The 56,871-nt window shown below is 58.8% G+C and carries 50 protein-coding genes and 1 pseudogene (1 of these 51 only partly in view); 25 read left to right on the top strand and 26 right to left on the bottom strand.

The features are described 5' to 3' along the window. From betA to betI, 3 genes are all read right to left on the bottom strand, one after another. Window positions 1–112 carry the 5' end (the start) of a choline dehydrogenase gene (betA, locus tag ACZZ0A_RS23300; RefSeq protein ID WP_007913795.1) on the bottom strand. It extends 1,592 nt beyond the left edge of the window, so 112 of the gene's 1,704 nt are visible here — the first part of the coding sequence; the start codon lies at window positions 110–112; the stop codon falls past the left edge of the window. A 180-nt stretch (window positions 113–292) separates the two neighbouring features. Further along, complete coding sequence (gene betB / locus ACZZ0A_RS23295) at window positions 293–1,765, bottom strand: betaine-aldehyde dehydrogenase (RefSeq protein ID WP_123376206.1); 1,473 nt, start codon at window positions 1,763–1,765, stop codon at window positions 293–295. A gap of 88 nt (window positions 1,766–1,853) precedes the next feature. Beyond that, on the bottom strand, window positions 1,854–2,447 hold the full coding sequence (gene betI / locus ACZZ0A_RS23290) for a transcriptional regulator BetI (protein ID WP_007918292.1): 594 nt from the start codon (window positions 2,445–2,447) through the stop codon (window positions 1,854–1,856). 429 nt (window positions 2,448–2,876) lie between these two features. Between betI and betT the strand changes: the two genes are divergently transcribed. Next, on the top strand, window positions 2,877–4,874 hold the full coding sequence (gene betT, locus ACZZ0A_RS23285) for a choline BCCT transporter BetT (protein WP_007918294.1): 1,998 nt from the start codon (window positions 2,877–2,879) through the stop codon (window positions 4,872–4,874). Window positions 4,875–5,114: 240 nt separating this feature from the next. Here the strand turns inward: betT and choV are convergent, their stop codons facing one another. The 3 genes from choV to ACZZ0A_RS23270 all read right to left on the bottom strand — a co-directional run bounded on the left by choV (window position 5,115) and on the right by ACZZ0A_RS23270 (window position 8,146). Next, window positions 5,115–6,293 (bottom strand): choline ABC transporter ATP-binding protein, encoded by a 1,179-nt coding sequence (choV, locus tag ACZZ0A_RS23280; protein WP_007918297.1) that lies wholly within the window; start codon window positions 6,291–6,293, stop codon window positions 5,115–5,117. Then, window positions 6,290–7,135, bottom strand: coding sequence for a choline ABC transporter permease subunit (gene choW / locus ACZZ0A_RS23275; protein WP_007918299.1), 846 nt, complete (start codon window positions 7,133–7,135; stop codon window positions 6,290–6,292). The genes choV and choW overlap by 4 nt, the downstream gene beginning before the upstream one ends. A gap of 66 nt (window positions 7,136–7,201) precedes the next feature. Then, entirely contained in the window at window positions 7,202–8,146 is a 945-nt protein-coding gene (locus ACZZ0A_RS23270; protein WP_007918300.1) for a choline ABC transporter substrate-binding protein, read from the bottom strand. A gap of 437 nt (window positions 8,147–8,583) precedes the next feature. Between ACZZ0A_RS23270 and ACZZ0A_RS23265 the strand changes: the two genes are divergently transcribed. Beyond that, entirely contained in the window at window positions 8,584–9,960 is a 1,377-nt protein-coding gene (locus tag ACZZ0A_RS23265) for an L-serine ammonia-lyase (RefSeq protein WP_463543784.1), read from the top strand. A gap of 514 nt (window positions 9,961–10,474) precedes the next feature. After that, on the top strand, window positions 10,475–11,578 hold the full coding sequence (gene gbdR, locus ACZZ0A_RS23260; RefSeq protein WP_007949927.1) for a choline metabolism transcriptional regulator GbdR: 1,104 nt from the start codon (window positions 10,475–10,477) through the stop codon (window positions 11,576–11,578). 131 nt (window positions 11,579–11,709) lie between these two features. Here gbdR and ACZZ0A_RS23255 read toward each other — a convergent pair whose 3' ends face one another. The 6 genes from ACZZ0A_RS23255 to ACZZ0A_RS23230 form a co-directional block, all read right to left on the bottom strand. Continuing rightward, complete coding sequence (locus tag ACZZ0A_RS23255) at window positions 11,710–11,973, bottom strand: hypothetical protein (RefSeq protein ID WP_008083190.1); 264 nt, start codon at window positions 11,971–11,973, stop codon at window positions 11,710–11,712. A gap of 394 nt (window positions 11,974–12,367) precedes the next feature. Then, window positions 12,368–13,531, bottom strand: coding sequence for a gamma-butyrobetaine dioxygenase (locus tag ACZZ0A_RS23250; protein ID WP_463543783.1), 1,164 nt, complete (start codon window positions 13,529–13,531; stop codon window positions 12,368–12,370). 24 nt (window positions 13,532–13,555) lie between these two features. Then, entirely contained in the window at window positions 13,556–14,032 is a 477-nt protein-coding gene (locus ACZZ0A_RS23245; protein ID WP_095112756.1) for a thioesterase family protein, read from the bottom strand. A gap of 228 nt (window positions 14,033–14,260) precedes the next feature. Further along, window positions 14,261–15,226, bottom strand: a complete 966-nt coding sequence (locus tag ACZZ0A_RS23240) for an L-carnitine dehydrogenase (protein WP_095112755.1) — start codon at window positions 15,224–15,226, stop codon at window positions 14,261–14,263. Between the two features lie 157 nt (window positions 15,227–15,383). After that, window positions 15,384–16,271, bottom strand: a complete 888-nt coding sequence (gene cdhC, locus ACZZ0A_RS23235; protein WP_007911273.1) for a 3-dehydrocarnitine:acetyl-CoA trimethylamine transferase CdhC — start codon at window positions 16,269–16,271, stop codon at window positions 15,384–15,386. Between the two features lie 109 nt (window positions 16,272–16,380). Further along, the gene (locus ACZZ0A_RS23230) at window positions 16,381–17,325 is read right to left on the bottom strand and encodes a choline ABC transporter substrate-binding protein (protein ID WP_007911271.1); all 945 of its coding nucleotides are present in this window, start codon (window positions 17,323–17,325) and stop codon (window positions 16,381–16,383) included. Between the two features lie 207 nt (window positions 17,326–17,532). Between ACZZ0A_RS23230 and ACZZ0A_RS23225 the strand changes: the two genes are divergently transcribed. Continuing rightward, the gene (locus ACZZ0A_RS23225; protein WP_463543782.1) at window positions 17,533–18,477 is read left to right on the top strand and encodes a GlxA family transcriptional regulator; all 945 of its coding nucleotides are present in this window, start codon (window positions 17,533–17,535) and stop codon (window positions 18,475–18,477) included. 50 nt (window positions 18,478–18,527) lie between these two features. Here the strand turns inward: ACZZ0A_RS23225 and ACZZ0A_RS23220 are convergent, their stop codons facing one another. From ACZZ0A_RS23220 to ACZZ0A_RS23200, 5 genes are all read right to left on the bottom strand, one after another. Then, the gene (locus ACZZ0A_RS23220) at window positions 18,528–21,254 is read right to left on the bottom strand and encodes a hypothetical protein (protein ID WP_463543781.1); all 2,727 of its coding nucleotides are present in this window, start codon (window positions 21,252–21,254) and stop codon (window positions 18,528–18,530) included. A gap of 355 nt (window positions 21,255–21,609) precedes the next feature. Continuing rightward, window positions 21,610–22,029 carry a DUF3010 family protein gene (locus tag ACZZ0A_RS23215; protein ID WP_463543780.1) on the bottom strand — a complete coding sequence of 140 codons (420 nt, stop codon included), beginning with the start codon at window positions 22,027–22,029 and terminating at the stop codon, window positions 21,610–21,612. 29 nt (window positions 22,030–22,058) lie between these two features. Beyond that, window positions 22,059–22,382, bottom strand: coding sequence for a helix-turn-helix domain-containing protein (locus ACZZ0A_RS23210; RefSeq protein WP_095112752.1), 324 nt, complete (start codon window positions 22,380–22,382; stop codon window positions 22,059–22,061). Then, window positions 22,366–22,620: a type II toxin-antitoxin system RelE family toxin gene (locus ACZZ0A_RS23205; RefSeq protein ID WP_007911254.1), complete on the bottom strand. Its 255-nt coding sequence runs from the start codon at window positions 22,618–22,620 to the stop codon at window positions 22,366–22,368. The genes ACZZ0A_RS23210 and ACZZ0A_RS23205 overlap by 17 nt, the downstream gene beginning before the upstream one ends. Window positions 22,621–22,832: 212 nt before the next feature. Further along, entirely contained in the window at window positions 22,833–23,234 is a 402-nt protein-coding gene (locus ACZZ0A_RS23200; protein ID WP_007911252.1) for a lysozyme inhibitor LprI family protein, read from the bottom strand. Between the two features lie 234 nt (window positions 23,235–23,468). On the opposite strand from ACZZ0A_RS23200, the gene ACZZ0A_RS23195 reads away from it, so the two are divergent. The 6 genes from ACZZ0A_RS23195 to etfB all read left to right on the top strand — a co-directional run bounded on the left by ACZZ0A_RS23195 (window position 23,469) and on the right by etfB (window position 31,272). Beyond that, window positions 23,469–24,446: a dipeptidase gene (locus ACZZ0A_RS23195; RefSeq protein WP_007911246.1), complete on the top strand. Its 978-nt coding sequence runs from the start codon at window positions 23,469–23,471 to the stop codon at window positions 24,444–24,446. Between the two features lie 106 nt (window positions 24,447–24,552). Next, window positions 24,553–25,083, top strand: coding sequence for a DUF5943 domain-containing protein (locus ACZZ0A_RS23190; RefSeq protein WP_007907543.1), 531 nt, complete (start codon window positions 24,553–24,555; stop codon window positions 25,081–25,083). Window positions 25,084–25,098: 15 nt separating this feature from the next. Further along, the gene (dgcA, locus tag ACZZ0A_RS23185; protein WP_007911244.1) at window positions 25,099–27,159 is read left to right on the top strand and encodes a dimethylglycine demethylation protein DgcA; all 2,061 of its coding nucleotides are present in this window, start codon (window positions 25,099–25,101) and stop codon (window positions 27,157–27,159) included. Between the two features lie 163 nt (window positions 27,160–27,322). After that, entirely contained in the window at window positions 27,323–29,272 is a 1,950-nt protein-coding gene (dgcB, locus tag ACZZ0A_RS23180) for a dimethylglycine demethylation protein DgcB (RefSeq protein ID WP_095112750.1), read from the top strand. Then, on the top strand, window positions 29,272–30,492 hold the full coding sequence (etfA, locus tag ACZZ0A_RS23175; RefSeq protein ID WP_447787362.1) for an electron transfer flavoprotein subunit alpha: 1,221 nt from the start codon (window positions 29,272–29,274) through the stop codon (window positions 30,490–30,492). The genes dgcB and etfA overlap by 1 nt, the downstream gene beginning before the upstream one ends. Before the next feature lie 9 nt (window positions 30,493–30,501). Further along, window positions 30,502–31,272, top strand: coding sequence for an electron transfer flavoprotein subunit beta (etfB, locus tag ACZZ0A_RS23170; protein ID WP_463543779.1), 771 nt, complete (start codon window positions 30,502–30,504; stop codon window positions 31,270–31,272). Between the two features lie 930 nt (window positions 31,273–32,202). On the opposite strand, the gene gbcA is transcribed toward etfB, so the two are convergent. Continuing rightward, window positions 32,203–33,498 carry a glycine-betaine demethylase subunit GbcA gene (gbcA, locus tag ACZZ0A_RS23165; protein ID WP_095112747.1) on the bottom strand — a complete coding sequence of 432 codons (1,296 nt, stop codon included), beginning with the start codon at window positions 33,496–33,498 and terminating at the stop codon, window positions 32,203–32,205. 297 nt (window positions 33,499–33,795) lie between these two features. On the opposite strand from gbcA, the gene gbcB reads away from it, so the two are divergent. Continuing rightward, window positions 33,796–34,896, top strand: coding sequence for a glycine-betaine demethylase subunit GbcB (gene gbcB, locus ACZZ0A_RS23160; protein WP_007911227.1), 1,101 nt, complete (start codon window positions 33,796–33,798; stop codon window positions 34,894–34,896). 318 nt (window positions 34,897–35,214) lie between these two features. On the opposite strand, the gene ACZZ0A_RS23155 is transcribed toward gbcB, so the two are convergent. From ACZZ0A_RS23155 to ACZZ0A_RS23145, 3 genes are all read right to left on the bottom strand, one after another. Next, window positions 35,215–36,039 (bottom strand): SDR family oxidoreductase, encoded by an 825-nt coding sequence (locus tag ACZZ0A_RS23155; protein WP_447787361.1) that lies wholly within the window; start codon window positions 36,037–36,039, stop codon window positions 35,215–35,217. A gap of 138 nt (window positions 36,040–36,177) precedes the next feature. Continuing rightward, entirely contained in the window at window positions 36,178–36,711 is a 534-nt protein-coding gene (locus tag ACZZ0A_RS23150; protein WP_414893084.1) for an REP-associated tyrosine transposase, read from the bottom strand. A 315-nt stretch (window positions 36,712–37,026) separates the two neighbouring features. Then, the gene (locus tag ACZZ0A_RS23145; protein WP_007913115.1) at window positions 37,027–38,067 is read right to left on the bottom strand and encodes a threonine aldolase family protein; all 1,041 of its coding nucleotides are present in this window, start codon (window positions 38,065–38,067) and stop codon (window positions 37,027–37,029) included. 126 nt (window positions 38,068–38,193) lie between these two features. On the opposite strand from ACZZ0A_RS23145, the gene ACZZ0A_RS23140 reads away from it, so the two are divergent. The 8 genes from ACZZ0A_RS23140 (at window position 38,194) to fdhA (ending at window position 48,316) form a co-directional block, all read left to right on the top strand. Then, window positions 38,194–38,904, top strand: coding sequence for a TraX family protein (locus tag ACZZ0A_RS23140; protein WP_414915581.1), 711 nt, complete (start codon window positions 38,194–38,196; stop codon window positions 38,902–38,904). 285 nt (window positions 38,905–39,189) lie between these two features. Next, window positions 39,190–40,443: a serine hydroxymethyltransferase gene (locus tag ACZZ0A_RS23135; protein ID WP_007913117.1), complete on the top strand. Its 1,254-nt coding sequence runs from the start codon at window positions 39,190–39,192 to the stop codon at window positions 40,441–40,443. Between the two features lie 20 nt (window positions 40,444–40,463). Then, window positions 40,464–41,714 carry a sarcosine oxidase subunit beta gene (locus ACZZ0A_RS23130; RefSeq protein WP_003206307.1) on the top strand — a complete coding sequence of 417 codons (1,251 nt, stop codon included), beginning with the start codon at window positions 40,464–40,466 and terminating at the stop codon, window positions 41,712–41,714. A gap of 14 nt (window positions 41,715–41,728) precedes the next feature. Beyond that, entirely contained in the window at window positions 41,729–42,058 is a 330-nt protein-coding gene (locus ACZZ0A_RS23125) for a sarcosine oxidase subunit delta (RefSeq protein ID WP_007913119.1), read from the top strand. Beyond that, complete coding sequence (locus ACZZ0A_RS23120; protein ID WP_007913126.1) at window positions 42,055–45,072, top strand: sarcosine oxidase subunit alpha; 3,018 nt, start codon at window positions 42,055–42,057, stop codon at window positions 45,070–45,072. The genes ACZZ0A_RS23125 and ACZZ0A_RS23120 overlap by 4 nt, the downstream gene beginning before the upstream one ends. 132 nt (window positions 45,073–45,204) lie before the next feature. Then, window positions 45,205–45,837, top strand: coding sequence for a sarcosine oxidase subunit gamma (locus ACZZ0A_RS23115; RefSeq protein ID WP_008086919.1), 633 nt, complete (start codon window positions 45,205–45,207; stop codon window positions 45,835–45,837). A gap of 221 nt (window positions 45,838–46,058) precedes the next feature. After that, window positions 46,059–46,916: a formyltetrahydrofolate deformylase gene (purU, locus tag ACZZ0A_RS23110; protein WP_007909989.1), complete on the top strand. Its 858-nt coding sequence runs from the start codon at window positions 46,059–46,061 to the stop codon at window positions 46,914–46,916. Window positions 46,917–47,116: 200 nt separating this feature from the next. After that, a complete protein-coding gene (gene fdhA / locus ACZZ0A_RS23105) occupies window positions 47,117–48,316 on the top strand; it encodes a formaldehyde dehydrogenase, glutathione-independent (protein ID WP_463543778.1) in 1,200 nt (399 codons plus the stop codon). Window positions 48,317–48,387: 71 nt separating this feature from the next. Here fdhA and ACZZ0A_RS23100 read toward each other — a convergent pair whose 3' ends face one another. Both ACZZ0A_RS23100 and ACZZ0A_RS23095 read right to left on the bottom strand, forming a co-directional pair. Beyond that, window positions 48,388–48,600, bottom strand: coding sequence for a cold-shock protein (locus ACZZ0A_RS23100; RefSeq protein WP_007909991.1), 213 nt, complete (start codon window positions 48,598–48,600; stop codon window positions 48,388–48,390). Between the two features lie 37 nt (window positions 48,601–48,637). After that, window positions 48,638–48,862: a hypothetical protein gene (locus ACZZ0A_RS23095; RefSeq protein WP_007909992.1), complete on the bottom strand. Its 225-nt coding sequence runs from the start codon at window positions 48,860–48,862 to the stop codon at window positions 48,638–48,640. Window positions 48,863–49,103: 241 nt separating this feature from the next. Here ACZZ0A_RS23095 and ACZZ0A_RS23090 point away from each other — a divergent pair. Beyond that, a pseudogene (locus ACZZ0A_RS23090) lies at window positions 49,104–49,175 on the top strand (hypothetical protein); the annotation flags it as partial. Window positions 49,176–49,436: 261 nt separating this feature from the next. Here ACZZ0A_RS23090 and ACZZ0A_RS23085 read toward each other — a convergent pair. Both ACZZ0A_RS23085 and ACZZ0A_RS23080 read right to left on the bottom strand, forming a co-directional pair. Further along, a complete protein-coding gene (locus ACZZ0A_RS23085) occupies window positions 49,437–50,111 on the bottom strand; it encodes an anti-sigma factor (RefSeq protein ID WP_463543777.1) in 675 nt (224 codons plus the stop codon). Beyond that, on the bottom strand, window positions 50,108–50,743 hold the full coding sequence (locus ACZZ0A_RS23080) for an RNA polymerase sigma factor (RefSeq protein ID WP_463543776.1): 636 nt from the start codon (window positions 50,741–50,743) through the stop codon (window positions 50,108–50,110). The genes ACZZ0A_RS23085 and ACZZ0A_RS23080 overlap by 4 nt, the downstream gene beginning before the upstream one ends. 150 nt (window positions 50,744–50,893) lie before the next feature. Between ACZZ0A_RS23080 and ACZZ0A_RS23075 the strand changes: the two genes are divergently transcribed. Further along, window positions 50,894–51,451 carry a DUF2780 domain-containing protein gene (locus ACZZ0A_RS23075; RefSeq protein ID WP_007909995.1) on the top strand — a complete coding sequence of 186 codons (558 nt, stop codon included), beginning with the start codon at window positions 50,894–50,896 and terminating at the stop codon, window positions 51,449–51,451. A gap of 1 nt (window position 51,452) precedes the next feature. Here the strand turns inward: ACZZ0A_RS23075 and ACZZ0A_RS23070 are convergent, their stop codons facing one another. Continuing rightward, window positions 51,453–52,340, bottom strand: coding sequence for an acyltransferase (locus tag ACZZ0A_RS23070; protein WP_447787358.1), 888 nt, complete (start codon window positions 52,338–52,340; stop codon window positions 51,453–51,455). Window positions 52,341–52,610: 270 nt separating this feature from the next. Between ACZZ0A_RS23070 and rloA2 the strand changes: the two genes are divergently transcribed. The 4 genes from rloA2 (at window position 52,611) to creD (ending at window position 56,821) form a co-directional block, all read left to right on the top strand. Then, on the top strand, window positions 52,611–53,114 hold the full coding sequence (gene rloA2 / locus ACZZ0A_RS23065; protein ID WP_008078089.1) for a retropepsin-like aspartic peptidase RloA2: 504 nt from the start codon (window positions 52,611–52,613) through the stop codon (window positions 53,112–53,114). A 68-nt stretch (window positions 53,115–53,182) separates the two neighbouring features. Then, entirely contained in the window at window positions 53,183–53,863 is a 681-nt protein-coding gene (creB, locus tag ACZZ0A_RS23060) for a two-component system response regulator CreB (protein WP_042704954.1), read from the top strand. Further along, entirely contained in the window at window positions 53,863–55,281 is a 1,419-nt protein-coding gene (creC, locus tag ACZZ0A_RS23055) for a two-component system sensor histidine kinase CreC (protein ID WP_463543775.1), read from the top strand. The genes creB and creC overlap by 1 nt, the downstream gene beginning before the upstream one ends. A gap of 169 nt (window positions 55,282–55,450) precedes the next feature. Then, window positions 55,451–56,821 carry a cell envelope integrity protein CreD gene (creD, locus tag ACZZ0A_RS23050; RefSeq protein ID WP_095112737.1) on the top strand — a complete coding sequence of 457 codons (1,371 nt, stop codon included), beginning with the start codon at window positions 55,451–55,453 and terminating at the stop codon, window positions 56,819–56,821. Window positions 56,822–56,871: the final 50 nt, after the last annotated feature.

Here is a 56,871-nt window from a genome sequence, read left to right as displayed (position 1 = left end):
CGCCTGCTTCGAGCAGCAGAACGGTGACGCCAGCGTCTTCAGTCAGACGGGTCGCCAGGGTGTTACCGGCCGAGCCGGCACCGATGATGATGTAATCGAATTCTTGGGACATTGAATGCACCCTCTTTGATAGTGGTCAGGTCGGACCTTGGCGAGTGCTGTGCACTCGAATCGCTGGCAAGCCTGCTCCCACAGGGATTGGGGGCTGCCACAAATTGGATGGACGACTCCAAACCTGTGGGAGCGGGCTTGCCCGCGAAGAGGCCTTCGCGGGCAACGCAAATCTCGGGTCTTAGAACACCGAGACGTAATCGCCCAGCTCGACCTGTACCGATTTGATGCGGGTGAAGTTGTTCAGCGAGCTGATGCCGTTCTCACGGCCGACACCCGACTGCTTGTAACCGCCAACCGGCATTTTTGCGTCGGACTCGCCCCAGGCGTTGATCCAGCAGATACCGGCTTCCAGTTGATGAATCACGCGGTGTGCGCGGTTCAGGTCTTTGGTGACGATACCGGCGGCCAGGCCGAAGTCGGTGTCGTTGGCGCGGCGGATCACTTCTTCTTCGGTCTCGTAGGAGAGGATCGCCATCACCGGGCCAAAGATTTCTTCACGAACGATGGTCATGTCGTCGGTGCAATCGGTGAACACGGTAGGTGCCACGAATGCGCCTTTGGCGAATTCGCCGTCGGTCAGACGCTCGCCGCCACACAGCACGCGGGCGCCTTGCTCTTTACCCTTGGCGATGTAGCCCAGCACGCTTTCCATGTGCGCGAAGCTGACCAGCGGGCCGAAGTTGGTGTTTTCGTCTTCCGGGTTGCCAACGCGGATGCGTGCAACGCGTTCAACGATCTTGGCTTCGAACGCGGCTTTCAGGTGCGCCGGAACGAACACGCGAGTGCCGTTGGTGCAGACCTGACCGGAGCTGTAGAAGTTGGCCATCATCGCGGTGTCGGCAGCGCGATCGAGGTCGGCGTCGTCGCAGATGATCAGCGGGGACTTGCCGCCCAGTTCCATGGTCACGTCTTTCAGCGACGAAGCCGAAGCGCTGGCCATAACCTTCTTGCCAGTGTCGGTGCCGCCGGTGAAGGAGATTTTTTCGATGCGCGGGTGCTCGGTCAGCCAGGTGCCGACTTCACGGCCGCTGCCGGTCAGTACGTTGAACACACCGTTTGGAACGCCGGCTTCGGTGTAGATCTCGGCCAGTTTCAGGGTGGTCAGCGAGGTGACTTCGCTTGGCTTGAAGATCATCGCGTTACCGGCCGCCAGGGCTGGTGCGGATTTCCACAGGGCGATCTGGATCGGGTAGTTCCACGCGCCGATACCGGCGACAACGCCCAGCGGCTCGCGACGGGTGTAGACGAAAGAAGTGTCGCGCAGTGGAATCTGCTCGCCTTCGATGGCCGGTACCAGGCCTGCGTAGTATTCCAGCACGTCAGCGCCGGTAACGATGTCGACGTACTTGGTTTCGGAGAAGGATTTACCGGTGTCCAGGGTTTCCAGCGCGGCCAGTTCATCGTTGCGCTCGCGCAGGATGTCGACGGCGCGACGCAGGATGCGCGAACGCTCCATGGCGGTCATCGCGGCCCAGATTTTCTGGCCCTTTTCAGCGCTGACTACGGCGCGCTCGACGTCTTCCTTGGTCGCACGTTGCACCAGTGCGAGGACTTCACCGTTAGCCGGGTTGATGGCTTCGAAGGTGGCATCGCTGCCGGCGTCGGAGTACGCGCCATCGATGTAAAGTTTTTGCAGTTCGAAACGGGCCATAGTGTCCTCGCAAGTGCATTGGTGGTTGGCGTTGACCACCGCGGTGAGGCTGCGGTGGCGTTCAGGGGCCGAGCGTTTTCTGTGTGCTCTAGCTCACCTTCTTGGCCAATTGGAAATCCATGTATTCGTAAGCGATCTGTTGCGCCTGCGCCGTGTCGAAAGCGTCTCCCGACAAAGCGCCGCGCAACCACAAGCCGTCAATCAACGCTGCCAGTCCTCGTGCTGCGCTGCGCGCATCTTCGAGCGACAGCACACGGCGGAACTGGCAGCACAGGTTGGAATACAGACGGTGATCGTTGATCCGCTGCAACCTGTGCAAAGACGGCTGGTGCATGCTGGTGGCCCAGAAGGCCAGCCAGGTTTTCATTGCCGGGCCATTGACCTGGCTGGCGTCGAAGTTGCCTTCGATGATCACCTGCAGATGCGCCCGTGGGCTGTCATCTGCCAGCGCCTGACGGCGCGCGGTGACGCTCTCGCTGAGGGCGGTCATCAGATACCGCATCGTGGCGGCAATCAGGCCGTTCTTGTCCTGAAAGTAATGACTGATGATGCCATTCGAGACACCGGCCAAACGGGCGATCAGCGCAATGCTGGCGTCCCCCATTCCGACCTGATCGACCGCCTGCAAAGTGGCTTCGATCAGTTGTTGGCGGCGGATGGGTTGCATACCGACCTTGGGCATCTTGCACATCTCCTTAGGCCTTCCGAGCGGCGAATGACGCCTATCGGATTGACGGCCAGTCTATTTTGTTTTGATTGAACGTTCAATCAACAAAGAATAAGATCTGCGACAAATCGTCGCTGCCTACAGATTTTTCCTACGTGTAAGTGGCGATAAAACCGACATCTGAAACAGCTCGAAACCTGCGTGGGGCATGGCGCGGTTCGCGATTCGATGGACGTGTTGAAAGGGCAAGACGCTCACGGCCAGGTTTCGGATGAACGTCCGTCCACCTTCGGCCACGAAAGCGATTCGCAGCGCCATTTCGGCAGGTTCGGGCTTTTTTCGGGATGTCTTTATATCACCCGCCGGTCGGCTGCCAACTAACCGATTGGTCGGGTTCCGTGTTGCCTTGTGTTCTTCTCTCGCACTGCCTGGAGCATTTGTGCCATGAGTTCTGCCTCGCTTATAAAGACCCCGCCCGAGAAGGTGACGGTCAACGGTTGGGTGTTTTACACCTCTACCGCGCTGATTCTGTTGTTGACCGCCATTCTGATTATCGCCCCGCAAGAGGCCGGCAGACTGTTGGGTATCGCTCAGGCCTGGTTGTCGCGCAGCTTCGGCTGGTACTACATGGTGGTCATCGCCGCCTACCTGGTGTTTGTGGTGGGCCTGGCGTTTTCCTCGTACGGCAAACTCAAACTGGGCAGCAAGGACGACACCCCGGATTTCAGTTACGGCGCCTGGGCGGGGATGCTGTTCTCGTCGGGTATCGGTATTTCGCTGCTGTACTTCGGCGCGTCCGAGCCACTGGATCACTACTTCAATCCGCCGGAAGGCACATCGGCCAGCAACATGGCCGCGCGTCAGGCTGTACAGCTGACTTTCTTGCACTGGGGCCTGCACGGCTGGGCGATCTACGCACTGGTTGGTCTGGCCGTAGCGTACTTTGCTTACCGGCATAACCAGCCGCTGGCCCTGCGTTCGGCGCTGTATCCGCTGGTCGGCGAGCGTTGGGTCAAGGGTGCGGCCGGTCACGCGGTGGACGGCTTCGGCATGTTCGTGACCCTGCTGGGTCTGGTGACGAACCTGGGGATTGGTTCGCTGCAAGTGTCGTCGGGCCTGGAAAACCTGTTCGGCATGGAACACAGCAACACTAACCTTTTGATCGTGATCATCGTGATGAGCACCGTGGCGACCATCGCTGCCGTGTCCGGCGTAGAGAACGGCATCCGTCGTCTGTCCAACCTGAACATCGTGCTGTTCAGCGGTCTGCTGATTTTCGTATTGCTGTTTGGCCCGACTCTGCACTTGCTTAACGGCTTCGTACAGAACATAGGCGATTACCTCAATGGCATCGTGCTGAAAACCTTCGACCTTTATGTGTACGAAGGCGACAACGCCAAGTCCGAGCGCTGGATGGGCCTGTGGACGCTGTTCTACTGGGCGTGGTGGATTTCCTGGGCGCCATTCGTTGGCATGTTCATCGCGCGTATTTCCCGTGGTCGTACCGTGCGTGAGCTGGTGGCTGGCGTGCTGTTGATTCCGCTGGGCTTTACCCTGGCCTGGCTGTCGATCTTCGGTAACTCGGCGCTGGACCTGGTGATGAACCATGGCGCGGTGGAGCTGGGCAAGACGGCCCTGGAACAGCCGTCGATGGCGATTTATCAATTGCTTGAGCACTACCCGGCGTCGAAAGTCGTCATCGGTGTGTCGATCTTTGTCGGTTTCGTACTGTTCCTGACCCCGGCCGACTCTGGCGCGGTGATGATGGCGAATCTGTCCTGCAAGGGCGGCAACGTCGATGAAGATGCGCCGCACTGGCTGCGGATCTTCTGGTCGGTGGTGATCACCCTGGTGACCATCGGTCTGCTGTTTGCCGGTAACTTCGAAGCCATGCAAACCATGGTCGTGTTGGCTGGCCTGCCGTTCTCGGTGGTGCTGGTGTTCTTCATGTTCGGCCTGCACAAGGCGATGCGTCAGGACGTGCAGATCGAACAGGAGCAAGCGCAACTGGCGGAGCGCGGTCGTCGTGGTTTCAGCGAGCGTCTGACGCAACTGGACCTGCAACCGAGCCAATCGGTGGTGCAGCGTTTCATGGACAAGCAGGTCAGCCCGGCGCTGGAAGATGCCACCGCGCAGATGCGTGCGCAGGGGCTGGAAGTACAGACGCTGTTGGGTAAATCCAAGCGTTGCATGGGCGTGCGCGTCGAGATGGAAGAGGGCAACCCTTTCGTTTACGAAGTGAGCCTGGACGGCTATCTGGCGACCCCGACTGAATCGGCGCAGTCCGATGAAGCGCGTCAGCGTTACTACCGCGCGGAGGTGTATCTGCACAACGGCAGCCAGGATTACGACCTGATGGGCTTCACGCAGGATCAGATCACGCGGGATGTGCTCGATCAGTTTGAAAGCCATCGGCAGCTCCTTGGCCGGGTGTACAGCTAAAGTCAAAAGCCCCCTCACCCCAGCCCTCTCCCTAAGGGAGAGGGGGAAAGGGAGCAGATCGGGGGCTTTTCAATACCTGAGTTCGACTCGATTTCTCAGGTCGATGTAGCTTGAAAGTACAACTCGGTAGGTTCCTTCTCCCTCTGGGAGAGGGCTAGGCGGGCGGCGTTCCGATGAGGGGCTTTTTTCCTGACCCAATAAAAAAGGGATCGCTCACCGCGATCCCTTTTTTATCCTTCCTTAACCGAGGTTCTTGCCCAGCAACGCGTGATACAACTCGCTGTCGCCCAAGATCCCCACCACATGATTGTCATCGTGCAACACCAGTTTGTTGCCGGTCTGATAACGAATCTGCAGCGCATCACGCATACCGATGTTCGAGTCCACCAGTGTCGGCTTGCGCTCCAGGCCTTCCACCGCTTGCCCCGGTGCCCAGTTCTGCAGGTTCAGCACCGAGCCGTTCTGCCGCGCGCCTTTGATGGTGTTGCCTTCGGCGAGGTCCAGCCACGAATCGCCACCCGGATCCAGGCACACCGAACCATTGATGCGTTTGCACTTGTCCAGCGTGCGCATCAGGCTGCGACCGCAGAGCACATTGAGCGGATTGGTGTGTGCGACGAAGGTACGCACATAGTCGTCCGCCGGGTTCAGCACGATCTCTTCCGGCACGCTGTACTGGATGATCCGGCCGTCTTTCATGATCGCGATGCGGCTACCCAATTTGAGCGCCTCGTCGAGGTCGTGACTCACGAACACGATGGTCTTGCTCAGCTTGCGTTGCAGTTCCAGCAGTTCATCCTGCAGACCCTGACGGATCAGCGGGTCGAGCGCCGAGAACGGTTCGTCCATCAGCAGAATATCGGCGTCCATCGCCAGTGCCCGCGCCAGACCGACACGCTGCTGCATGCCGCCGGAGAGTTCGTCCGGCTTCTTGTTGCGCCATTGGGTCAGGCCAACCAGTTCGAGTTTTTCATCGACCAGTTTCTTGCGTTCCTTCTCCGGACGGCCCTGCATTTCCAGACCGAAACTGATGTTCTCGCGCACCGTCAGCCACGGCATCAGGGCGAACTTCTGGAACACCATGGCGATGCGTTTGGTGCGCATCATTTTCAGCTCGGCCGGGGTGCAGGAGGCGATGTCGATCTGGCGGTTTTCATGTTCGACGAACAGCTTGCCGCGGCTCACGGTGTTGAGGCCGTTGATGCAGCGCAGCAGGCTCGACTTGCCGGAACCCGACAAGCCCATCAGCACGCAGATTTCGCCTTTGTTGATGTCCAGCGAGGCTTTTTCCACGCCGACGATCTGGCCGGTCTTCTTCAGGATCTCGTTGCGCGTCATGCCCTGATCGAGCAGCTTGAGTGCCTCGCGTGGATCTTTGGAGAAGATTACGTCGACGTCTTCGAAGCGAATTATGCTCATGCGTCACCCCCTACTTTGGCGTCGGGTTGTTTGCAGATACGGTCGAGCATGATCGCCAGCAGTACGATCGCCAGGCCCGCTTCGAAGCCCAGGGCGATATCAGCAGTGTTCAGTGCGTTGACCACCGGTTTGCCGAGTCCGTCGGCGCCTACCAGTGCCGCGATCACCACCATCGACAACGACAGCATGATGCACTGGGTGATGCCGGCTGCGATGCTCGGCATGGCGTGAGGCAGTTCGATCCGTGAGAGCAGTTGACGACGCGAGCAGCCAAAGGCCTTGCCGGCGTCCATCAGTTCTTGCGGGACATCGCGGATGCCCAGGTAGGTCAGGCGGATCGGCGCAGCGATGGCGAACACCACCGTGGAGATCAGGCCTGGCACCACACCCAGCCCGAAGAGGGTCAGGGTAGGAATGAGGTAAACGAAGGTCGGTACGGTCTGCATCAGATCGAGTACCGGACGCATGACCGTGTAGAACATCGGTTTGTGCGCGGCGACGATGCCCAGCGGCACGCCGATGACCACGCAGACCAGGGTCGCGAACATGACCTGGGCGAGGGTTTCCATGGTCTCCTGCCAGTACCCCAGATTGAGGATCAGCAGGAAGGAGGCGATGACGAACGCGGTCAGGCCCCATTTACGCTGAATGAAGTGAGCGAGTAGTGCGATCAGGCCAATCAAGACCAGTGGGTTGAACCAGGTCAGCGCAAACGTCACGCCGTGGATCATCGTTTCCAGGGTCACGGCGATTGCGTCGAAGGTGTTGGCGCCGTGTTGCGTCAACCATTCAACGAAGCCCGCGATGTACTGGCCTAAAGGTATTTTCTGATCAATCAGCATGGTAGTGAACGTCCGCATGCAAGGAAATAAACAGCCCGGGCGGGCGAACCCGCCCGGCATAAGCGATTACTGAAGCTTGGCTTTCACGGCCTCCAGGCCAGGTTTACCGTCAATGGTGGTCACGCCAGCGAGCCAGGTATCGAGCACTTGTGGATTCTTTTTCAGCCAGGCCTTGGCGGCCGCGTCAGGCTTCATCTTGTCGTCGAGAATGTTGCCCATCAGTTCGCTTTCCATGTCGACGGTGAACTCCAGGTTCTTCAGCAACTGACCGACGTTGCTGCATTCCTCGGCATAACCCTTGCGGGTATTGGTCGCCACGGTCGCAGCACCGAAATCGGGGCCGAAGAAATCATCGCCACCGGTCAGGTATTGAATCTTGAAGCGCTTGTTCATCGGGTGCGGCGCCCAGCCGAGGAAGACCACGGCGGTGTCGCGTTTTTGCGCGCGATCCACCTGCGAGAGCATGCCCGCTTCCGATGATTCGACGACTTTGAAACCGGCGGTCTTCAGGCCGAAGGCGTCCTTGTCGATCATGCTCTGGATCAGACGGTTGCCGTCGTTGCCAGGCTCGATGCCGTAGATCTTGCCGTCGAGCTCTTTCTTGAATTTGGCGATGTCGGCGAAGTCATGCAGACCTTTGTCATACAGGGCTTGCGGCACGGCGAGGGTGTATTTGGCGCCCTTGAGGTTGGTGCGCACGGTTTCCACGGTGCCCGCGTCGCGGTAGGCCTTGATGTCGTTTTCCATGGTCGGCATCCAGTTGCCGAGGAACACGTCCATGTTCTTGCCGTCGGCCAGCGACTTGTAGGTCACGGGCACGGAGATCATGGTGGTCTTGGTTTTGTAGCCGAGGGCGTTGAGCACAACAGAGGTGGTAGCGGTGGTGGCGGTAATGTCGGTCCAGCCGACATCAGAGAAGTTAACGGTACTGCACTGTGCCGGTTCTGCAGCTTGCGCCAGTAACGGCAGACTCAGCATGGCGGCCAACAACAACGACGGGGAACCTTTCATGGATGGACTCCTTGGTGTTTTTTTTGGCAGTGTTCCGACTGTGGACCACCGCACTTATAGGTTGCGGTTGGATGGCGTTCTGGAGACAGCTCTACCACGGCGCCTTGCAATCGAGTCATAACGATCATGTACCAGTGAAAATCTAACGCCTACAGGGGGGGTCGTATCCAGTACAGGGATGGTCGCATCCAGTGTCAGTGACGTCGCTTACAGCTTTTTTCAGCCCCGAATGGCCATCTGAACCGTACAAAAACGGCGAAAAACCGGGGCGAAAACGGCGCGGCGCTGGTGGACATGAGTGCGTCGGTGTCAGACGCCGTGCGTCCGGACAAAAGCCTGATGATGCGGGCATTCCGGCGGATCGCAGCTTGAGCGTAGCAGCTCCGCCAGCGGGCGCTTTTGCGTCCCGGACCGGCATCCTCAGGAGCTCTGCAGCAATGGCTATCAGTGTTTTCGACCTGTTCAAAATCGGCATCGGCCCTTCCAGTTCCCACACCGTCGGACCCATGCGCGCCGCGGCGTTGTTCGTCGAGTCGCTACGGGACAAGCACCAACTGGAACAGGTGCGCCGTATAGAAGTGCAATTGTTCGGGTCGCTGTCTGCTACCGGTATCGGTCACGGCAGCGACAACGCGGTGATCATGGGCTTGATGGGCGAGTGGCCGGACGCAATCGACCCGTCGCAGATCGGCCCGCGCATTCAGGCGCTGCGCGAAACTCATACCCTTCTATTGGATGGTCGTTTGTCGGTGCCGTTTGTCTGGGCGCGGGACATGCGCCTGATCGACGAAAACCTGCCGTTCCACCCCAATGCCATGACGATTGTGGCCGAGGGCGATCACGGCGAACTGCATCGCGACACCTACTATTCGGTGGGCGGTGGTTTTGTCGTCGATCAAGCGCAGGCGTCCAGCGGCGTCGTTGATCTGGATCGCACTGAATTGCCTTATGACTTTTCCAGCGCGGTCGAGTTGCTGGAGTTGTGCAAGCGGAACAATCTTCGCGTCGCTGAATTGATGATGGCCAACGAAAAAGTCTGGCGCAGCGAGGAAGAAATCCGCGCCGGGCTGATGAAGCTGTGGCGGGCGATGCAGGATTGCGTCGAGCAGGGTTTGAAACACGAAGGCATCCTGCCCGGCGGATTGAATGTGCGTCGGCGCGCGGCGAAGTTGCATCGCAGTCTTCAGGAGTTGGGCAAACCCAATGTGATCGGCTCGACGCTGAGCGCGATGGAGTGGGTCAATCTGTTTGCGTTGGCTGTTAATGAAGAAAACGCGGCCGGCGGGCGCATGGTCACGGCGCCGACCAATGGCGCTGCGGGAATCATTCCGGCGGTGCTGCACTACTTTATGAAGTTCAGCGAAGCGGTGACGGACGCCAACGTGGTCGACTACTTCCTCGGTGCGGCGGCGGTGGGGATTCTGTGCAAGAAGAATGCTTCGATCTCGGGCGCTGAGGTGGGCTGTCAGGGCGAAGTCGGTTCTGCCTGCGCGATGGCGGCGGCGGGGCTGGCGGAGATTCTTGGCGCTACGCCGGAGCAGTTGTGCAACGCGGCGGAGATTGGCCTGGAACATAACCTTGGGCTGACCTGCGATCCGGTCGGTGGCCTGGTGCAAGTGCCGTGCATCGAGCGCAATGCGATCGCCGCCGTGAAGGCGATCAACGCGGCGCAGATGGCTTTGCGGGGGGATGGTCAGCATTTTATTTCGCTGGACTGGGTGATCCGCACCATGCGTGATACCGGCGCCGACATGCATGACAAATATAAAGAGACATCGCGTGGTGGGTTGGCGGTCAGCGCGGTTGAGTGCTGAGACCGCGTTGCCCCAATCGCGAGCAGGCTCACTCCTACAGGGGAACGCATTCCAATTGTAGGAGTGAGCCTGCTCGCGATAGCGTCAGACCAGTCAAAACTGCTCACCAAGTGAACACGGACAATAAATCACGCCACCTTTTAGCGCGTCGCAAACAGATAAGAGTCTTTCCCACCTGTTACATACGATCCGCGCCCTGACCGTCCGTCACCCGTGCTTGCGGTGACACTCCCCCCAAACCGCGCGCAGGCCAGTTCCCACAAGTGCTACCGATTTGCTCACACGCTGCGGGGCTGGGCTTTCAGCCACGCTGATGGCACTTCGAAATACCTTTTGTCGGACGTCTCGTATAGACACGTCGCGACGTCGTTTTCAGGAGTTATTGAACGGCCATCCAATTTTAGGCATGGCAATTGCTCTGTCATAACAAAGCCCGTCTCCCACGCGAGAACGCTGGCAATAACAAGAGCCTCCGCCTGAGGCCATCACCCGCTTTGTGTGAGGAGATACCGCGATGACGTCGTTCAACTCCGGGGCCCAACCCCAGAACCGTGCGCCTCAATCCATCGGCTTTCTGCTGCTGGACAATTTCACGCTGATTTCTCTGGCCTCCGCAGTAGAACCTCTACGCATGGCCAACCAATTGTCCGGTCGCGAGCTGTATCGCTGGAGCACCCTCACCGTCGATGGCGGCCAGGTGTGGGCCAGTGACGGTCTGCAAATCACTCCCGACGCGTCCATGCACAAAGCGCCACCGCTGGACACCGTGATTGTCTGCGGCGGTATCGGCATTCAGCGTACCGTGACCCGTGAACACGTTTCCTGGCTGCAAAGCCAGGCGCGTCAGTCCAAGCGCCTTGGCGCCGTGTGCACCGGCAGTTGGGCGCTGGCCTGCGCTGGCCTGCTCGACGGTTTCGATTGCAGCGTGCACTGGGAATGTCTGGCGGCGATGCAGGAAGCTTTCCCGCGCGTGGCCATGAGCACGCGTTTGTTTACCCTCGACCGTAATCGTTTCACCAGCTCCGGCGGCACCGCGCCGCTGGACATGATGCTGCACCTGATCAGCCGCGATCATGGTCGCGAGCTGTCCGCCGCGATCTCGGAAATGTTCGTCTACGAACGCATCCGCAACGAGCAGGATCACCAGCGTGTGCCGCTCAAGCACATGCTCGGCACCAATCAGCCGAAGCTGCAGGAAATCGTCGCGCTGATGGAAGCCAACCTCGAAGAGCCGATCGACCTCGATGAATTGGCGGTGTACGTCGCTGTGTCGCGTCGACAGCTGGAGCGGTTGTTCCAGAAATACCTGCACTGCTCGCCGTCGCGCTATTACTTGAAGCTGCGTCTGATCCGCGCCCGGCAATTGCTCAAGCAAACGCCGATGTCGATCATCGAAGTGGCGTCAGTGTGTGGTTTCGTCTCGACGCCGCACTTCTCCAAGTGCTATCGCGAATACTTCGGCATTCCGCCGCGTGACGAGCGCGTAGGTTCCAACACCACTCAACAAGTGGCGATGTTGCCGCTGCCGCAGGCCATCGTGATGTCGCCGCTGTCGGGGCCGATGTCGGCGTTGAGTCAGGCGCGTAATGAATCGACGTTTGCCAGCGTAAGGCTCTGATGAGGATCGTTCCCACGCTCTGCGTGGGAACGCAGCCCGGGACGCTCTGCGTCCCAAGAGGCCGAACGCGGAGCGTCCGTTGAGGCATTCCCACGCGGAGCGTGGGAACGATCAGGTCTTTTGATCTGCTGTCAGGCGCTATGGCTTTGCTGGTAGTCCGCCAATGCCGGCAACAACTGCTTGTCGATCGCCTGCCGCACCGCCGGCTGGATGCTGGCGCCGCTGGTGTACATGTCCTTGACCATCTTGCGCAGTTCAAAGGCGCGAACGTTATCCAGACCACGCACCGCGCACTCGCAAGCCTGCTCGGCGGTAGTGCCACTGGGTACTTGAATACCCAACGCCTTGAGCTGGCCCAGCAAATCTTCCTGATCGATCAAATCGGCATACATCATGACGCGCATCCTTCTTCGGTAACGGAGGTCGTGGCTCGATTCTGGTAGCCATGCCGGAGCACGGCAAGGGCGATTTGTCGCAGTGGCTGCGACGGCTATGAACAGGTCGTTTTCGGCTAACTCAGTGCCAAGGGGAGTGGGCACACTGGCGCAAGCTCGCTACAGACGGTTTGGTCACCCTCGGCTGGCAGCTCCTCAACAGTACCCTCTGCCCCGATCCTGTCACGGCTGGTATCGGGGCTTTTTTTGGTCTGTGAATCAAAGATGTTCGCGTTGTTTTTGCTGACGCCATCGCTGGCAAGCCAGCTCCCACAGGTTTTGGGCCTTGTCACTTATCTGTTGTCGGCGCCGACCCTGTGGGAGCGGGCTTGCCCGCGATGAACGATGACGCGGTTTACCTTTGCAACACCAGAATGCGCGACAACAACTCATCCCGATCGACATAGCAACCCTGGAAATGCCGCGCCCCGGTGGCCGGGTCAAACGCATTGCGCGCATGCAGCGTGCGGCGGTTATCGAAGCACCACAGCTCCCCTGGATTAAGCCGCTGCATCAGCCGAAACCGTGGCTCGCGGGTCATCGCGATCAAGCGTCGATAGGCGCGATACAGCAGCGGCATCTGCTCCACCGATGTATCGAATGCCCCGCGCAGAAAGTTCGCCAGGCGAATCTCCGCAACCCGCCCCAACGCATCCAGAGCAATGATCGGCGCCAGGCAGCGATAGTCGCTGTGGCGATCCTTGTTGCGGAATTCCACGGGGATTTCGCACAGCGCGTGAAACAGCTGCGGCGCTTCCTGACGCAAGGCGTCGGCAATCGCAAAACCATCGACAAAAATACTCTCGCCACCCGCGGCGTCATTCACCAGGCAATGCAGAAACTGCAGCCCCGGTTGCAGCTCGCGAGTCGGCAAGTCCGTGTGCAATGGCAGGTTGAAAGCGGTGTAGGCGTTGCTGTCGGCATCGGCCTTGGATTGCACGTTGAACAGCACGCCGAAATTGCTCTCGCGGATGAACGAAATACGCTGCGCGATCAGCTTCAGCGAGCCTGGTTCGGTGGGCACACCGCGCACCTGGGTCAGGCCGATGTCGCGCACCGCGATCAACCATTGCAGCAGGGCGCTGTTGTCATTGATCAGCGCGGCGTAGTCGAACACCGGCAACTGCAAATCGCTGTGCCACAGGCAGGCTTTGGGCTTGGCGGCCAGACGTTCGGCCCGGGACGCGTCATCGTAGGCGTGGGCGCGCAGCCACCCGGGGTCGAAGCGGCTGCGGTGGCCGTCCTGCCAGTCGATGCGCAGGCAGCCGTCGCTGTCGATGTGGGTACTGGCGGGGGTGAGGTCCGGCGCGGCGTCGACGATCTCGAACACTTGCTCGCGGGTAACACTGTAGACGCACTGCTCGCAGGGGCAATTGTCCCGCAACCAGACATGGTGAAACGGGCTGACGCGACCGTCAGCCCAGGCGATGGCAACGCGATCCGCCAGGGTCTGCACGCCGCTTAGCGCGCTGATCAACGGATAAGTACGGAAATCGGCAACAGCGGCAGCGGTGTTCATAGCGGCTCCTTGCGATTGATGGATTTACCTTGCAGGTGGCAGCGCGATGACGCGGCCGATGTAAGCGGGAGCGGGCAAGTCTTTCTGCTCGGCGATGATGTCTTGCAGGCGGTTCAAGGTGTCCGGGCTGAACAGCGCCGAGCGCGGGCCGGCGAGGTCGACGTGCAGCAGCATCTGTTCGTTGCCGGCCAGCTCTTGCGCATCACCGACCTTGTGCAGGCTGTGATAGAGGTGCAGACGTTTGCTGTCGTGACCGATGATTTGCGTGTGCACTTCGACCTCGGTGTCGAGCTTCACTTCGTGCAGATAATTGAGGTGCAGTTCGAGGGTGAACAGCGAGTGGCCGCTGGCTTCGCGGTGGTTGCTGTCCATGCCGAGGCGGTCCATCAGGGCGTCGGTGGCGTAGCTGAAAATCAGCAAGTAGAAGGCGTCGCGCAGGTGGCCGTTGTAGTCGACCCAGTCGAGGATGACTTTGGTTTGGTAGGTGGTGAGGTGGGGCATGGTTTGGGTTCCGGCAGTTGGCGGGTCGTTAAGATCAAGAGCTACCCCCTCACCCCAGCCCTCTCCCCCAAGGGGGGCGAGGGGGAAAGGGAGCAGATCTTCAAGTCTTTCAAGTCTTGAGTTCGACTCAGTAGTGCAAATCGGCGTAGCTCGCAAAAACACCACGGTCAGTTCCCTCTCCCCCCGGGAGAGGGCTAGGGTGAGGGCAGCGATGTCATGCCAGACACATCACTCGCTGAAACTCATCCCATGCTTCTCCTTGGTGCTCTTCACCGCCTCCAGCACCGCCAGCAAGCAATCATCACGATAGCGCTCCAGCGCCGAAATGCTGTGACGACCGAGCTGATCACTGGTGCCATCGACCACATCATCAATCAACTTGTCAGTCAGCTCCGGCGCCGGCAGATACGTCCACGGCAACTGCAACGCCGGGCCGAATTGCGACATGAAGTGGCGCATGCCTGCGTCACCCCCAGCCAGCGTGTAAGTGAGGAACGTACCCATGAACGACCAGCGCAACCCGGCGCCAAAACGGATCGCATCATCGATCTCGCCAGTGGTCGCGACACCGTCGTTAACCAAGTGCAATGCCTCACGCCACAGCGCTTCGAGCAAGCGGTCGGCGATAAAACCGGGCACTTCCTTGCGTACGTGCAACGGGCGCATGCCGAGGGACTCATAAACCTTCATGGCCGCCTGCACAGCTTCCGGCGCGGTGTTCTTGCCACCGACCACTTCCACCAGCGGCAACAGATAAACCGGGTTGAACGGGTGGCCGACCACGCAGCGTTCCGGATGCGTCGAACTCTCATAGAACTCGCTCGGTAACAAGCCCGAAGTGCTTGAGCCGATCAACGCATTCGGCTTGGCTGCCGCACTGATTTTGCTGTGCAGATCAAGTTTCAGCTCCAGACGTTCCGGGGCGCTTTCTTGAATGAAGTCGGCATCGCGCACGCATTCTTCGATGGTCGCGACGAAGCGCAGACGATCCTGCGAAGCGCCCGGCGCCAGACCGTTTTTCTCCAGCGCCCCCCAGGCATTGGCCACGCGTTTGCGCAGTGCCGCTTCGGCACCGGGCGCCGGGTCCCAGGCCACCACGTCGAGACCATGGGCGAGGGCACGGGCCACCCAGCCGCTGCCGATGACACCGCTGCCCAGCGCAGCGAAGGTTTTGATTTCGGTGATAAAGCTCATAGGAATTTTCCCGTGGAAAGTAATCCCTGTAGGAGCTGCCGAAGGCTGCGATCTTTTGATCTTGATCTTGAGAAACAAAATCAAAAGATCGCAGCCTTCGGCAGCTCCTACAGGTGAAATTTGGGGGCAGTTAGAGCCCCATTTTTTGAGCTGAGGGTTAACCGCGCTGGGTCAGACCCATCTTTTTGCGGCCCTCTGCCGGGGTCAGCACGCGCGCGCCGAGGCGGCTGAGGATTTCTGTGGCGCGCTCGACCAGTTGGCCATTGGTCGCCAGCACACCTTTGTCCAGCCACAGGTTGTCTTCCAGCCCGACCCGCACGTTGCCGCCGAGCAGCACCGCTTGCGCCGCCATTGGCATCTGCATCCGGCCAATCCCGAACCCGGCCCACACCGCATCCGCCGGCAAGTTATCGACCATGGCTTTCATGGTGGTGGTGTCCGCCGGGGCGCCCCACGGAATGCCCAGGCATAACTGGAACAGCGGGTTATCGAGCAAACCTTCCTTGATCATCTGCTTGGCGAACCACAGGTGACCGGTGTCGAAAATTTCCAGCTCGGCTTTCACGCCCAGCTCGGTGATGCGCTTGGCGCCGGCGCGCAATTGCGCCGGGGTCGAGACGTAAATGGTGTCGCCATCGCCGAAGTTCAGCGTGCCGCAATCGAGGGTGCAGATTTCCGGCAGCAGTTCTTCGACGTGGGCGAGACGGGTCAGCGGGCCGACCAGATCGGTGTTCGGGCCAAACTCCATCGGGTTCTCGCCGGCGCCGATCTCCAGATCGCCGCCCATGCCGGCGGTGAGGTTGACGATGATGTCGACGTCGGCCTCGCGAATGCGCTCCATCACTTCGCGGTACAGCGCCACGTCGCGGCTGAACTTGCCGGTCTGCGGATCGCGCACATGGCAGTGCACAACCGTGGCGCCAGCCTTGGCCGCTTCCACAGCCGCCGCAGCGATTTGTTTCGGGGTGACCGGCACGTGGGGGCTCTTGGCGGTCGTGTCGCCAGCACCGGTGAGTGCGCAGGTGATGATGACGTCGTTGTTCATGGTGCGGTTTCCTTCAGGCGTGATGGGTCTGTCCGCAGCCCTGTTCGGGGCTGCGAAGCGTGGTTCATTTGCCTCTCCCATCTGGGAGAGCGGGTTTTTCAATAGAGGGTTATTTGCTGGTCAGCTGGAGGTTTTCAGCGGCCGGTTTGCCATCGAACGTGGTCACACCCTCAAGCCAGCGCTGCTTGTCTTCGGGGTGATCCTTGAGCCATTGCTTGGCCGATTCGAAAGCATCCTTGTGATCGAGCAGCGGCTGCATCATCCGGCTCTCGTCCTCGGCGGTGAACGTCAGGTTGGTCAGCAGGCGACCAATGTTCGGGCACTGTTCGGCGTATTTCGGCGCGGTGACGGTCCACACCGTGGCCATGCCTTCGTTCGGGCCGAGGGCGTCTTCGCTGCCGGTCAGATACGTCATCTGCACGTTGACGTTCATCGGGTGCGGCGCCCAGCCGAAGAAAACCACGGCCTCTTTGCGGCGCACGGCGCGGTCGACGGCAGCGAGCATCCCGGCTTCGCTGGATTCGACCAACTGGAATTTACCGAGGCCGAACTGGTTCTTGGCGATCATTGCCTTGATCTGCGTGTTGGCGCCGGAACCGGGTTCGATGCCGTAGATCTTGCCGCCCAGTTCTTTTTCGAACTTGGCGATGTCGGCGAAGGTTTTCAGGCCTTTGTCGGCCAGATAAGTCGGCACCGCGAGGGTGGCGCGGGCGTCTTTCAGGCTCGGCGCTTCGAGGACTTTGACCTGATTGGCGTCGACGAACGGGGTAATGGTCTGCGTCATCAACGGGTTCCAGTAACCGAGGAACAGGTCCAGGCGCTGATCGCGGATCCCGGCGAAGATAATTTGCTGGGAAGCGCTGGTTTGTTTGGTGTTGTAGCCGAGGCCGTCGAGCAGGACCTGGGTCATGGCACTGGTGGCGATCACGTCGGTCCAGTTGACTACGCCCATGCGCACGTTCTGGCATGAGGCGGGTTCGGCCGCCATGACGCTGGCGCTGAAGAAAGCGGTACCGCTGAATGCAAGAACACAGCTGCTGATCAGTCGTTTCATGTCGGGTTCCTCGGCAGGTCGTTTATTGTGGTTCCCGGCGTCTGACGCGCCGGTGATGCAAAGTTACGCAGCTATGCCCCCGTAAAAGCGCACTGCGGCGACTGGCATTTGCACTGTAGCGACCTGTGCGCTTGAACGCCGACGACAATCGGCGTATCAACGAGCCACGCTACCCTCCCTTTCGTTACCCGCGAATCGAGTGCGCACATGTCCCAGGATTTCTATTTCTTGCTGATGCCGGGGTTCTCCGCCATTGGCTTTATCTCTGCAATTGAACCGCTGCGCGTGGCCAACCGCTTTCGTGGCGAGTTGTATCGCTGGCATGTGCTCAGCGCCGACGGCGGGGCGGTGCTGGCGAGCAATGGCATGTCGGTCAACGCCGACGCGGCGCTTGAACCGCTGAAGAAAGGCGCGACGCTGCTGGTGGTGGCCGGGTTTGAACCGCTGAAGTTCGCCACGCCAATCCTTGAACACTGGTTGCGGCGGCTGGACAACGAAGGCGTGACCCTCGGCGCCATCGACACCGGCAGCTTCGTCCTTGCTGAGGCGGGCCTGCTTGATGGCCATCGCCTGACCCTGCACTGGGAAGCCATCGATGCCTTCAAGGAATCTTATCCACAACTCAGCGTGACCCAGGAGCTGTTCGAGATCGACCGCCGGCGAATCACCTCGGCCGGCGGTACGGCTTCTATCGATCTAATGCTCGATCTGATCGCCCAGGCCCATGGGCCGCAACTGGCGATTCAGGTCAGCGAGCAGTTTGTGCTGGGACGGATTCGTCCACGCAAAGACCACCAGCGCATGGAAGTCGCCACGCGTTACGGGATCAACAACAAGAAACTGGTGCAAGTGATCGGCGAGATGGAGCAGCACAGCGAACCGCCGCTGACTACGCTGCAATTGGCGGAATCGATCAAGGTGACGCGGCGGCAACTGGAGCGCCTGTTTCGGTTGCATTTGAACGATACGCCGAGCAATTTCTATCTGCGGTTGAGGCTGGAAAAGGCCCGGCAACTGTTGCGCCAGACCGACATGAGCGTGCTCGAAGTCAGCATCGCCTGCGGGTTTGAATCTCCGTCCTACTTCACCCGCAGCTACCGTGCCCGCTTCGCCCGCTGCCCGCGTGAAGACCGAAGAGTCGTAATAGCTTGATTAGGACGCCTATTTAACGACTTAAATAGGCGAGCCTAAGAAGCAATGTTTCAGTCGGGAGTTCCTGAAAGTTTAATATTAACTATTCCTTCTGTTTCCGATCCTGAATAAAGTTCGCTAATTATTTGTTCTCTCAAACCGGTGCAGATTGACTCAGAGTCGTGAACGTTTTCAGTGTCTACCGGTTTAAATAGATAATTTTCTCCCTCTTGTTTGTCAAAAATGTTGCATTGATACTGGTGCGTGGTATTTCTTTGCTCGCTGAAAACGATCAGCGGCGATAAAGTTAAGCAGTCGCCAGTTTCATTGTCGTAAATGTGACATTCGCTTTGGCTAAAAGGCACTGTTCCATTATAGAGTAAGGTGTCTACAAAAGGTTGATTGTCGATTGCGGATCGAAAAAGACCAGAGAATTGATTTCTTCTTATACCAGTTGAAGATATTCTCTCAAAAAATCCGAATAGCCGGTCCTCCAATGCTAGATTGCAAATATTCATGATCAGAGTTAGGTGTCTATGCGCCTCAACTTTTCCACTTTCTAGTTTCGCATGCTTGTGATCCGTGAATTGAGATATCGCCAAATCAAATTCTGGTTTTAGGTCAGTAAACAGCTTTTCATATTCTTTTGAAAAGTGCGCTTTCGATTTTAGGTTTTTTAAACTGCATTCTAGTAGGGCTTTGAGGGGACCCATTGATCGGTGTACGAACGCATTAAAGGATCGACCTAAAACATTGTGTGCTTTTGCCTCGGAGGCAGCTGTATACGCCGCGAAACTTAGTGCGGCTTCGAATGCATCTCGTGCTAGGTCGATCGCATTTTTTTCGTGATTTACTTGTAAATATTTCCTAAGTGGAATGGATATTGGATATGGCAGATTTGGGAGTATCTTTCTCAGGTCGGACCAAGTTGCATCATTTGATCTTTTTGTTATTGTTACGATGTTTTGATCTGTTAGTTCGCAGATTGATGAGTTGCTAGTGCCAAAGTCAAATCCGATAAAAAATTGGGTTTTTTTGTGAGTGGAGTCTGATGTCATGTCTATAACGAATGGCTTTCCCTCAAATGAAGTTTCAGGAACATTTTTTTCAGGATTGCCAGATGAGTAAATAAATCTTGGTGTTGTAGTTCCATCACCTTTAATAGTGAGTTCGACTTTGGTTTTGCTTTCAAAGAAAACATCGCCACGGGTGTGGATTTTACTGCTTTCGATGTTGTAGCGTTCTTCAATTGATATGGTTGTAGCGTCATCTTGTGGGCGCAGAAAATAGTATTCAAGTAAATGCTTTGGAGGGGATGATAGTTTTACCTTCCACGACAACGGTTCATCGATAAAGTTCTTTAATGCTTGAGCAGAAGGAATTAGGTCTCCTTCTTTAGTGTTAGACATGTCGATTTTGTCTTGGATAGAGGTGAATCGTCTACTTTCTAGTCCTTTTTCATCAGGGTTCAATATTAACTTTATAGGGTTGTAGGTTACCGAAATAAACTCGCTGTCATGGTCGAAATATCGACGTGCACATTCAATGGCGAGCCCCTTCGCAACTACCTCCTGGAAAGAAGAGCTTAGAGGAAGTGGGCGAGCATGTCCTAGTTCGTCTGAAAAGTCGCGCTCAAGCAGTTTTTCCAGACTTCTTATGTTTGAAGAACCTCCGGAAACTAATGTCGATGTAATTGGGCGTCCTCTCAGTTCTTCTCGGCCTCTAGTGATCACTTGATAAATTGTTTTTTTAAGTTGTTTCTCCCAAATCTCTCTTTCAAACACGGCTTTAAATTGATGGCCGATGAGTTCTGAATCATACCAAGCAGTATTCGCGTCGAAAGGGTTTCTAGGGAGTTTGATTGGTGATTTTTCATAGCAAGTCGAATTTTCAAGTGTCCAGTCTGTTATTTGACTAGATAATATTTTTTTTGTGTTTTCGATTTCCCGCTCTATTCGCTCGAAATTTCGTATGAATGATTTTTTTTCCTCGTTAAGTTGATCGTACTTTAGTTCGCCTTTTTTGTAACGTTGTGTTGTTGTTATGTGTTGGCTTATCTTGCCTTTCAAGTTTGGGTCGTCAAAGTCTCGTTTTATTAGATACTCAGCCAAGATGGTATTGATATAAAATCCACCAATCGGTATCGAGGCTGCGGCTAGGGGTTTAGCATGTTTCCCGCTTTGGCTTATATCGCCGTTATTAGTAGACTCTATAATGCAAGCGTCGAACGTCCCGCCACCAAAATCGATAATTAGAGCAATGTGCTTGATGTTGTCAGAGAGCTGAGGTGTGCGTAGGCCGTACCGGTAGTATTGGTAAACGGCAAATGGCTCTGGTAGGAAGTCAATAGACTCAAAGTTATGGAGTATTCTTTTTATATTATCGCGATAGTTCTTTATCCAGTTTTTTCCATGGTTTTCTATTTGGAAGGCGAGAGGTTCCGCAACGATGATCTTCGCATTTATACGATGTTCTTCGTTTTTTGATTTAACGGCCGTGGTACATTCTAAAACGTTGTCAAAAAAGTTTTTTGTTAATTCAAAAGCGCTTTTTTCTGTGTCGATGTTTGTTTGGAATCTTTTTCTTTCAATAAGAGATGACCCGGCTACTATGTCTCCTAAATCAACTTTAAAGTTTTTATTGGCAATCAGCCCAAGAGCCTCTTCAGCTTCTGCTTCAGTCCCAATGCAGGACGTGTCTTCGCTTTTATACGTTAAAACAGTGGGTATGTATGTTTCCCCATTTATTTTTTTAAGTTGAATGCTATCAATCCAAATTGTTTTTTCCGTCTTGCTCATCGATATCACCTGCCTGTGATTCTGTTTTTATTGAGCTTCTAGCAATCATAGTTACCATGAATAATTGTGAGTCTCTGGATAGCGATAATTAGATTTTTGAGTATCGCGTCTAGATCTAGGCTGTCTCAGGTGCTGTTTTTTTGTCCAGTGACAAGAGATGAGCTCACCTTGGGCTTCTACTGAGAGTAATCCGGAGTAGGTCATTCTGCCAGCATCGAATGGGCAGTTATTTAGGGGAAGGGAGGCTAAGGTGGTGGGCATGAGGCGTTCGATTTGTCTCGCCTATGGCCACCTGTACGCGATCAGGAAATTCTGCTCTCTAATTTCGAAGGATTAGAGAGCATTTTCTATAGATTTATTTTGATTTGATCAGAGCCGAACACGCCGCCTTATAAGCCTCATGCTGATACTTGTTCAGCGTCCCCGGCAGCTCGAAATTATGCTTCTTCGCCTGCGCATTGATCGTCTGCGGCGACAACAACGTCACCTCGCAACCATCCAGCAACTGCAAAATCCCCTCAATCTTGAACGTCGTCGGCCCGCCGGCAAACTCACCCTTCTTGCTGCGTTTCTTGATCGCAATCCGATCAACCGAGTTCTCCCGCACAAACGACGCCACTTGCGCCGCGAACAGCTTTACGTTGGCCGCCTCGTCATCGTCTTCGAGGGCGATCTTTTTGGTGGCAAGGGGAACGTGGCTCAAGGCCGAACCGTCGAGAGCGGCCACGGCGATAATCGCTTCGCTGCCTTTGATTTCGATGCCGCAGATGTTCATGGGGAATTCCTTGAAGTGAAGGGGGCAGCTTACAGCTCAAGCTGATTGGCGGTGATGCCGAACGCCGACGCAATTTTCTCGCGTGTCGCTTTACGTGGCTTGGACACCGTTTCCTGTTGAGCAAACGCCGGTTGCGAAATACCCATGCGTTTGGCGACTTCTTCCTGAGTCAGGTTGAGGTGTTCGCGCCAGGCACGGATCGGTGTTGCCCCATCGACCATCCGGCTGACGACCTCATGGGGAATCAGGTCGGGCTGCATTTTTTGCGCAACGTACTGCGCGTAGGGAATGACGACGAAGGCGGGGTTGCCCTCGGCGTCGTTGATGATTTGGATGTCAGTAGGTGCGTTCATCGCGTTTCTTGACCTCTTGAATACTGACCACTTTGATTGCGCCATCCCAGTCGAACATGACTCGATAATTACCGACACGCAGGCGGTAGGAGTAGTCATGGCCAATCAGTGCTTTGACATTGCCCACATCAGGCATGTCGGCAAGCGCCGTAACGGCATCTCGAACCTGTACCTGATGCACAGAGTGCAATTTCAAGAGTTGCTTAACGGCCTTTCGTGTCCAGTGGATGCTGTTCATGGAAGAATATAAGTCTTTTATAAGATTCGCGAATCTTTGCTTATATTTTTAAGGTGGCCAATCAAGAACAGTTGTCAGGATATTGCGTGAAGCGCCCGTAGATCGGGGCTTTCACGCAATAGGTGTAGGCGAAGTCGGCATGTGCCGTAAGAAGAAGAGATTCACGAGGCAATTGCAGAAAGCAGTGCCAATTTTCCTTCAAATTTTGAGGACTATTCCTGCCCAATCGACTCCAAAAACTCCGACCGTTCATCACTCATCCGCGCCACGCAGTCATTCTGCGCAATCGTGAAGGCCTTGCTCCCCGCCGTCGCCGGGAACGCTTCCACCGCGCAATCCGCATCCCGCGTCTTCAGCCACTGCTGCTGGGCGGTTTTGAGTTTGGCGGTGATATCCGCCAGTTGCGTCGCGTTTTTGCCGTACGCGGTCTGCATGCGTTCGGTCAGGCTGGCGTAGTTGTCCTTGAGCAGGTCTTCGGCGGTGCTGCGGCTGTAGGTCGAGCATTCCAGGGTCTGGACGTCGTTTTCGACGGCGTCGCACGGGTTGTTGTCGGACTCTTCGGCGGCGTGTACGCCGGTCGCAATCAAAGCCAAAGCCAGGAAGATCGATTTCATTGTTGTCGCCGCTCTAATCCAGTGGTGTTTCGAAGATGCCGGAGATTCTGGCTCAAGCTTGCGGGCTTGAACAGGTAGCTGATCGGAGCGTCTGGCGACCCTTTGTCGCGGATTGACGCTTTCGGCAATTCCCCTGTCGTTTTTGCACCCGGTCGCCCCGGCACCGAGGCATATGCTGGCCCCAAAGCGCCGGCAGACGATTCGGCGCATGAATCGCCAATAAGGGGACGCCTGATGAGCCCAGCCGAATTACACGCCGACAGCATCGTTATCGACGGTCTGATCATTGCCAAATGGAACCGCGAGCTGTTCGAAGACATGCGCAAGGGCGGTCTGACGGCAGCCAACTGCACTGTGTCGGTGTGGGAAGGCTTTCAGGCGACCGTGAACAATATTGCTGCCAGCCAGAAGCTGATCCGCGAAAACAGCGACCTGGTCATGCCGGTGCGCACCACCGCCGACATCCGCCGCGCCAAAGAGCAAGGCAAGACCGGCATCCTCTTCGGCTTCCAGAATGCTCACGCGTTTGAAGACCAGATCGGCTATGTCGAAGTGTTCAAGCAGCTCGGCGTCGGCATCGTGCAGATGTGCTACAACACCCAGAACCTGGTCGGCACCGGTTGCTACGAGCGTGACGGCGGCCTGTCGGGCTTCGGTCGCGAAATCGTGGCTGAAATGAACCGTGTTGGCGTAATGTGCGACCTGTCCCACGTCGGTTCCAAGACTTCCGAAGAAGTCATCCTCGAATCGAAAAAACCGGTTTGCTATTCCCACTGCCTGCCGTCGGGTCTCAAAGAGCACCCGCGCAACAAGTCCGATGAGGAACTCAAGTTCATCGCTGATCACGGCGGTTTCGTCGGCGTGACCATGTTCGCGCCGTTCCTCGCCAAGGGCATCGATTCGACCATCGACGATTACGCCGAAGCGATCGAATACGTGATGAACATCGTCGGCGAAGACGCCATCGGCATTGGCACCGACTTCACCCAGGGCCACGGTCAGGACTTCTTTGAATACCTGACCCACGACAAGGGTTACGCCCGCCGTCTGACCAGTTTCGGCAAGATCATCAACCCGCTGGGCATCCGCACCGTCGGCGAGTTCCCGAACCTGACCGAAACCCTGCTCAAGCGCGGCCATTCCGAGCGCGTGGTACGCAAGATCATGGGCGAGAACTGGGTCAACGTCCTCAAAGACGTCTGGGGCGAGTAACGCTTTCTCAAGACCGCCGCCGATCTGCGCCCTCTCCCTCTGGGAGAGGGCTGGGGTGAGGGCCGCGGCCAACACTGAATCTAAAATTTTCTGGAGTTAAGTTTCCATGGCCAAGATCGCCCCGCAATTGCCAATCGAAGTCGACAGCGAGACCGGTGTCTGGACCTCCGACGCCCTGCCAATGCTCTACGTGCCACGTCACTTCTTTGTGAATAACCACATGGGCATCGAAGAGGTTCTGGGCGCTGACGCCTACGCCGAAATCCTCTACAAGGCCGGCTACAAATCCGCCTGGCACTGGTGCGAGAAGGAAGCTGAATGCCACGGCCTGGAAGGCGTCGCGGTGTTCGAACACTACATGAAGCGTCTGTCGCAACGCGGCTGGGGCCTGTTCAAGATCCAGGACATCGACCTCGACAAAGGCACCGCCAGCGTCAAGCTCGAACACTCGGCGTTCGTCTACGTCTACGGCAAGGTCGGGCGCAAGGTCGACTACATGTTCACCGGTTGGTTTGCTGGGGCCATGGACCAGATTCTGCAAGCACGCGGCAGCAGCATCCGCACCGTCGCCGAGCAAGTCTACGGTGGCTCCGAAGAAGGCCACGACGACGGCCTGTTCACCGTCAAGCCGTTGTAAGTCGAGGAACCCGCCATGGCTTTCGAAGCAATGTTCCAGCCGATCCAGATCGGCAAACTGACCATCCGCAACCGCGTGCTCAGCACCGCGCACGCCGAGGTCTACGCGACTGACGGTGGCATGACCACCGAGCGCTACGTCAAATATTACGAAGAGAAAGCCAAGGGCGGCATCGGCCTGGCGATCTGTGGCGGCTCCTCCGTGGTCGCCATCGACAGCCCGCAGCAGTGGTGGAGTTCGGTCAACCTGTCGACCGACCGCATCATCCCGCACTTCCAGAATCTGGCCGACGCCATGCACAAGCACGGCGCCAAGATCATGATTCAGATTACCCACATGGGCCGGCGCTCGCGCTGGGACGGTTTCCACTGGCCGACCCTGATGTCGCCGTCGGGCATCCGTGAACCGGTGCACCGCGCCACGTGCAAAACCATCGAGCCGGAAGAAATCTGGCGGGTCATCGGCAACTACGCCCAGGCCGCGCGCCGGGCCAAGGCCGGTGGTCTTGACGGCGTTGAACTGTCGGCGGTGCACCAGCACATGATCGACCAGTTCTGGAGCCCGCGCGTCAACAAGCGTACCGACGAATGGGGCGGCACCTTCGAAGGCCGGATGAAGTTCGGCCTGGAAGTGCTGAAAGCCGTGCGCGCCGAGGTCGGTGACGACTTCTGCGTGGGCATGCGCATCTGCGGTGACGAGTTCCACCCGGACGGCTTGTCCCACGAGGACATGAAGCAGATCGCCAAGTATTACGACGACACTGGCATGCTCGATTTCATCGGCGTCGTCGGCTCGGGTTGTGACACCCACAACACCTTGGCCAACGTGATTCCGAACATGAGTTATCCACCGGAGCCGTTCTTGCATCTGGCCGCCGGGATCAAAGAAGTGGTGAAGGTGCCGGTGCTGCACGCACAGAACATCAAGGACCCGAACCAGGCCACGCGGATTCTTGAGGGCGGTTACGTCGACATGGTCGGCATGACCCGCGCGCACATCGCTGACCCGCACCTGATCGCCAAGATCAAGATGGGCCAGATCGACCAGATCAAACAGTGCGTCGGCGCCAACTATTGCATCGACCGCCAGTATCAAGGCCTCGACGTGTTGTGCATCCAGAACGCCGCAACGTCCCGTGAGTACATGGGCGTGCCGCACATCATCGAGAAATCCACCGGTCCGAAACGCAAGGTTGTGATCGTCGGTGCCGGCCCGGCCGGGATGGAAGCGGCCCGCGTTGCCGCCGAGCGTGGCCACGACGTGACCCTGTTCGAGAAGAAGGAATTCATCGGCGGGCAGATCACCACCGCGTCGAAAGCGCCGCAGCGCGACCAGATCGCTGGCATCACCCGCTGGTTCCAGCTGGAATTGGCGCGGCTGAAAGTCGATCTGCGTCTGGGCACGGCGGCCGACGCAGACACCATCATGGACCTGCGTCCGGACGTAGTGGTGCTGGCGGTCGGCGGGCATCCGTATCTGGAACAGAACGAGCACTGGGGCGCCGCCGAAGGGCTGGTGGTCAGCAGCTGGGACGTGCTCGACGGCAAGGTTGCGCCGGGCAAGAACGTGCTGGTCTACGACACCATTTGCGAGTTCACCGGGATGTCGGTTGCTGACTTCCTCGCCGACAAAGGCAGCCAGGTCGAGATCGTCACTGACGATATCAAACCGGGCGTGGCCATCGGCGGTACGTCGTTCCCGACCTACTACCGCAGCATGTACCCGAAAGAAGTGATCATGACCGGCGATATGATGCTGGAGAAGGTCTACCGCGAAGGCGACAAACTGGTCGCGGTGCTGGAGAACGAATACACCGGCGCCAAAGAGGAGCGGGTGGTCGATCAGGTGGTGGTGGAAAACGGCGTGCGTCCGGATGAGGAAATCTACTACGCGCTCAAAGAGGGTTCGCGCAACAAGGGCCAAATCGACGTCGAGGCGTTGTTCGCGATCCAGCCGCAACCTTCGCTGAGCGAGGCGGGCGACGGCTACTTGTTGTTCCGCATCGGCGACTGCGTGGCGCAGCGCAACACCCACGCCGCCATTTATGACGCCCTGCGGCTCTGCAAGGATTTCTAAGGGCTAGTGAACCGATCGTTCCCACGCTCTGCGTGGGAATGCCGCAATGGACGCTCTGCGTCCGCTTGGGACGCGGAGCGTCCCGGCATGCATTCCCACGCAGAGCGTGGGAACGATCATTGAACGCCGTGTTTCTCCAGGTTGTACTGGTGGGAGCTTCACCATGTTGAACACCCTTCTTCCAATCCTGTTGTTCGCCGCTCTGGGCCTTGGTGTCCTCGGCGCGTTGCGGCGGGTGGCCATGTGGCGCCGGGGCCGGGCCTCGAAGGTCGATCTGATCGGCGGCCTGTTGGCCATGCCCAAGCGTTACATGGTCGATTTGCACCACGTAGTGGCGCGGGACAAATACATTGCCAACACCCACGTCGCGACAGCGGGCGGAGCGGTGGCGTCGATTGTGCTGGCGCTGCTGGTCCACGGTTTCGGCCTGCATAACCGCATCCTCGGTTACGCCTTGCTGCTGATGACGGCGGTGATGTTCGTCGGCGCGATTTTCGTTTACCTGCGTCGGCGCAATCCGCCGGCGCGGCTGTCGAAAGGCCCGTGGATGCGCCTGCCGAAAAGCCTGCTGGCGTTCTCGGCGTCGTTCTTTCTGCTGACCCTGCCGGTGGCCGGAATCCTCCCGGAGAACTTTGGCGGCTGGGTGCTCGCGGTCATCCTCGGAATTGGCGTGCTGTGGGGCGTGTCGGAACTGTTCTTCGGCATGACTTGGGGCGGGCCGATGAAACATGCCTTTGCCGGTGCCTTGCACCTGGCCTGGCACCGTCGCGCCGAACGTTTTGGCGGCGGCCGTTCCACCGGTTTGAAGCCGCTGGATCTGAACGATCCGAGCGCACCATTGGGTGTTGAGAAACCCAAGGATTTCACCTGGAACCAGTTGCTCGGTTTTGACGCCTGCGTGCAGTGCGGCAAATGCGAAGCGGCGTGCCCGGCCTTTGCTGCCGGCCAGCCGCTGAACCCGAAAAAGCTGATTCAGGACATGGTCGTCGGTCTCGCCGGTGGCACTGACGCCAAGTTCGCCGGTAGCCCTTATCCCGGCAAGCCTGTGGGCGAACACTCGGGCAATCCACATCAACCGATCGTCAACGGTCTGGTCGATGCCGAAACCCTGTGGTCGTGCACCACCTGCCGTGCCTGCGTCGAGGAGTGCCCGATGATGATCGAGCACGTCGACGCCATCGTCGACATGCGCCGGCACCTGACCCTGGAAAAAGGCGCGACGCCGAACAAGGGCGCCGAAGTCCTCGAAAACCTGATCGCCACCGACAACCCGGGCGGTTTTGCTCCGGGCGGGCGGATGAACTGGGCGGCGGATTTGAACCTCAATCTGCTCAGCGAAAAGAAATCCACCGACGTGCTGTTCTGGGTCGGCGACGGTGCCTTCGACATGCGCAATCAGCGCACCCTGCGCGCCTTCGTCAAAGTGCTGAAAGCGGCGAAAATCGACTTTGCCGTACTCGGTCTCGAAGAGCGTGACAGCGGCGACGTCGCCCGGCGTCTTGGCGATGAAGCGACCTTCCAGTTGCTCGCCAAACGCAACATCCAGACTCTGGCCAAATACAGCTTCAACCGCATCGTCACTTGCGATCCGCACAGCTTCCACGTGCTGAAAAACGAGTACGGCGCGTTCGACGGCAACTACCTGGTGCAACACCACAGCACCTACATGGCGGAAATCATTCAGGCCGGTGCGTTGAACCTCGGTCAGCACAAAGGCAACAGCGTGACCTATCACGACCCGTGCTACCTCGGTCGTTACAACGGCGAGTACGAAGCGCCGCGCGAAGTGCTGCGTGCGCTCGGTATTGAAGTCAAAGAGATGCAACGTTCCGGTTTCCGTTCGCGCTGCTGCGGCGGTGGTGGCGGGGCGCCGATCACCGACATTCCGGGTAAGCAACGGATTCCTGATATGCGCATGGAAGATATCCGCGAGACCGGCGCCGAACTGGTGGCGGTGGGTTGTCCACAGTGCACGGCGATGCTCGAAGGCGTGGTCGAACCGCGTCCGCTGATCAAGGACATCGCCGAACTGGTGGCCGACGCGCTGCTCGAAGACGCCGCGCCGAACAAGCCTGCCACCCCGGCCAAACGTGAACCTGCGGAGGCCCACTGATGAGCGACATTATCCGCCGCGACCCACGCGCCGAATGGATTGCGCGTAACCGCCTGCACCCACTGCACGCGGCCATGCAACCGGCACAACACAGCTGGATGGGGCCCAACGGCATCATCCGCAAGAATCTGCACGGCATCGGTTTTATCGGCCCCAACGGCATCAAGCGTATCGACCGCAGCGGCGCGCAGCAGGGCGGGGCGGTCAAACGTTCGGCTGCTGTGGAAGTGCAACTGCCGCTGCATCAAGTGCCAGCCCCGGCGTTCTATATCACCGTGGTGCCGGACATGGTCGGCGGCCGCTTGAGCAGTCACGACCGTGATTTGCTCGGCCTTGCCCATCAACTCGCTGGCACTGATGGTGCGGTGTTGGCGGTGGTCTTTGGCGAGCACAAGGAAAATGCTTTCGCGACTGCTGGCGTAGATCGCTTGCTGGTGCTTGAGGGTGAAGAGTTCAGCGGTTATGCACCGGAACAGCGCGTGCAGGGCTTGCGCGCTGTGGATAACCAGTTCAACCCACGTCACTGGCTGCTGCCGGACAGTCGCAGCGGTGGCGGTGAACTCGGTCGACGTTTTGCCGCTGCACTCGGCGAGCGTCCGGCGACGCGGGTCTGGCAGGTCAAGGATCAGGAGTGCATTGGCCGCGCGGGCGCCGGGCTGCAAGACCTCGCGCGTCCCGTCGCACGATTGATTCTGGCTGCGGCCGAATGCGCCGAGCCGGTCAGCGAAACTCGCCACGAAGCGTTGCCGGTGGAGTTATCCACAAGCGTCGCGCGCAGCCTGTCGCGGATCGAAGATCTCGGTGCGGTGGCGGTGGACCCGGCAGCGATTCCGATGGCCGAAGCGGAGTTCATTTTCTCCGGCGGCAACGGCGTCAAGGACTGGCAGTTGTTTCACCAAACGGCGGCGGCACTCGGCGCTACCGAAGGCGCTTCCCGCGTTGCAGTGGATGATGGCTTCATGGCCCGTGATCGCCAGGTCGGTGCGTCCGGCACCTGGGTCACCGCACGGGTTTATGTGGCTGTTGGTATCTCCGGCGCAATCCAGCATCTGCAAGGCATCGGCGCCTGCGACAAGGTCGTGGCAATCAACCTCGATCCGGGTTGCGACATGATCAAGCGCGCCGACCTCTCGGTGATCGGCGAGAGCGCAGAGATTCTGCGAGCGCTGATCGAAGCGGTCGCGGCTTACCGCAACGAAGCCAAGCGCGATGCGGCTTAAGGAAACGCTATGAACACGAAAGTTATCAGTCTGGTTTCCATCGGCGCCCACCCGACTTCGGGCCGGCCACGTCGCGCCGACCAGGACGCGCGCGCCGTGGAACTGGGCCTGCAACTGGCTGGGGATAACCTGCAAGTGCTGCATGCCGGCGACGTCGCGGAACCGGCGTTGCGGGCCTATCTGGGTATGGGTCTTGAGCAGATGCACGTGCTGGAGCAACCGGCTGGCGCCGATGCGCTGCCGGCGCTGACCGCGTATCTGCGCGATGCCGGTGCGCAGGTGGTGCTGACCGGCAGCCAGGCGGAAACCGGTGAAGGGTCGGGGATGCTGCCGTTTTTGCTTGCCGAAGGACTGGGTTGGCCGTTGGTGGTCGGGCTGGCGCAGGTCGAGTCGATCAATGACGGTTCGGCGCTGGTGCTGCAAGCGTTGCCGCGTGGGCAGCGGCGCCGGTTGAAGGTGAAGCTGCCGTTTCTGGCGACTGTGGATAACGCTGCGCCGAAGCCTCGGCAGAGTGCTTATGGTCCGGCGCGGCGCGGGGTCTTGCAGGCTGACGACGTCGAAGTGGTGGACGATGAGCTGTTGTCGGTGGCTACTTTGCAGGCGGCCAAACCGCGGCCGAAACGCTTGAAGGTGATCAAGGCCAAAAGCGGGGCGGACCGGATGAAGGCCGCGACGGCCAAGGCCAGTGGCGGCGGTGGGCAGGTGCTCAAAGGTGTTACCGCACAGGCTGGCGCTGAAGCGATCCTCAGGCTGCTGATTGAAGAAGGTGTGGTTCGCTGAAAAGCCCCTCACCCTAGCCCTCTCCCAGAGGGAGAGGGGACCTACGGTGGCGCGCTCAAGCGTTACATCGACCTGAAAGATCTGCGCGAACTCAGGTTTGGCCAAGCTAAGGACACCGCAAAGTCGCATGTCGCTGCACTTTTCCAATACACCTCGGTCGGCTCCCTCTCCCGGAGGGAGAGGGCTGGGGTGAGGGGGAGTGTTTACCCACAATCCCTGTTGGCGGAACTGTGGATAACGTGTTCACCCCTCTCTGCACCCCACGTCAATCAAGCCCTACAGCTCTCCGATCAAAAAACAACCAGCCTAAGTCACGGATTTTCTGGGCTTTTTATCTTGGATAACTGAATAAGTTGCCCCCAATCTCTGTTGGCGCTTCTGTGGATAAGATGTTCGCTATCCGCTGAGGACCATACAAACCGTGGCTTTCGAAGGGATGATCAAAAAACAGTCAATTCGTCAGTTTCCGGACTCAATTCCCGCGCAAACCTCGATTTCACACAGCCTCCAACGCTTTTCCACAGACAAGGCAAAGTTACCCCCGAACTCTGTTGGCGCTTCTGTGGATAACGTGTTCGTCATCCTCTACGGGCCATACAGAACGTGGCTTACAAGAGTGTGATCAAAAATCAACCAATGCGCCTTGCAAACCGTGATTCTGGATAAGTCACGATTTTTCTTCACAAATCAGTCAGTTATTTTTTCGTTCATCCACAGTTACCCCCATTTGCTGTGGGTGGCTATGTGGATAACTTGTTTGCGGAAGGCTGGGGGGCTTGGTGGGTATGGGGTGTGGGGTGGTTGATCAGAATTTGTGCAATCAAGGTTCAGGGATGTGGTGAATGTGAAATAGCTATCGCGAGCAGGCTCACTCCTACAATTGGAATGCGTTCCCCTGTAGGAGTGAGCCTGCTCGCGAAGCTTTTGCTTTTAGCCTTGGACAGGGACGCCTTTGAGGTACGGTGCAGGCTCGGCGCCAAGGTTGCTCAGCAGGCGCTCGCTGTACCAATCAACGAAGTTGACCACGCCAAACTCATAAGTCTTGGAGTAAGGCCCAGGCTGGTAGGCGGTAGAGTTGATCCCGCGCTGGTTCTCTTCGGCCAGTCGACGATCCTGATCGTTGGTCGCATCCCACACCTGACGCATGCGCTCGACGTCGTAGTCGACGCCTTCAACCGCATCCTTGTGCACGATCCATTTGGTGGTGACCATGGTTTCCTGCGCGCTGATCGGCCACACGGTGAAGACGATGATGTGGTCGCCCATGCAGTGGTTCCACGAGTGCGGCAGGTGCAGGATGCGCATCGAGCCGAGGTCCGGGTTCTTGATGCGGCCCATCAGTTTCGCGCAGCCCTGTTTGCCGTCGAGGGTCATCGACACGGTGCCCTTGAGCAGCGGCATGCGCACGATGCGGTTGCGCAGGCCGAAGCTGGCGTGGGCGTAGGGGATCTTTTCGGCTTCCCAGGCAGCGGCGGAGGCGGCGACGTGATCCTTGAACGCCTGATCGGCGCGTGGGTCGGTGACGTCGTCCCATTCCAGCAGGGTTTTCAGCAGTTCCGGGTGCGACGCGTTGCAGTGGTAGCACTCGCGGTTGTTTTCCAGCACCAGTTTCCAGTTGGCCTTTTCCATCAAGGTGGTGGTGATCGCCACCTTGGTGTTCTCCATGTCGTACGGTTCCATGTAATGGTTCAGCGTCGACAGGAAGTCATCAATGGCCGGCGGATTCTCCGCCAGGCTGATGAAGATGTAGCCGCCGGCAGTCTTCACGTTCACCGGTTTCAGGCCGTACTGCTTCATGTCAAAGTCGGCGCCCATTTCGGTGCCGGCGAACAGCAGGCGTCCGTCCAGTTCATAGGTCCACTGGTGGTAGTGGCAGACCAGTTTGGCGACTTTGCCTTTTTCGCTGGTGCACAGACGCGAGCCACGGTGGCGGCAGACGTTGTGGAACGCGTGCACCACGCCTTCGGCGCCACGAATGACGATGATCGGGTTTTTGCCGACCTGCAGGGTCAGGTAGTTGCCCTTGGCCGGGATTTCGCAGGTCATGCCGGCGATCAACCACTCTTTCTGAAAGATCTCCTGCATGTCGATATCGAACAGCCGCTCATCGCTGTAGAACGGTTGCGGCAGCGAAAACGTGCGCTCGCGCTCCTGGAGCATTTGTGCGGTGGCCTTGCGTGCGGGTTCCAGCGGATCGCCCAGGCTGATTTTTGCGGTGACGTCCATCGATGTGATCCTCATGGCCATCTGCGTGGCCGGCGAAAAGTGGCTGATCAGGTGTGCTGCTAACGGTTGCTACGCAAGGTGTAAAGAATCTGTCTTGGTGTTGGGGCGAGTGTGGGGCCGGCGCTGCCGCGAACCTTATCCATGGGCGACATGGTGCAATCTGTTCCCGACGCGCAACCCCCGGTGGTTGGGGGCTGGTCGCGATAAGTATGCCGATGTCGCGGATAGGTAAACGGGCGGTTCGCGCTATACGCAGAATCGCCGACATGAGGCCGACAGTCGGCCGTGGAGAACAGCATGTCCAACAGCTTCCTGAATCCGGTCACCACCCAGACCTGGGCCAATGGCCGACACATCGTCCGTTGCGTCAAAGTCATCCAGGAAACCTGGGACGTGCGCACCTTCTGCTTTATGGCTGATCAGCCGATCCTGTTCTTCTTCAAGCCCGGGCAATTCGTCACCCTGGAGCTGGAAATCGAAGGCCAGCCGATCATGCGCTCGTACACGATCTCCAGTTCGCCGTCGGTGCCGTACAGCTTTTCGGTGACAATCAAACGGGTGCCGGGCGGCAAGGTCTCCAACTGGCTGCACGACACGCTTCATGAGGGGCAAGAGTTGGCGGTGCACGGGCCGGTCGGGTTGTTCAATGCCATCGACTTCCCGAGCCCGAAAGTGCTGTATCTGAGCGGCGGCGTCGGCATCACGCCGTGCATGTCGATGGCGCGCTGGTTCTACGACACCAACGCCAACGTCGACATGACCTTTATCCACAGCGCGCGCTCGCCGAAAGACATCATTTACCACCGTGAGCTGGAACACATGGCGTCGCGGATCGACAACTTCAGCCTGCACCTGATTTGCGAGAAACATGGCTTGGGTGAGCCGTGGGCCGGGTATCGCGGTTACCTGAACCACAAGATGCTCGAATTGATGGTGCCGGACTTCCTCGAGCGCGAAGTGTTCTGCTGCGGCCCGACGCCGTACATGAACGCGGTCAAGCGCCTGCTCGAAGTGGCCGGTTACGACATGTCGCGTTATCACGAGGAATCCTTCGGCGCCACGCCGCCGGAAGCCCGTGCCGATGCGGTCGAACAGGCCGAGCAGGCTGCGGATGCACCGGAAATCGATGCGGCGGATCTGCATCAGGTCGAATTCACTTCGTCTGGCAAGAGCATTCGCGTGGCACCGGGCGAGACCGTGCATGCGGCGGCCGCCAAGCTGGGGCTGATGATTCCGAAGGCGTGCGGTATGGGCATTTGCGGGACGTGCAAGGTGCTGAAGCTGGGCGGTGAGGTGGAGATGGAGCACAACGGCGGGATTACCGAGGACGACGAGGCCGAAGGGTTTATCTTGTCGTGCTGCAGTGTGCCGAAGGGGGATGTGCGTATCGATTTCTGATCGGTAACCCTCACCCCAGTCCTCTCCCAGAGGGAGAGGGGTCCGACCGAGGTGTCTGGCGTTCTACATCGACCTGAACGACCTTATCGACTATAGATTCGGTAAAGCAGTTTCAGGTCGGCGTATTCCTCGAGCATTCCCCAATCAGTTCCCTCTCCTGAGGGAGAGGGGTCGACGGAGGTGTCTGGCGTTCTGCATCGACCTGAACGACCTTATCGATTATGGATTCGGCAAAGTAGTTTCACGTCGGCGTAATTCTTAAATATCCCCCGATCAGTCCCCTCTCCCTTTGGGAGAGGGCTAGGGTGAGGGGCTATTTCAGTCAACAAACAAATCCGGCATCAACGCCGCTTCGCTTTCCCGATCAAACCGATAATGATCAAACTCCGTCACACCGCTCTCACGCAAAACTTCCTCATCAATCAACAACCGCCCGGTAATCTGCCGCCCGCTGCTATCCAGAATCACATGCGCCGCATCCGCCATGATCGAAGGCAGACGCGCCTGCTTGAACGACTCCCGATTACCCAGCTGAAACTCGATCGCCGCCGTGGCAATCATCGTCTGCGGCCACAACGAATTGACGCTGATCCCGTAACTGGCAAATTCCTCGCTCATTCCCAGCGTCAGCATGCTCATGCCGTACTTGGTCACGGTGTACGGACTGAACTGCGCAAACCACTTGCTCGCCAGATTCAGTGGCGGCGACAGATTGAGAATGTGCCCGGCGGATTTCTTCAGGTAGGGCAGGGCGGCCTGACTGCACAGCAACACCGCACGGGTGTTGATCTGGTGCATCAGGTCGAAACGCTTGAGTTCGATGTGCTGCACACCGGTGAGCTTGATAGCCCCGGCGTTGTTCACCAGTGCATCGATGCCGCCGAAGTGCTCGTTGGCCTGGGCAAGTGCCTGACGCACCGCGTCTTCATCACGCACGTCCACTTGCAGCGCCAAAGCCTTACCGCCAGCCGCCTCGACTTCAGCCGCGACGCTGTGAATGGTCCCGGGCAACTTGGCGTGGGGTTCGGCACTTTTCGCCGCAATCACTATGTTGGCCCCGTCCTTCGCGGCACGCAGCGCAATCTCACGACCAATGCCACGGCTGGCGCCGGTGATGAACAGGGTTTTGCCTTGTAACGACATGCCGATGCTCCTTCTTATTGTTATGTGAGCGGAGGGCTCGACAGACAATGTAGACCAGGCAGAAGAGTTAACACTTTCTCTGTCATGATCGTTCCCACGCTCTGCGTGGGAATGCAGCCCGGGACGCTCTGCGTACCATCAATACCAGCGCTGAACTTCGATCAGCCCCGGCGTTCCCGCGTAGTCCCTGGCACTCGAATAACGCCAATGCTCTGGCAAATCCACATACCCGCGTTTCACCGGGTTGTTGTGGATGTATTCAAGCTTCTGGCGCATGACTGATTCGCTATAAACCATCTCTGCGTGGGAGCCTTCTTGCCACAACTGGTAAACCCGGTCTTGCTTGTGCGCACGTTTGCTAAAGCGCAGACGTTGCAGGGCTTTGTCTGCACCTTTGCTTTGCAGATCATCGATGATTTGTCGCGCGGTGAAAGATTTGAATTGGCTGAGACATTTACTCAGGTCGGGCGCCTGAGCGACGAAGTGAAGATGGTTTTCCAGAATCACGTAGCCGTACAGCTTCAAGTGATGGTGGGTCTGTTGATAACGCCAGCAGTTGAGCAGATGGTCGACGATGTAGGGGCGGATGAATAACGGCAACCATTCCATGATCGTGCAAGTCAGAAAATGCGGTTTGTCGGTTTCGGTAATGGTGTAGCGGCTGCGGCCCATGGGATTCTTCCTTGAATCTTGCGGTGCGACGGGAATGGAACGCGGAGCGTCCCGGGATGCGTTACCACGCGGAGCGTGGGAACGATCAGGGTGAGGCGGATGGGATATTCGCGATATAGGGGAAGTCTGGTGTTGCGGTGGGAAGAATCATTCCCGATCGAAGATCGTTCCCACGCTCTGCGTGGGAATGCAGCCGTCGACGCTCTGCGTTATAGCGGTGTTAAGCATGTCGACAGTGGTGAGGCGGGAACGCGGAGCGTCCCTAGAGGCGTTCCCACGCGGAGCGTGGGAACGATCAGTGGGTCTGACGTCAGGTCAGGCGGACATGACTTCGCGGATGTCGCGGGCCAGTTCGCGGACGCGTTCTTCTTCGGTGTCCCAGGAACACATGAAGCGTGCGCCGCCCTTGCCGATGAAGGTGTAGAAGCGCCAGTTCTTCGCGGTCAGCGCGGCGATGGCCGGCTCGGACAGTTGCAGGAACACGCCGTTGGCCTGCACCGGGAACATCAGTTCGACGCCGGGAATGTCGCTGACCAGTTCAGCCAGCAGCTGCGCGCAGTGGTTGGCGTGGCGGGCGTATTTCAGCCAGGCGTCGTTTTCGAGGATGCCGACCCACGGTGCCGAGAGGAAGCGCATTTTCGACGCCAGTTGCCCGGCCTGTTTGCAGCGGTAATCGAAGTCTTCGGCCAGTTTGTGGTTGAAGAACAGAATCGCTTCACCCACGGCCATGCCGTTTTTCGTGCCGCCGAAGCACAGCACATCAACACCGGCCTTCCAGGTCAGATCGGCCGGGGAGCAGCCGAGGAAGGCGCAGGCGTTGGAGAAGCGCGCGCCGTCCATGTGCAGGTGCAGGCCCAGCTCTTTGCAAGTGGCGCTGATGGCGCGGACTTCTTCCGGGGTGTAGACGCTGCCGACTTCAGTGGCCTGGGTCAGCGTGACCACGCGCGGTTTCGGGTAGTGAATGTCCTGGCGCTTGAGCGCGACTTCGCGGATCGATTGCGGGGTGATCTTGCCGTTTTCGGTGCCGGCGATCAGCAGTTTCGAGCCGTTGGAGAAGAATTCCGGGGCGCCGCATTCGTCGGTTTCGACGTGGGCGGTTTCCGAGCAGATCACGCTGTGGTAACTCTGGCACAGCGACGACAGGGCCAGCGAGTTGGCGGCGGTGCCGTTGAAGGCGAAGAACACTTCGCAGTCGGTTTCGAACAATTGGCGGAAATGGTCGGCCGCGCGAGCGGTCCATTCATCGTCGCCATAAGCGCGTTGGTGGCCGTGGTTGGCCTGTTCCATTGCAGCCCAGGCTTCAGGGCAGATTCCGGAATAGTTGTCGCTGGCGAATTGTTGGCTCTTGTCGGTCATGGCCGGCTTCCGTGGTCGAGACTCTTGTGAAGGCTCGTGGTCAATGAGGGTGCGCACTTTACCGAAGATCTTCCGGGGAGCACACGGGATGTCACGTTCAGGAAATTACCAGTTTGTAGGACGATTATGCACCTGAGCAAACGCGACGGCGCACTGGATCTGCTCAAGTGGCTGGCGCTGCTGAGCATGTTGTTCGATCACCTGCGATATGTCGGCTTTTCCGTCGATTGGCTGTATGTGCCAGGACGGTTGGCGTTTCCGTGGTTTTGTCTGGCGATGGCGGCGAATCTGGCGCGTGATGGTTCGCAGAAGACGGAATGGCGCTACCTGGGCTGGTTGTTGCTGTTCAGTGCGGTGAGTGAAATTCCTTACCGGTTGTACATTCCTGAGCCCGATACGTTGAATGTGATGCCGACGCTGGCGCTGGGGTTGCTGGTGGCGCGGGGGTGGCAGGATCCCTCGATCATGTCGCGATTGCTGGGCGTTGCGGCGCTGGTGCTGGCCGCTGTTTTTCCGGAGCGACTGATGTTCGGGTTCTTCGGCGTTTTGCTGCCGCTGGCGATGCTATTGGTGTTTCGTCGGTCGTGGTATTTCAGCCTTTTGCCGGGGTTGGTGTGTCTGGCGGCCAACCAATGGCAAGTGCTGTATGAATCGGCAATCTTCGGTAATAGCGTTGCCATTTTCGGCATTGCCACCTGCCTGTTCGCGCCACTGCTCGGAATGTTCCTGTTGCGACATGCACGACATCTCCAGCCACCCCCCATGCGCCGTTGGGCTTACGCCCTCTACCCCACACATTTCCTCCTGCTGCTACTTATCCGCCAAGTTGCCGCATGACCCTGTGGGAGCTGGCTTGCCAGCGATAGCGGTGGGTCAGCCACCATCAATGCCGGATGTGCCGCCGCCATCGCTGGCAAGCCAGCTCCCACAGGGTTCTCCAGTGTTTTCGAGATCGAGTCTGGAAAACGCATTTCCGGCCATGTCGTAAACGCACCTTTGCGTGGCGCGCGCAGGCATTTGAGCTGTCTGCGCCGGTCATACCATCGGCATCAAAGGGCACTGCCTTCATTGCCAGTGCCTTACCGAGACGAATGGCGCACAGATGCCGCTGGGAGAGACGCGATGTTCAGCAAGCAAGACCAGATCCAGGGTTACGACGATGCACTGCTGGCGGCGATGAATGCCGAGGAGCAACGTCAGGAAGATCACATCGAGCTGATCGCGTCGGAGAACTACACCAGCAAACGCGTCATGCAAGCGCAAGGCAGCGGCCTGACCAACAAATACGCCGAAGGCTACCCGGGCAAGCGCTACTACGGTGGCTGCGAGCATGTGGATAAAGTTGAAGCGCTGGCCATCGAACGCGCCAAGCAACTGTTCGGCGCCGATTACGCCAACGTCCAGCCGCATTCCGGTTCTTCGGCCAACAGCGCCGTGTACCTGGCGCTGATCCAGCCAGGCGACACCATCCTCGGCATGAGCCTGGCCCACGGCGGTCACCTGACACACGGCGCCAAAGTGTCGTCCTCGGGCAAGCTCTACAACGCCGTGCAGTACGGCATCAACACCGACACCGGGCTGATCGATTACGACGAAGTCGAGCGTCTGGCCGTCGAATCCAAGCCAAAAATGATCGTCGCCGGTTTCTCCGCTTACTCGAAGACTCTGGACTTCCCGCGCTTCCGTCAGATTGCTGACAAAGTCGGCGCGCTGCTGTTCGTCGACATGGCCCACGTCGCCGGTCTGGTCGCTGCCGGTCTGTACCCGAACCCGCTGCCGTACGCCGACGTGGTCACCACCACCACGCACAAAACCCTGCGCGGTCCACGGGGCGGGCTGATCCTGGCCAAGTCCAACGAAGAGATCGAGAAGAAGCTCAACGCCGCGGTGTTCCCCGGCGCTCAGGGCGGCCCGCTGATGCACGTCATCGCCGGTAAAGCCGTGTGCTTCAAAGAAGCGCTGGAGCCGGGCTTCAAGGCTTATCAGCAACAAGTGATCGACAACGCTCAGGCGATGGCCAGCGTGTTTATCAAACGTGGCTACGATGTAGTGTCCGGCGGCACCGACAATCATTTGTTCCTGGTCAGCCTGATCCGTCAGGGCCTGACCGGCAAAGACGCCGACGCCGCCCTTGGCCGTGCACACATCACCGTCAACAAGAACGCCGTGCCGAACGACCCGCAATCGCCGTTCGTGACCTCGGGCCTGCGCATCGGCACCCCGGCTGTCACTACGCGCGGTTTCAAGGTGACCCAGTGCGAAGTGTTGGCTGGCTGGATCTGCGACATCCTCGACAACCTCGGCGATGCCGATGTCGAGGCCAATGTTGCCCAGCAAGTGTCGGCCCTGTGCGCAGACTTCCCGGTTTATCGCTGAGTGTTCTGGAGTAACTGACTATGCAACGCTATTCGGGCTTCGGCCTCTTCAAACACTCCCTCAGCCACCACGAAAACTGGCAGCGCATGTGGCGCACGCCAACGCCGAAGAAGGTCTACGACGTGGTCATCGTCGGCGGCGGCGGGCACGGTCTGGCGACCGCTTACTACCTCGCGAAAGAGCACGGCATCACCAACGTCGCCGTGGTCGAGAAGGGCTGGCTGGGCGGCGGTAACACCGCGCGCAACACCACCATCGTTCGCTCCAACTACCTGTGGGACGAGTCGGCGCACCTCTACGAACATGCGATGAAATTGTGGGAAGGCCTGTCGCAGGATCTCAACTACAACGTGATGTTCTCCCAGCGTGGCGTTTACAACCTGTGCCACACCCTGCAGGACATCCGTGATTCCGAGCGTCGGGTCAGCGCCAACCGCCTCAATGGCGTTGATGGCGAACTGCTCAACGCCAAGCAAGTCGCTGACGAGATTCCGTACCTCGACTGCTCGAAAAACACCCGCTACCCGGTGATGGGCGCGACCGTGCAGCGTCGCGGCGGCGTCGCCCGTCACGATGCCGTGGCTTGGGGCTTTGCCCGTGCCGCCGACGCCTTGGGCGTGGACTTGATCCAGCAGACCGAAGTGATCGGTTTCCGCAAGGAAAACGGCGTGTGCATCGGTGTTGAAACCAACAAGGGTTTCATCGGCGCCAAGCGCGTCGGCGTGGTCACGGCCGGTAACTCCGGGCACATGGCCAAACTGGCCGGTTTCCGTCTGCCGATCGAATCCCACCCGCTGCAAGCGCTGGTGTCCGAGCCGATCAAGCCGATTATCGACAGCGTGATCATGTCCAACGCCGTACACGGTTACATCAGCCAGTCCGACAAGGGCGACCTGGTGATCGGCGCCGGTATCGACGGTTACAACGGCTACGGCCAGCGCGGTTCGTACCCGGTGATCGAACACACCATTCAAGCGATCGTCGAGATGTTCCCGGTGTTGTCGCGCGTACGCATGAACCGCCAGTGGGGCGGCATCGTCGACACCACCCCGGACGCTTGCCCGATCATTTCGAAAACCCCGGTACCGAACATGTTCTTCAACTGCGGTTGGGGCACCGGTGGCTTCAAGGCCACACCTGGCTCGGGCAACGTGTTTGCCGCGAGTCTGGCCAAGGGTGAAATGCACCCGTTGGCCGCACCTTTCTCCATCGACCGTTTCCACAACGGTGCGTTGATCGATGAACACGGCGCTGCTGCGGTTGCCCACTAACAGGAGAAATCCCCATGTTGCATATCTTCTGTCCTCACTGCGGCGAGTTGCGCTCCGAAGAGGAATTCCACGCATCCGGTCAGGCGCACATTCCGCGCCCGCTCGACCCTGGCGCTTGCACTGACGAGGAGTGGGGCGACTACATGTTCTTCCGCGATAACCCCCGTGGTCTGCACCACGAGTTGTGGGATCACGTCGCCGGTTGCCGTCAGTACTTCAACGTCACCCGCGACACCGTGACCTACGAGATTCTCGAAACCTACAAGATCGGCACCAAGCCGCAATTCACCGACAAGGCTGATTCGGCGAAAACAGCCACGACGGCGCTGGGAGAGAAGGTATGAGCCAGACCAATCGCCTGTCCAACGGTGGACGGATCGACCGCAACAAAGTGCTGAGCTTCACCTTCAACGGTCAGAGCTACAAAGGCTTCGAGGGTGACTCGCTGGCCGCCGCACTGATCGCCAACGGCGTCGACATCATCGGCCGCAGCTTCAAGTACTCGCGTCCTCGCGGGATCTTCGCTGCCGGTGCCGAAGAGCCGAACGCGGTGCTGCAGATCGGTGCGACCGAAGCCACGCAAATCCCCAACGTGCGCGCCACGCAACAGGCGCTGTATCAAGGTTTGGTCGCGACCAGCACCAACGGCTGGCCGAGCGTCAATAACGACATGATGGGCATTCTCGGCAAGGTCGGCGGCAAGCTGATGCCGCCGGGTTTCTACTACAAAACCTTCATGTACCCGCAATCGTTCTGGATGACCTACGAGAAGTACATTCGCAAGGCTGCCGGCCTCGGCCGTTCGCCGACCGAAGTCGATCCGGACACCTACGACTACATGAACCAGCACTGCGACGTGCTGATCGTCGGCGCCGGCCCGGCCGGTCTCGCCGCTGCCCTGGCCGCAGCGCGCAGCGGTGCCCGAGTGATCCTTGCCGATGAGCAGGAAGAGTTCGGCGGCAGCCTGCTCGACTCGCGCGAAAGCCTCGACGGCAAACCGGCGATGGACTGGGTCGCCAGCGTCATCACGGAACTGAAGAACACTCCGGACGTGCTGCTGTTGCCGCGCGCCACGGTCAACGGTTACCACGACCACAACTTCCTGACCATTCACGAACGCCTCACCGATCACCTCGGTGACCGTGCGCCAATCGGTCAGGTGCGTCAGCGTATTCACCGTGTCCGCGCCAAGCGTGTGGTGCTGGCGACCGGTGCTTGCGAGCGTCCGCTGGTTTACGGCAACAACGACGTGCCGGGCAACATGCTCGCCGGTGCGGTGTCGACTTACGTGCGCCGCTACGGCGTAGCACCGGGCAAGAAACTGGTGCTGTCGACCAACAACGATCACGCTTATCGCGTGGCGCTGGATTGGCTCGACGCCAGTCTGCAAGTGGTCGCCATCGCTGACGCCCGTAGCAATCCGCGTGGTGCGCTGGTGGAAGAAGCGCGTGCCAAAGGTATCCGCATCCTCACCGGCAGCGCCGTGATCGAAGCCCGTGGCAGCAAGCGTGTGACTGCTGCCCGCGTGGCGGCGATTGATGTTAAAGCGCACGCCGTGACCAGTCCTGGCGAGTGGCTCGACTGTGATGTGGTTGCCAGCTCCGGCGGCTACAGCCCAGTTGTTCACTTGGCTTCGCACCTCGGTGGCAAGCCGACCTGGCGCGAAGACATCCTCGGTTTTGTACCGGGCGAAGCGCCGCAGAAACGCGTGTGCGTCGGTGGCATCAACGGCGTTTACGGTCTCGGCGATTCGCTGGCTGACGGTTTTGAAGGTGGCGTGCGTGCTGCCGCTGAAGCCGGTTTCCAGACCGTCGAAGGCGTGTTGCCGAAAGCCCTGAGCCGTCACGAAGAACCGACGCTGGCGCTGTTCCAGGTGCCGCATGAAAAGAACACCGCACGGGCGCCGAAGCAATTCGTCGACCTGCAGAACGACGTGACCGCTGCGGCGATCGAACTGGCAACCCGCGAAGGTTTCGAGTCGGTCGAGCACGTCAAACGCTACACCGCGCTGGGCTTTGGCACCGATCAGGGCAAGCTCGGCAACGTTAACGGTCTGGCCATCGCTGCCCGTTCGCTGAATGTGACCATCCCGCAGATGGGCACCACGATGTTCCGCCCGAACTACACGCCGGTGACCTTCGGCGCCGTGGCCGGTCGTCACTGTGGGCACATTTTCGAACCGGTGCGCCACACCGCGCTGCATGCCTGGCATGTGAAGAACGGCGCCGAGTTTGAAGACGTCGGCCAGTGGAAACGTCCATGGTACTTCCCGAAAAACGGTGAAGACCTGCATGCAGCGGTGAAGCGTGAATGCAAAGCCGTGCGCGACAGCGTCGGCCTGCTCGACGCCTCGACCCTCGGCAAGATCGACATCCAAGGCCCGGATGCCCGCGAGTTCCTCAACCGCGTGTACACCAACGCCTGGACCAAACTCGACGTGGGCAAGGCGCGCTACGGTTTGATGTGCAAAGAAGACGGCATGGTCTTCGACGACGGTGTGACGGCGTGCTTGGCGGACAACCATTTTGTCATGACCACCACCACCGGCGGCGCGGCTCGCGTGCTGCAGTGGCTGGAGCTGTACCACCAGACCGAATGGCCGGACATGAAGGTCTACTTCACCTCCGTCACCGACCACTGGGCAACCATGACCCTGTCCGGGCCGAACAGCCGCAAGCTGCTCAGCGCCGTGACCGACATTGATCTGAGCAACGAAGCGTTCCCGTTCATGACCTGGAAAGAAGGTCTGGTCGGCGGCGTGCCGGCGCGGGTGTTCCGTATCTCGTTCACCGGTGAGCTGTCGTACGAAGTCAACGTCCAGGCCGACTACGCGATGGGCGTGCTGGAGAAAATCGTCGAGGCCGGCAAGCAATACAACCTGACCCCGTACGGCACTGAAACCATGCACGTCCTGCGTGCCGAGAAGGGTTTCATTATTGTCGGCCAGGACACTGACGGCTCGATGACCCCGGACGACTTGAACATGGGCTGGTGTGTGGGCCGCACCAAACCGTTCTCGTGGATCGGCCAGCGTGGCATGAACCGTGAAGACTGCGTGAAGGATCAGCGTAAGCAACTGGTCGGTCTGAAGCCGATCGATCCTAACGTGTGGCTGCCGGAAGGCGCGCAACTGGTGTTCAACACCAAGCAGACGATCCCGATGACCATGGTCGGCCACGTGACCTCCAGCTACGCGCACAACTCCCTCGGTTATTCGTTTGCCATGGGTGTGGTCAAGGGCGGTCTGAAGCGCCTCGGTGAGCGGGTGTTTGCACCGCTGGCCGACGGTAGCGTGATCGAGGCGGAGATTGTTTCTTCGGTGTTCTTCGATCCGAAGGGTGATCGCCAGAACATCTGACACTGATCGTTCCCACGCTCTGCGTGGGAATGCATCCCGGGACGCTCTGCGTCCCAAGAGCGGACGCAGAGCGTCCATGGCGGCATTCCCACGCAGAGCGTGGGAACGATCAAGAATTCAGGAAGGTGCTTTATGACCACAGCCAATGTTTACCAACAACGCCCGACCACTGGCGCCAAGGCCGAGTCGTCGCTGCACCATGCCGACCTCGCCAGCCTGGTCGGCAAGGGCCGCAAGAACGCCGGCGTGATCGTGCGGGAAAAGAAACTCCTCGGTCACCTGACCATCCGTGGTGATGGCCACGATGCAGCCTTCGCCGCTGGCGTGCACAAAGCCTTGGGTATCGAACTGCCCGGCGCTCTCAGCGTCATCGTCAAGGGTGAAACCAGCCTGCAATGGATGGGCCCGGATGAGTGGCTGCTGATCGTGCCAAGCGGTGAAGAGTTCGCTGCCGAACAGAAACTGCGCGAAGCGCTGGGCGATCTGCACATCGCAATCGTCAACGTCAGCGGCGGCCAGCAAGTGCTCGAATTGAGCGGGCCGAACGTACGTCAGGTGCTGATGAAATCCACCAGCTACGACGTGCACCCGAACAACTTCCCGGTCGGTAAAGCGGTCGGCACGGTGTTCGCCAAATCGCAGTTGATGATTCGCCATACCGCTGAAGACACTTGGGAACTGCTGATTCGTCGTAGCTTTTCGGATTACTGGTGGTTGTGGTTGCAGGATGCTTCGGCTGAGTACGGGTTGAGCGTTCAGGCCTGAAGATCAAAAGCCACCCCCTCACCCCAGCCCTCTCCCCCAGGGGGGAGAGGGGGAAAGGGAGCAGATTTGTGTAGTTTTCGAGCCTGAGTTCGCCGCGATATTTCAGGTCGGCGTAGCTCGAAACAACACCTCGGTCAGTCCCCTCTACCTCCGGGAGAGGGCTAGGGTGAGGGGCAAAAATTCCCCAGACACCCCGCACAAAGAACAGGAGTCACCGCACCATGAGCCGCGCCCCAGACACATGGATTCTGACCGCCGACTGCCCCAGCGTCCTCGGCACCGTGGACGCGGTCACGCGTTTTCTGTTCGAGCAGGGCTGCTACGTCACCGAGCACCACTCGTTCGATGACCGCCTCTCCGGGCGTTTCTTCATTCGCGTGGAATTCCGCCAGCCCGACGGCTTCGACGAAAAGTCCTTCCGCGCAGGCTTAGCCGAACGCGGCCAGGCCTTCGGCATGATCTTCGAGCTGACCGCGCCGAACTACCGGCCGAAAGTGGTGATCATGGTCTCCAAGGCCGACCACTGCCTCAACGACCTGCTCTACCGTCAGCGCATCGGCCAGTTGTCGATGGACGTAGCGGCAGTGGTCTCCAACCACCCGGATCTCAAACCGCTGGCCGACTGGCACCAGATTCCCTACTACCATTTCCCCCTCGACCCCAACGACAAGCCGTCGCAGGAGCGTCAGGTGTGGCAGGTGATCGAAGAGTCCGGCGCTGAACTGGTGATCCTCGCCCGCTACATGCAGGTGCTGTCGCCGGAGCTGTGCCGCAAGCTCGATGGCAAGGCGATCAACATTCATCACTCGTTGCTGCCGGGTTTCAAGGGCGCCAAGCCCTATCACCAGGCCTACAACAAGGGCGTGAAACTGGTCGGCGCGACGGCGCATTACATCAATAACGATCTGGATGAAGGGCCAATCATTGCCCAGGGCGTCGAGGCGGTGGATCACAGTCATTACCCTGAGGATCTGATTGCCAAGGGCCGCGATATTGAAGGCCTGACGCTGGCGCGGGCGGTTGGGTATCACATTGAGCGGAGGGTGTTTCTCAACGCCAATCGTACGGTCGTTCTCTAGATCGCCATCGCTGGCAAGCCAGCTCCCACAGGATTCGGTGTTGGATTTTGATTCTGTAAACGACACAAATCCCTGTGGGAGCTGGCTTGCCAGCGATGAGGCCCTGACAGGCAACACATAAACAGCATCTGTACCCGAGCACTCAACGCGCTGCCTGCCTGGGCAACGCGGTTCCATAAAAACAACAGCGAGGTGAAAGCATGTCTGGCAATCGTGGTGTGGTGTATCTCGGCGCTGGCAAGGTCGAAGTACAGAAAATCGACTATCCGAAAATGCAGGACCCGCGCGGTCGCAAGATCGAGCACGGGGTCATTCTCAAAGTGATTTCCACCAATATCTGTGGCTCCGACCAACACATGGTGCGCGGCCGTACCACGGCGCAGACCGGTCTGGTGCTGGGTCACGAGATCACCGGCGAGGTGATCGAAAAAGGCTCCGACGTCGAAAACCTGAAAATCGGTGATCTGGTTTCCGTGCCGTTCAACGTCGCTTGCGGGCGCTGCCGTTCCTGCAAAGAGCAACACACAGGCGTCTGCCTGACCGTCAACCCGGCCCGTGCCGGTGGCGCTTACGGTTACGTCGACATGGGCGACTGGACCGGTGGCCAGGCCGAATACGTGCTGGTGCCATATGCGGACTTCAACCTGCTGAAACTGCCGGACCGCGACAAGGCCATGGAGAAAATCCGTGACCTGACCTGCCTCTCCGACATCCTGCCGACCGGTTATCACGGCGCAGTGACAGCGGGCGTTGGCCCGGGCAGCACCGTTTACATTGCCGGCGCTGGCCCGGTCGGCCTGGCCGCTGCCGCTTCCGCACGCCTGCTCGGCGCTGCGGTAGTGATCATCGGCGACGTCAACACCATCCGCCTGGCCCACGCCAAGGCGCAGGGTTTTGAAATCGTCGACCTGTCCAAGGACACGCCGCTGCACGAACAGATCGCCGCACTGCTGGGTGAACCGGAAGTGGATTGCGCGGTGGACTGTGTTGGTTTCGAAGCTCGCGGCCATGGTCACGACGGCGTAAAAGCCGAAGCGCCGGCCACCGTGCTCAACTCGCTGATGGGCGTGGTGCGTGTGGCCGGCAAGATCGGTATCCCAGGCCTGTACGTCACCGAAGATCCAGGTGCGGTGGACGCTGCCGCAAAAATGGGCAGCCTGAGCATTCGCTTCGGTCTGGGCTGGGCCAAGTCGCACAGCTTCCACACCGGCCAGACGCCAGTGATGAAGTACAACCGTCAACTGATGCAGGCGATCATGTGGGATCGCATCAACATCGCCGAAGTGGTGGGGGTGCAGGTGATCAGTCTGGATCAGGCGCCGGAAGGTTACGGCGAGTTCGATGCGGGGGTGCCGAAGAAGTTTGTGATTGATCCGCATAAGTTGTTTAGTGCGGCGTAAGGTTTTACGCAATAGAAAGCGGCGCCATTGAGGCGCCGTTTTTCATGGGGGGCGGGAATTTCCTTCCGCTTTTACTCAATTTCAACTTCTTCTGCTTGCATTCCTTTCTGCCCTTTAGCAGAAATGTAACTAACGGATTGTCCTTCCTTCAGAGTCTTGAACCCATCAGCCTTGATTGCTTTGAAATGAACGAAGAGGTCATCGCCGCCATTCTTCGGCGTGATGAAACCAAACCCCTTTTCATCGTTGAACCACTTGACCGTGCCTCTCTCTTTACCTGCCATGTCTTTGCTTCCCGCTTCGATTGATTGGTGAAAACATTTACAAAACAACAGAAGAATGAGGATGTTTGAGAAAGTCCTCGTCCTGAGCCAGTTTTATATCGACTGCGTAATATTGACCGTTATCACCACGCACAAGATCATAAGTAACCTTCTGCCCCGCTTTGATGTATTTAATGATCGGATCGTCCGGGCTGATGCAAAAGATGATCGGCGGGACATCTGATTCGAGCAGTTGATCGCGCGGACTGAGTTGCTTTTCCATCACCGTATCTCCCGTTGAATGACCGTTAGTTGCACCTCGCTTTCTTCGAACAATTGACACACCAGCAGCTTATTCCAGCCTGGATCGCTAGACACCTGTCAGATCTGACAGGTGTTTAGTTCTTTTTGAAATATTGATTTGCATGACAAGCAATTAACGACCTAAAAAGATCTCAGCCCTCGGGTTGTTTCGCGAATTTGAAGTCTTGCGGGTAGGTCAGCCTTGATCAGGCGCTGGAAGGTATGGCGAGTTCGATACGGGCGTGCCGAAGAAGTTTGTGATTGATCCGCATAAGTTGTTTAGTGCGGCGTAAGGCTTAAGCTCGATACAAAACGGCGACTTCAGGGTCGCCGTTTTTTTTAGAGCCAAGGTCAAAAGCTACCCTCATCGGAACGCCGCCCGCCCAGCCCTCTCCCGGGGGGAGAGGGGGCCGAACGAGGGATGCTCACAATTTACGCCGACCTGAAAATACCGCTGTGAATCCATAATCGACGCGGTGTGGCAGGTCGATGTATGGCGCCAGACACCTCGGTCAGTTCCCTCTCCCTCTGGGAGAGGGCTAGGGTGAGGGGCTTTACAAGGCCGCCAACGCCCCTTGATACAGCACCGGCCCAGTCGGCTGCCCAGTTGGCGAACCACCTTTAGGTTCAAGACTTACCGCCAGCGCAATCGGTTTGCCGATCAAGGCTTTCTGCGCTTCACTCAACTCAACCTTGCCTTTGCCCCCCGCCGGAATCACACCCAGCGAAATCGGCTTGCCATCCGCCGGAATCGCCCACAACTCCAGGCTATGATCCGCATCAACCGCTGTCAGTGTCAGCGGTTCGACTTGCAGATAATCCGCATGCGCCTCGACCTTCAGCGCCGGTTGCGCATTGGCGGTCAGCAGGGTGGCGTGGTAGCGGGCGTCGTCGCGGTTGTAGAGCGAGCCGAGGAGGACCAGCACCACGATTGAACACAGCGCAGCGGTGACGCGCAGCCAGTTCCAGAACGGTCGCTTCTCGGGCACATGCAGCACTTGCGGTTCGATTCGCGCGGTGATGCCATGCCAGACGCGATCGGGCACCGGATGTTCCGGCAGCGTTTCGGTGAGAGAGGCGAGGCTTTCCTGCCATTGCGCCACTTCAGCTCGCAACACAGCGTTGTCCAGCAGCAATTGTTCAAACCGCCGCCGCGCCGGCGCAGCCATCAACCCGATCGCGTAATCGGCAGCAAGGGCGCGGCGCAGGGCAGGGGTCTGGTAGTTCATGATTCAAGGCACCGGCGCAGACGTTCCATGCCACGGCGGATCCAGGATTTCACCGTTCCCAGTGGCGTGGCCAGGTGTTCGGCCAGTTCCGTGCACGACAATCCCTGAAAGTAGGCCACCGTGATCGACTGGCGCTGCATGCCGTCGAGGGTTTCAAGGCAGCGGTTCAGCGCGTTGGCCTCGCGGGCGCTGTTCAGTTGGTCGTGAGGCGAGGGGCTTTCGTCCGTCAGTGTGTCCTGTTCGAGATCGGTCAGCGGTCGGTCACGGTGTTTGCGCAATTGATCGATGGCCTGATTGCGGGTGATGTTGATCATCCAGGTCAGCGGCGCTGACAGGTGCGAGTCGTAGCGCGAGGCGTTGTTCCAGATGCGCACGAAGCTTTCCTGCAACACTTCCTCGGCCAGATCGGCGCGCCCCATGAAGCACAAAGCCACGCCGTGCAAGCGCGGGCCGACGCTGCGGTACAGCGTTTCGAAGGCGCGACGATCACCCAGTGAACACTGGGCCAACAACTGTCGCAGCTGATCGGCGTCGGCGATGGAAATGACAACTCTCCAGGCAAGAGTGAGCGCGCGAGGGCGAGACTCGGACTGTTCACAGGCTAGTTCAGCGACAGCGGTTGTGCCATTCATCGCGAGGGTGTCCGGGATTTCACGTTTTATATACGCGGCCCGGATGAAAATGGATGCGCCGCGCCGGAACATGCCGGCGGATACCCGGTCAAACCGGCAGTTTCACTGCCCGTTCAACGGGTGTTTTTCACAGCGCAAGAGGATGTCTGAATGAAGATTTCACGCGGTATTGCCTTGGCTTCACTGATGACCCTTGCTGCCAGCCCGGTGTTCGCCGGTTTCAGCCTGGACGACGTGACCAAGGCTGCTTCCAGCATGCAGGGCGGCAACGCGGCCACTGCCGCCGCGCCGACCTCGGAAACGGCTGGCCTGCTGCAAGCCGTCACCGGTCTGGGCGTTACCCCGCAGCAAGCCGTCGGCGGCACCAGCGCCATGCTGGGCCTGGCCAAAAACCAATTGAGCAGCACCGATTATTCGCAGTTGGCCAAAGAAGTGCCGGGCATCGACAAGCTGTCGGGCGGTAGCGGCAACCTGGCGGCGTTGAGTGGTTTGCTCGGTCAGTCCGGCAAATCCGCCGGCCTGGAAAATGCGCTGGGCAATGTCAAGGACACCAATGACCTGAACAACGCTTTCGGCGCGTTGGGCATGGACAGCGGCATGGTCGGCCAGTTTGCCCCGGTGCTGCTCAAGTATCTGGGTGACCAAGGCGTTGGTGGCCCGCTGCTGCAGAGTCTGGGCAGCATCTGGGGCGCCGGCACCGGTAGCTGATTCAGCCGCGCTCGCTGCGCAGTTCGGCGATGCGCTGATCCTTCTCGTTCCAGAGCTGGTTGACCCAGCTCTGGACCTTCTGGCGAAACGCCGGATCATTCTCGTAATCGCCTTGCCACAGCGCCGGGTCGAGTTCGCGGGTCTTGATGTCGATGATCACGCGCGGCACGTTGCCGCTGATCAAATCCCAGAACCCAGGGATTTTCGCTTGTGGATAAACCACGGTGACGTCGAGAATCGCGTCCAGCTGTTCACCCAGCGCCGCCAACACAAACGCCACGCCGCCGGCCTTGGGCTTGAGCAAGTGGCTGAACGGTGATTGTTGCTGCGCGCTTTTTGCCGCGGTGTAGCGCGTGCCTTCCAGATAATTCACCACGGTCACTGGCTGACGCTTGAACAGCTCGCAGGCCTGCTTGGTGATTTCCAGATCCTTGCCGGCCAGCTCCGGGTGCTTCGCCAGAAACGCTTTTGTGTAGCGCTTCATGAACGGGTAATCCAGCGCCCACCACGCCAGGCCGAGAAACGGCACCCAGATCAGCTCTTTCTTGAGGAAGAATTTGAAGAACGGCGTGCGTCGGTTGAGGGTCTGGATCAGCGCCGGAATATCGACCCACGACTGGTGGTTGCTGACTACCAGATAAGAGGTGTCACCGCGCAGATTCTCGCCGCCGCGAATGTCCCATTGGGTGGGGATGCACAGGCGGAAAATCAGCTTGTCGATCTCGGCCCAGGTCTCGGCGATCCACATCACTGCGCCCGACGCGTAATCGCGCCAGCGGCCGGGTGCGACCAGTTTGAGCAGGGCAAACACCAGCAACGGCCCGATCAGGATCAGGGTGTTGAGCAACAGCAGCAGGGTGACGAAACAGCCGGTGAGCAGGCGGCGCATAAGCAACTCTTTGCAAACGGATGGGCGCGCCATGATAAGCAGCTTCGCGCGACAGGCCAAATCGCTGGTGACGAATGTTTCACTTTTGGCTGGGTATGCTTGGCTCAAGCGTTGATCGTTCCCACGCTCTGCGTGGTAACGCCGCCCGGGACGCTCCGCGTCCCTGTGACGCAGAGCGTCACTGGATGCATGCCCACGCAGAGCGTGGGAACGATCAAGCGCGCAACGGTCTAAAATCCCGTTGCCCAACCTCTCAAGGAAGCCCCTTACGTGAAATCCCTCCTTGCACTGTTTGCCCTCGTCGCTCTGCCGGTCATGGCCGCCGAGCCGACTCTGTACGGGCGCTACGAATACATCGCGCTGCCGGAAATCGGCGGTGAAGTGCTCAAGGCCAAGATGGACACCGGCGCACTGACCGCCTCGCTGTCGGCCAAGGACATCGAAACCTTCACCCGTGATGGTGACGACTGGGTGCGTTTCCGCCTCGGCACCAAGGACGCCAGCAACAAGGTCTACGAACACAAGGTCGCGCGCATCAGCAAGATCAAGAGCCGTTCGGATGAAGAGGACGAGGGCGAAAGCACCGAAGTCGCCAAGCGCCCGGTGGTCGATCTGGAGCTGTGCCTGGGCAACGTCAAGCGTACCGTTGAGGTCAACCTGACCGACCGCAGCAACTTCAATTATCCGCTGCTGATCGGTGCCAAGGCCTTGCGCGAGTTTGGCGCTGCGGTAAACCCGGCGCGGCGCTTCACCGCCGACAAGCCGGACTGCTAAGTGGTCTCATTGACGTAACGTCAGGCTTGGGGCACCGTTCGCGCACTTAACCTATGGGCTCGGACGCCATGCCTCATATCCTGATTGTCGAAGACGAAGCGGCGATTGCCGACACGCTGATTTTCGCCCTGCAAGGCGAGGGCTTTAGCACGACGTGGCTGAGCCTCGGCGCTGCGGCGCTGGAGCATCAGCGGCAGACCCCGGCCGATCTGATCATCCTCGACATCGGCCTGCCGGACATCAGCGGTTTCGAGACTTGCAAGCAGCTGCGGCGTTTCAGCGAGGTGCCGGTGCTGTTCCTCAGCGCCCGCGATGCCGAGATTGATCGCGTGGTGGGGCTGGAGATTGGCGCCGACGACTACGTGGTCAAGCCGTTCAGCCCTCGAGAGGTGGCGGCGCGGGTCAAGGCCATCCTCAAACGCATGGCGCCGCGTCCAGTGATTGAAGCCTCTTCGGCGCTGTTTCGCATCGATCCCGAGCGCGTACAAATCAGCTATCGCGGCCAGACGTTAAGCCTGACCCGCCACGAATTCCGCCTGTTGCAGTGCCTGCTCGAACAACCCGAGCGGGTGTTCAGTCGCGAACAACTGCTCGATGCGTTGGGCGTGGCGGCCGACGCCGGTTACGAGCGCAGCATCGACAGCCACATCAAAAGCGTGCGCGCCAAACTGCGTCTGGTGCGTGCCGACGCCGAGCCGATCCAGACCCATCGCGGCCTCGGTTACAGCTACAGCCCGGGGCACAGCTGATGTCGCTGGGGCTGCGGATCTTTCTGGTGTACGTGCTGTTTATCGGCCTCACCGGTTATTTCGTGCTTAACACGGTGATGGAAGAAATCCGCCCCGGCGTGCGCCAGTCCACCGAAGAAACCCTGGTCGATACCGCCAACCTGATGGCAGAAATCCTCCGTGACGATTTCAAGGCCGGCACCCTCAGCGAGAACCGCTGGCCCGAGCTGCTCCGCGCCTATGGCGAGCGCCAGCCGCAAGCGACCATTTGGGGCTTACCGAAAAATCAGGTCAACCATCGCATCTACGTCACCGACGCCAAAGGTATCGTCGTGATCGATTCCAGTGGCGTTGCGGTCGGTCAGGATTACTCGCGCTGGAACGACGTCTACCTGACCCTGCGCGGTGAGTATGGCGCACGTTCGAGCCGCAGTGATCCGGATGACGCCAGTTCGTCAGTGATGCACGTCGGCGCGCCGATCCGCGACAACGGCAAGATCATCGGTGTGGTCACCGTGGCCAAGCCCAACAGCTCATTGCAGCCTTATGTCGATCGCACCGAGCGGCGTTTGCTGTTTTACGGCGCGGGTTTGATCGGCCTCGGTCTGTTGTTCGGTGCTTTGCTCTCGTGGTGGCTGAGCCGCGCGCTGCATCGCTTGACCGGTTATGCCCAAGCGGTAAGTGAGGGCCGGCGGGTGGAAGTGCCGCATTACCGGGGTGGTGAACTGGAACAACTGGCTACCGCCGTGGAACAGATGCGCACGCAACTGGAAGGCAAGGCCTACGTCGAGCGTTATGTGCACACGCTGACCCATGAACTGAAAAGTCCGCTGGCGGCGATTCGTGGCGCGGCGGAGTTGCTGCAAGGGGATATGTTGCCGGTTCAGCGCCTGCGCTTTGTCGGCAACATCGACAGCGAAAGTGCGCGGATGCAGCAGTTGATCGAACGGTTACTGAATCTCGCGCAGGTCGAGCAACGTCAGGGACTGGAAGAGCGGGTCGCTGTGCCGCTGGCGGCGCTGGTTGAACAATTGCTGCAGGGGCAAGCGGCGCGGATCGAAGGCAAACAGTTGCGCATCGAACGGGCGATGGCAGCGGATCTGCTGTTGATTGGCGAGCCGTTTCTGTTGCGTCAGGCGCTGGGCAATCTGCTGGAGAATGCGCTGGATTTCACGCCGATTCAGGGGCTGCTGCGTTTCAGTGCCGAGCGGGTTGGCGAGCAGATCGAATTTCGATTGTTCAATGAAACGGCGCCGATTCCTGACTACGCCTTGCCGCGATTGACCGAGCGCTTCTACTCATTGCCGCGACCGGACAGTGGACGAAAAAGCACGGGGTTGGGGCTTAACTTCGTTGAAGAAGTGGTCAAGTTGCATGGTGGGGCGATGCAGATTCGCAATGTCGAAAACGGTGTCGAAGTGATATTGCGCTTGCCTTGATACCGTCAAAAGATCGCAGCCTTCGGCAGCTCCTACATTGGATTGCGTACACCTGTAGGAGCTGCCGAAGGCTGCGATCTTTTGATCTTTCCACACAATCTCCATATTCCCCCCACATTCCCCTCATACAGCACCAGCAGACTCTGCCCATCCAAACAGGGAGAGTCCCATGAACAAGAATCTGACGATCAAGCTCGGCGCCATCGCCGTGCTCATCCTGCTGTTGCTGATCCCGTTGCTGATGATCGACGGCGTCATCGACGACCGCCAACAGCTGCGCGATGGCGTGCTCGAAGACATCGCCCGCAGTTCCAGCTACAGCCAGCAACTGAGCGGGCCGGTGATGGTGGTGCCGTATCGCAAAGTGATTCACAACTGGAAAACCAACGACAAGACCAATCAGCGCTACGACGAGCCGAGCGAAGAGCGCGGTCGTTTGTACTTCCTGCCGGAGCGTTTCGAACTCGATGGTCAGGTGCAAACCGAGCTGCGCGCACGGGGCATTTATGAAGCGCGGTTGTTCCACGCCGACAACCGCATCAACGGCCATTTCTCATTGCCGGCGCAATTGGGCATCAAGGAAGACTTCAGCGATTACCAGTTCGATGCACCGTTTCTCGCGGTCGGCATCAGCGACATTCGCGGCATCGAAAATGCGCTGAAACTGGAACTCGATGGCCAGCGTCTGGACTTTGTTCCGGGGACTCAAGTCGGTTGGCTCGGTGAAGGCGTACGGGTCACGCTGCCGCTGCTCGACACCAGCAAAAGCACCGAGTTGAGCTTCGGTTTTGATTTGCGCCTGCAAGGCACCGGTTCGTTGCAGGTGCTGCCGGTGGGCAAGAGCAGCAGCGTCAGCCTCACTGCGAATTGGCCGCATCCAAGTTTCATCGGCAATTTCCTGCCGGCCAAACGTGAGATCAACGATCAGGGTTTCAGCGCCGATTGGCAGACCACGTTTTTCTCCACCAACCTGCAAGACGCCATGAGCCGTTGCGTGAGCAGCAATGATTGCGAGGCGTTCAATGGTCGCAGTTTCGGTGTGAGCTTCATCGACCCGGTGGATCAGTACCTGAAGAGTGATCGGGCGATCAAATATGCGCTGCTGTTCATCGTCCTGACGTTCGCCGGTTTCTTTCTGTTCGAAGTGCTCAAGAGTCTGGCCGTGCACCCGGTGCAATACGCGCTGGTCGGTGTGGCGCTGGCGTTCTTTTATCTGTTGTTGCTGTCGCTGTCGGAGCACATTGGTTTCGCTCTGGCGTATCTGTTGTCGGCCAGTGCTTGCGTGCTGTTGATCGGGTTTTATGTCTGCCACGTGCTACGCAGTGTGCGTCACGGCTTGAGTTTTTCGGCGGGGCTGGCGGCGTTGTATGGCCTGCTCTATGGCTTGCTGAGCGCAGAGGATTACGCGTTGTTGATGGGCTCATTGTTGCTGTTCGGCCTGCTCGGTGTGTTCATGGTGCTGACGCGCAAACTGGATTGGTACGGGATCGGGCAGAAACCGGCGCAGCCGTTGGAGTTTGATGTCGGGGCGATGCAATGAGCCGGTCGCTTGGGTTGCGTGAGGATCAGTGCTGGAAGGATGAACTGGTG

It is taken from the genome of Pseudomonas sp. AC242 (assembly GCF_979258655.1).
The sequence above is the reverse complement of the archived record's forward strand: the minus strand, read 5'-3'. Positions and strand labels throughout refer to the sequence as shown.

What these genes read in the sequence shown, in the direction of transcription:
- betB (WP_123376206.1), bottom strand. Translation starts at nt 1,765, where the DNA reads ATGGCCCGTTTCGAACTGCAAAAACTTTACATCGATGGCGCGTACTCC.
- betI (WP_007918292.1), bottom strand. Translation starts at nt 2,447, where the DNA reads ATGCCCAAGGTCGGTATGCAACCCATCCGCCGCCAACAACTGATCGAA.
- betT (WP_007918294.1), top strand. Translation starts at nt 2,877, where the DNA reads ATGAGTTCTGCCTCGCTTATAAAGACCCCGCCCGAGAAGGTGACGGTC.
- choV (WP_007918297.1), bottom strand. Translation starts at nt 6,293, where the DNA reads ATGAGCATAATTCGCTTCGAAGACGTCGACGTAATCTTCTCCAAAGAT.
- choW (WP_007918299.1), bottom strand. Translation starts at nt 7,135, where the DNA reads ATGCTGATTGATCAGAAAATACCTTTAGGCCAGTACATCGCGGGCTTC.
- ACZZ0A_RS23270 (WP_007918300.1), bottom strand. Translation starts at nt 8,146, where the DNA reads ATGAAAGGTTCCCCGTCGTTGTTGTTGGCCGCCATGCTGAGTCTGCCG.
- ACZZ0A_RS23265 (WP_463543784.1), top strand. Translation starts at nt 8,584, where the DNA reads ATGGCTATCAGTGTTTTCGACCTGTTCAAAATCGGCATCGGCCCTTCC.
- gbdR (WP_007949927.1), top strand. Translation starts at nt 10,475, where the DNA reads ATGACGTCGTTCAACTCCGGGGCCCAACCCCAGAACCGTGCGCCTCAA.
- ACZZ0A_RS23255 (WP_008083190.1), bottom strand. Translation starts at nt 11,973, where the DNA reads ATGATGTATGCCGATTTGATCGATCAGGAAGATTTGCTGGGCCAGCTC.
- ACZZ0A_RS23250 (WP_463543783.1), bottom strand. Translation starts at nt 13,531, where the DNA reads ATGAACACCGCTGCCGCTGTTGCCGATTTCCGTACTTATCCGTTGATC.
- ACZZ0A_RS23245 (WP_095112756.1), bottom strand. Translation starts at nt 14,032, where the DNA reads ATGCCCCACCTCACCACCTACCAAACCAAAGTCATCCTCGACTGGGTC.
- ACZZ0A_RS23240 (WP_095112755.1), bottom strand. Translation starts at nt 15,226, where the DNA reads ATGAGCTTTATCACCGAAATCAAAACCTTCGCTGCGCTGGGCAGCGGT.
- cdhC (WP_007911273.1), bottom strand. Translation starts at nt 16,271, where the DNA reads ATGAACAACGACGTCATCATCACCTGCGCACTCACCGGTGCTGGCGAC.
- ACZZ0A_RS23230 (WP_007911271.1), bottom strand. Translation starts at nt 17,325, where the DNA reads ATGAAACGACTGATCAGCAGCTGTGTTCTTGCATTCAGCGGTACCGCT.
- ACZZ0A_RS23225 (WP_463543782.1), top strand. Translation starts at nt 17,533, where the DNA reads ATGTCCCAGGATTTCTATTTCTTGCTGATGCCGGGGTTCTCCGCCATT.
- ACZZ0A_RS23220 (WP_463543781.1), bottom strand. Translation starts at nt 21,254, where the DNA reads ATGAGCAAGACGGAAAAAACAATTTGGATTGATAGCATTCAACTTAAA.
- ACZZ0A_RS23215 (WP_463543780.1), bottom strand. Translation starts at nt 22,029, where the DNA reads ATGAACATCTGCGGCATCGAAATCAAAGGCAGCGAAGCGATTATCGCC.
- ACZZ0A_RS23210 (WP_095112752.1), bottom strand. Translation starts at nt 22,382, where the DNA reads ATGAACGCACCTACTGACATCCAAATCATCAACGACGCCGAGGGCAAC.
- ACZZ0A_RS23205 (WP_007911254.1), bottom strand. Translation starts at nt 22,620, where the DNA reads ATGAACAGCATCCACTGGACACGAAAGGCCGTTAAGCAACTCTTGAAA.
- ACZZ0A_RS23200 (WP_007911252.1), bottom strand. Translation starts at nt 23,234, where the DNA reads ATGAAATCGATCTTCCTGGCTTTGGCTTTGATTGCGACCGGCGTACAC.
- ACZZ0A_RS23195 (WP_007911246.1), top strand. Translation starts at nt 23,469, where the DNA reads ATGAGCCCAGCCGAATTACACGCCGACAGCATCGTTATCGACGGTCTG.
- ACZZ0A_RS23190 (WP_007907543.1), top strand. Translation starts at nt 24,553, where the DNA reads ATGGCCAAGATCGCCCCGCAATTGCCAATCGAAGTCGACAGCGAGACC.
- dgcA (WP_007911244.1), top strand. Translation starts at nt 25,099, where the DNA reads ATGGCTTTCGAAGCAATGTTCCAGCCGATCCAGATCGGCAAACTGACC.
- dgcB (WP_095112750.1), top strand. Translation starts at nt 27,323, where the DNA reads ATGTTGAACACCCTTCTTCCAATCCTGTTGTTCGCCGCTCTGGGCCTT.
- etfA (WP_447787362.1), top strand. Translation starts at nt 29,272, where the DNA reads ATGAGCGACATTATCCGCCGCGACCCACGCGCCGAATGGATTGCGCGT.
- etfB (WP_463543779.1), top strand. Translation starts at nt 30,502, where the DNA reads ATGAACACGAAAGTTATCAGTCTGGTTTCCATCGGCGCCCACCCGACT.
- gbcA (WP_095112747.1), bottom strand. Translation starts at nt 33,498, where the DNA reads ATGGACGTCACCGCAAAAATCAGCCTGGGCGATCCGCTGGAACCCGCA.
- gbcB (WP_007911227.1), top strand. Translation starts at nt 33,796, where the DNA reads ATGTCCAACAGCTTCCTGAATCCGGTCACCACCCAGACCTGGGCCAAT.
- ACZZ0A_RS23155 (WP_447787361.1), bottom strand. Translation starts at nt 36,039, where the DNA reads ATGTCGTTACAAGGCAAAACCCTGTTCATCACCGGCGCCAGCCGTGGC.
- ACZZ0A_RS23150 (WP_414893084.1), bottom strand. Translation starts at nt 36,711, where the DNA reads ATGGGCCGCAGCCGCTACACCATTACCGAAACCGACAAACCGCATTTT.
- ACZZ0A_RS23145 (WP_007913115.1), bottom strand. Translation starts at nt 38,067, where the DNA reads ATGACCGACAAGAGCCAACAATTCGCCAGCGACAACTATTCCGGAATC.
- ACZZ0A_RS23140 (WP_414915581.1), top strand. Translation starts at nt 38,194, where the DNA reads ATGCACCTGAGCAAACGCGACGGCGCACTGGATCTGCTCAAGTGGCTG.
- ACZZ0A_RS23135 (WP_007913117.1), top strand. Translation starts at nt 39,190, where the DNA reads ATGTTCAGCAAGCAAGACCAGATCCAGGGTTACGACGATGCACTGCTG.
- ACZZ0A_RS23130 (WP_003206307.1), top strand. Translation starts at nt 40,464, where the DNA reads ATGCAACGCTATTCGGGCTTCGGCCTCTTCAAACACTCCCTCAGCCAC.
- ACZZ0A_RS23125 (WP_007913119.1), top strand. Translation starts at nt 41,729, where the DNA reads ATGTTGCATATCTTCTGTCCTCACTGCGGCGAGTTGCGCTCCGAAGAG.
- ACZZ0A_RS23120 (WP_007913126.1), top strand. Translation starts at nt 42,055, where the DNA reads ATGAGCCAGACCAATCGCCTGTCCAACGGTGGACGGATCGACCGCAAC.
- ACZZ0A_RS23115 (WP_008086919.1), top strand. Translation starts at nt 45,205, where the DNA reads ATGACCACAGCCAATGTTTACCAACAACGCCCGACCACTGGCGCCAAG.
- purU (WP_007909989.1), top strand. Translation starts at nt 46,059, where the DNA reads ATGAGCCGCGCCCCAGACACATGGATTCTGACCGCCGACTGCCCCAGC.
- fdhA (WP_463543778.1), top strand. Translation starts at nt 47,117, where the DNA reads ATGTCTGGCAATCGTGGTGTGGTGTATCTCGGCGCTGGCAAGGTCGAA.
- ACZZ0A_RS23100 (WP_007909991.1), bottom strand. Translation starts at nt 48,600, where the DNA reads ATGGCAGGTAAAGAGAGAGGCACGGTCAAGTGGTTCAACGATGAAAAG.
- ACZZ0A_RS23095 (WP_007909992.1), bottom strand. Translation starts at nt 48,862, where the DNA reads ATGGAAAAGCAACTCAGTCCGCGCGATCAACTGCTCGAATCAGATGTC.
- ACZZ0A_RS23085 (WP_463543777.1), bottom strand. Translation starts at nt 50,111, where the DNA reads ATGAACTACCAGACCCCTGCCCTGCGCCGCGCCCTTGCTGCCGATTAC.
- ACZZ0A_RS23080 (WP_463543776.1), bottom strand. Translation starts at nt 50,743, where the DNA reads ATGAATGGCACAACCGCTGTCGCTGAACTAGCCTGTGAACAGTCCGAG.
- ACZZ0A_RS23075 (WP_007909995.1), top strand. Translation starts at nt 50,894, where the DNA reads ATGAAGATTTCACGCGGTATTGCCTTGGCTTCACTGATGACCCTTGCT.
- ACZZ0A_RS23070 (WP_447787358.1), bottom strand. Translation starts at nt 52,340, where the DNA reads ATGCGCCGCCTGCTCACCGGCTGTTTCGTCACCCTGCTGCTGTTGCTC.
- creB (WP_042704954.1), top strand. Translation starts at nt 53,183, where the DNA reads ATGCCTCATATCCTGATTGTCGAAGACGAAGCGGCGATTGCCGACACG.
- creC (WP_463543775.1), top strand. Translation starts at nt 53,863, where the DNA reads ATGTCGCTGGGGCTGCGGATCTTTCTGGTGTACGTGCTGTTTATCGGC.
- creD (WP_095112737.1), top strand. Translation starts at nt 55,451, where the DNA reads ATGAACAAGAATCTGACGATCAAGCTCGGCGCCATCGCCGTGCTCATC.